This window comes from Rubinisphaera italica (assembly GCF_007859715.1).
Taxonomy (GTDB): domain Bacteria; phylum Planctomycetota; class Planctomycetia; order Planctomycetales; family Planctomycetaceae; genus Rubinisphaera; species Rubinisphaera italica.
This window is the reverse complement of record NZ_SJPG01000001.1, coordinates 3,355,887-3,413,557: the sequence shown is the minus strand read 5'-3', so window position 1 is coordinate 3,413,557 and position 57,671 is coordinate 3,355,887. Positions and strand designations below refer to the sequence as shown.

The 57,671-nt window shown below is 47.8% G+C and carries 38 protein-coding genes (2 of these 38 cut by a window edge); 18 read left to right on the top strand and 20 right to left on the bottom strand.

All coding sequences use genetic code 11. The features are described from left to right. From Pan54_RS12645 to Pan54_RS12635, 3 genes are all read left to right on the top strand, one after another. On the top strand, window positions 1–2,935 hold the 3' portion of the coding sequence (locus tag Pan54_RS12645; RefSeq protein ID WP_146503829.1) for a PD-(D/E)XK nuclease family protein. The gene continues 419 nt to the left of window position 1, outside the view; the window shows 2,935 of its 3,354 coding nt (coding positions 420–3,354); its start codon lies off the left edge, out of view; the stop codon is at window positions 2,933–2,935. 6 nt (window positions 2,936–2,941) lie between these two features. Beyond that, complete coding sequence (locus tag Pan54_RS12640) at window positions 2,942–6,412, top strand: UvrD-helicase domain-containing protein (protein ID WP_146503828.1); 3,471 nt, start codon at window positions 2,942–2,944, stop codon at window positions 6,410–6,412. A gap of 96 nt (window positions 6,413–6,508) precedes the next feature. Then, complete coding sequence (locus Pan54_RS12635; RefSeq protein WP_146503827.1) at window positions 6,509–7,705, top strand: class I SAM-dependent methyltransferase; 1,197 nt, start codon at window positions 6,509–6,511, stop codon at window positions 7,703–7,705. Window positions 7,706–8,089: 384 nt separating this feature from the next. Here the strand turns inward: Pan54_RS12635 and Pan54_RS12630 are convergent, their stop codons facing one another. Continuing rightward, window positions 8,090–8,593 carry a hypothetical protein gene (locus Pan54_RS12630; RefSeq protein WP_146503826.1) on the bottom strand — a complete coding sequence of 168 codons (504 nt, stop codon included), beginning with the start codon at window positions 8,591–8,593 and terminating at the stop codon, window positions 8,090–8,092. Between the two features lie 250 nt (window positions 8,594–8,843). Here Pan54_RS12630 and Pan54_RS12625 point away from each other — a divergent pair, with 250 nt between their 5' ends. Next, the gene (locus Pan54_RS12625; protein WP_207310128.1) at window positions 8,844–10,043 is read left to right on the top strand and encodes a Gfo/Idh/MocA family protein; all 1,200 of its coding nucleotides are present in this window, start codon (window positions 8,844–8,846) and stop codon (window positions 10,041–10,043) included. Between the two features lie 343 nt (window positions 10,044–10,386). Here Pan54_RS12625 and Pan54_RS12620 read toward each other — a convergent pair whose 3' ends face one another. After that, window positions 10,387–10,902 (bottom strand): hypothetical protein, encoded by a 516-nt coding sequence (locus Pan54_RS12620; RefSeq protein ID WP_146503825.1) that lies wholly within the window; start codon window positions 10,900–10,902, stop codon window positions 10,387–10,389. A gap of 268 nt (window positions 10,903–11,170) precedes the next feature. On the opposite strand from Pan54_RS12620, the gene Pan54_RS12615 reads away from it, so the two are divergent. Both Pan54_RS12615 and Pan54_RS12610 read left to right on the top strand, forming a co-directional pair. Further along, on the top strand, window positions 11,171–12,382 hold the full coding sequence (locus tag Pan54_RS12615) for a hypothetical protein (protein WP_146503824.1): 1,212 nt from the start codon (window positions 11,171–11,173) through the stop codon (window positions 12,380–12,382). A 310-nt stretch (window positions 12,383–12,692) separates the two neighbouring features. Further along, complete coding sequence (locus tag Pan54_RS12610) at window positions 12,693–13,292, top strand: hypothetical protein (RefSeq protein WP_146503823.1); 600 nt, start codon at window positions 12,693–12,695, stop codon at window positions 13,290–13,292. Window positions 13,293–13,366: 74 nt separating this feature from the next. Here Pan54_RS12610 and Pan54_RS12605 read toward each other — a convergent pair whose 3' ends face one another. Then, window positions 13,367–14,794 (bottom strand): sigma-54-dependent transcriptional regulator, encoded by a 1,428-nt coding sequence (locus Pan54_RS12605; protein ID WP_242631302.1) that lies wholly within the window; start codon window positions 14,792–14,794, stop codon window positions 13,367–13,369. A 492-nt stretch (window positions 14,795–15,286) separates the two neighbouring features. Further along, window positions 15,287–16,087, bottom strand: coding sequence for a hypothetical protein (locus Pan54_RS12600; protein WP_146503822.1), 801 nt, complete (start codon window positions 16,085–16,087; stop codon window positions 15,287–15,289). 593 nt (window positions 16,088–16,680) lie between these two features. On the opposite strand from Pan54_RS12600, the gene Pan54_RS12595 reads away from it, so the two are divergent. From Pan54_RS12595 to Pan54_RS26115, 3 genes are all read left to right on the top strand, one after another. Then, complete coding sequence (locus Pan54_RS12595; RefSeq protein WP_146503821.1) at window positions 16,681–18,231, top strand: S41 family peptidase; 1,551 nt, start codon at window positions 16,681–16,683, stop codon at window positions 18,229–18,231. A gap of 546 nt (window positions 18,232–18,777) precedes the next feature. Beyond that, on the top strand, window positions 18,778–19,752 hold the full coding sequence (locus Pan54_RS12590) for a DUF1559 domain-containing protein (RefSeq protein ID WP_146503820.1): 975 nt from the start codon (window positions 18,778–18,780) through the stop codon (window positions 19,750–19,752). Between the two features lie 64 nt (window positions 19,753–19,816). After that, window positions 19,817–20,239 carry a hypothetical protein gene (locus Pan54_RS26115; RefSeq protein ID WP_207310127.1) on the top strand — a complete coding sequence of 141 codons (423 nt, stop codon included), beginning with the start codon at window positions 19,817–19,819 and terminating at the stop codon, window positions 20,237–20,239. Window positions 20,240–20,303: 64 nt separating this feature from the next. On the opposite strand, the gene Pan54_RS12580 is transcribed toward Pan54_RS26115, so the two are convergent. From Pan54_RS12580 to Pan54_RS12565, 4 genes are all read right to left on the bottom strand, one after another. Then, window positions 20,304–20,690 (bottom strand): RidA family protein, encoded by a 387-nt coding sequence (locus tag Pan54_RS12580; RefSeq protein ID WP_146503819.1) that lies wholly within the window; start codon window positions 20,688–20,690, stop codon window positions 20,304–20,306. Window positions 20,691–20,887: 197 nt separating this feature from the next. Continuing rightward, a complete protein-coding gene (locus Pan54_RS12575) occupies window positions 20,888–22,042 on the bottom strand; it encodes an FAD-dependent oxidoreductase (protein WP_146503818.1) in 1,155 nt (384 codons plus the stop codon). A 52-nt stretch (window positions 22,043–22,094) separates the two neighbouring features. Continuing rightward, window positions 22,095–22,610: a CAP domain-containing protein gene (locus Pan54_RS12570; RefSeq protein WP_146503817.1), complete on the bottom strand. Its 516-nt coding sequence runs from the start codon at window positions 22,608–22,610 to the stop codon at window positions 22,095–22,097. A gap of 58 nt (window positions 22,611–22,668) precedes the next feature. After that, window positions 22,669–23,910, bottom strand: a complete 1,242-nt coding sequence (locus tag Pan54_RS12565) for an outer membrane protein assembly factor BamB family protein (protein ID WP_165441756.1) — start codon at window positions 23,908–23,910, stop codon at window positions 22,669–22,671. Window positions 23,911–24,175: 265 nt separating this feature from the next. On the opposite strand from Pan54_RS12565, the gene Pan54_RS12560 reads away from it, so the two are divergent. After that, window positions 24,176–27,187, top strand: coding sequence for a proline dehydrogenase family protein (locus Pan54_RS12560; RefSeq protein ID WP_242631301.1), 3,012 nt, complete (start codon window positions 24,176–24,178; stop codon window positions 27,185–27,187). Window positions 27,188–27,343: 156 nt separating this feature from the next. On the opposite strand, the gene Pan54_RS26110 is transcribed toward Pan54_RS12560, so the two are convergent. Then, on the bottom strand, window positions 27,344–29,746 hold the full coding sequence (locus Pan54_RS26110; RefSeq protein WP_146503815.1) for an HD family phosphohydrolase: 2,403 nt from the start codon (window positions 29,744–29,746) through the stop codon (window positions 27,344–27,346). Window positions 29,747–29,981: 235 nt separating this feature from the next. Beyond that, complete coding sequence (locus tag Pan54_RS12550) at window positions 29,982–30,986, bottom strand: PhoH family protein (RefSeq protein ID WP_242631300.1); 1,005 nt, start codon at window positions 30,984–30,986, stop codon at window positions 29,982–29,984. Between the two features lie 420 nt (window positions 30,987–31,406). Here Pan54_RS12550 and Pan54_RS12545 point away from each other — a divergent pair, with 420 nt between their 5' ends. Continuing rightward, the gene (locus Pan54_RS12545; protein WP_146503814.1) at window positions 31,407–33,221 is read left to right on the top strand and encodes an ExeA family protein; all 1,815 of its coding nucleotides are present in this window, start codon (window positions 31,407–31,409) and stop codon (window positions 33,219–33,221) included. Between the two features lie 426 nt (window positions 33,222–33,647). Here Pan54_RS12545 and Pan54_RS12540 read toward each other — a convergent pair whose 3' ends face one another. The 6 genes from Pan54_RS12540 to Pan54_RS12515 form a co-directional block, all read right to left on the bottom strand. Then, window positions 33,648–33,836, bottom strand: coding sequence for a CPXCG motif-containing cysteine-rich protein (locus tag Pan54_RS12540; RefSeq protein WP_146503813.1), 189 nt, complete (start codon window positions 33,834–33,836; stop codon window positions 33,648–33,650). 36 nt (window positions 33,837–33,872) lie between these two features. Further along, window positions 33,873–35,477, bottom strand: coding sequence for a sensor histidine kinase (locus tag Pan54_RS12535; protein ID WP_146503812.1), 1,605 nt, complete (start codon window positions 35,475–35,477; stop codon window positions 33,873–33,875). A 200-nt stretch (window positions 35,478–35,677) separates the two neighbouring features. Then, complete coding sequence (locus Pan54_RS12530; RefSeq protein WP_146503811.1) at window positions 35,678–36,388, bottom strand: DUF502 domain-containing protein; 711 nt, start codon at window positions 36,386–36,388, stop codon at window positions 35,678–35,680. A 309-nt stretch (window positions 36,389–36,697) separates the two neighbouring features. Beyond that, window positions 36,698–37,858, bottom strand: coding sequence for a magnesium/cobalt transporter CorA (corA, locus tag Pan54_RS12525; protein ID WP_146503810.1), 1,161 nt, complete (start codon window positions 37,856–37,858; stop codon window positions 36,698–36,700). A 165-nt stretch (window positions 37,859–38,023) separates the two neighbouring features. Continuing rightward, window positions 38,024–39,139, bottom strand: coding sequence for a succinylglutamate desuccinylase/aspartoacylase family protein (locus Pan54_RS12520; protein WP_146503809.1), 1,116 nt, complete (start codon window positions 39,137–39,139; stop codon window positions 38,024–38,026). A 63-nt stretch (window positions 39,140–39,202) separates the two neighbouring features. Next, window positions 39,203–40,393 carry a RimK family alpha-L-glutamate ligase gene (locus Pan54_RS12515; protein WP_146503808.1) on the bottom strand — a complete coding sequence of 397 codons (1,191 nt, stop codon included), beginning with the start codon at window positions 40,391–40,393 and terminating at the stop codon, window positions 39,203–39,205. A gap of 772 nt (window positions 40,394–41,165) precedes the next feature. Between Pan54_RS12515 and Pan54_RS12510 the strand changes: the two genes are divergently transcribed. The 4 genes from Pan54_RS12510 to ybeY all read left to right on the top strand — a co-directional run bounded on the left by Pan54_RS12510 (window position 41,166) and on the right by ybeY (window position 49,606). Next, complete coding sequence (locus tag Pan54_RS12510) at window positions 41,166–46,358, top strand: outer membrane protein assembly factor BamB family protein (RefSeq protein ID WP_146503807.1); 5,193 nt, start codon at window positions 41,166–41,168, stop codon at window positions 46,356–46,358. A 210-nt stretch (window positions 46,359–46,568) separates the two neighbouring features. Next, complete coding sequence (locus Pan54_RS12505; RefSeq protein ID WP_146503806.1) at window positions 46,569–47,489, top strand: cation diffusion facilitator family transporter; 921 nt, start codon at window positions 46,569–46,571, stop codon at window positions 47,487–47,489. Window positions 47,490–47,896: 407 nt separating this feature from the next. Next, a complete protein-coding gene (locus tag Pan54_RS12500) occupies window positions 47,897–48,952 on the top strand; it encodes a hypothetical protein (protein ID WP_146503805.1) in 1,056 nt (351 codons plus the stop codon). A gap of 165 nt (window positions 48,953–49,117) precedes the next feature. Then, entirely contained in the window at window positions 49,118–49,606 is a 489-nt protein-coding gene (gene ybeY, locus Pan54_RS12495; protein WP_146503804.1) for an rRNA maturation RNase YbeY, read from the top strand. Between the two features lie 51 nt (window positions 49,607–49,657). On the opposite strand, the gene mntR is transcribed toward ybeY, so the two are convergent. Further along, complete coding sequence (gene mntR / locus Pan54_RS12490) at window positions 49,658–50,068, bottom strand: manganese-binding transcriptional regulator MntR (RefSeq protein ID WP_242631299.1); 411 nt, start codon at window positions 50,066–50,068, stop codon at window positions 49,658–49,660. A 205-nt stretch (window positions 50,069–50,273) separates the two neighbouring features. Here mntR and Pan54_RS12485 point away from each other — a divergent pair, with 205 nt between their 5' ends. Together Pan54_RS12485 and Pan54_RS12480 are read left to right on the top strand one after the other, a co-directional pair. After that, window positions 50,274–51,335: a DUF1559 domain-containing protein gene (locus Pan54_RS12485; protein ID WP_207310126.1), complete on the top strand. Its 1,062-nt coding sequence runs from the start codon at window positions 50,274–50,276 to the stop codon at window positions 51,333–51,335. Next, a complete protein-coding gene (locus Pan54_RS12480; RefSeq protein WP_146503801.1) occupies window positions 51,335–51,649 on the top strand; it encodes a hypothetical protein in 315 nt (104 codons plus the stop codon). Before Pan54_RS12485 ends, Pan54_RS12480 begins: the two co-directional genes overlap by 1 nt. An 84-nt stretch (window positions 51,650–51,733) precedes the next feature. On the opposite strand, the gene Pan54_RS12475 is transcribed toward Pan54_RS12480, so the two are convergent. After that, complete coding sequence (locus tag Pan54_RS12475; protein WP_146503800.1) at window positions 51,734–53,386, bottom strand: SPFH domain-containing protein; 1,653 nt, start codon at window positions 53,384–53,386, stop codon at window positions 51,734–51,736. Between the two features lie 60 nt (window positions 53,387–53,446). Then, window positions 53,447–55,018, bottom strand: a complete 1,572-nt coding sequence (locus tag Pan54_RS12470; protein ID WP_165441755.1) for an SPFH domain-containing protein — start codon at window positions 55,016–55,018, stop codon at window positions 53,447–53,449. 518 nt (window positions 55,019–55,536) lie between these two features. Between Pan54_RS12470 and Pan54_RS12465 the strand changes: the two genes are divergently transcribed. Further along, window positions 55,537–56,364: an FAD-dependent oxidoreductase gene (locus tag Pan54_RS12465; RefSeq protein WP_146503798.1), complete on the top strand. Its 828-nt coding sequence runs from the start codon at window positions 55,537–55,539 to the stop codon at window positions 56,362–56,364. 46 nt (window positions 56,365–56,410) lie between these two features. On the opposite strand, the gene Pan54_RS12460 is transcribed toward Pan54_RS12465, so the two are convergent. After that, window positions 56,411–57,671: the 3' portion of a protein kinase domain-containing protein gene (locus tag Pan54_RS12460; protein ID WP_146503797.1), read on the bottom strand. The gene runs 1,058 nt beyond the window's last position; the window shows 1,261 of its 2,319 coding nt (coding positions 1,059–2,319); the start codon falls outside the window, past its right edge — the gene reads right to left on this strand; its stop codon occupies window positions 56,411–56,413.

Sequence of the window (57,671 nt, the reverse complement as noted above, 5' to 3'; positions counted from 1 at the left end):
GGAGACATTTCGTAAGACGCTCAACAGTCGCCCGGAATCGTTCAAGGATGAAGAGCTTTGCCGACTTTACGAACGCTATCAGGACAAACTGCTCGAATGGGGAAAGTACGATTCTGAAGGGCGATTCTGGCTGGCTCGGGAATTACTGGCCCAGGGGAATTGGACTGCTTTTCCGAAGTTGCGTTATGTGGTTGTGGATGGCTTTACCGATTTTACTTCGACTCAGTATGCCGTTCTGGGTGCCCTGGCAGGTCATGCTGACGAAATCGATGTGACGTTTCCGCATGATCCACATGATGACCGAGAGGACTTATGGGTCAAGCCATTGCGTTCCATGCAAACATTGTGCAAGCATGCCAGAAAATCCGGGTTAAAAGTCAAGGAAAGTATTCTGGCGAGTTCGACAGAGAAGAGACATTCTCATAAGCAAATCGGATTGTCAGTCGTTAACGACATGTTGTTCGGGAACCTGCGTCGGCTTGTTCCTGCGAAAGATTCGCGAGGATTGGATCTCGTAGCCGCTTCAGGATCGCGGACGGAAATCCGCGAGACGGCAAGACGGGTGAAATCGCTCTTGCTGGCTGGTGTCTCTCCTCAGAATATTTTAGTGACCTCAAGAGATTTACTTCAGTCGGCTCCATCCATTGAAGATATCTGGACAGATGCTGGAATCCCGTATTGCGTGGATCTTTCGCGAGCAGTCAGTTCGCTCCCTTTGGCAAAATCGATGTCGGCTTTGCTGAATGTGTCGACTCACGACTGGTCATATGCCTCGATAAAAAAACTTCTCACTCAAACCTCAGGTAAGTTCAATCGAGCGGGGCAACGTGCGGGTGTGACTTTGCAAATTTTAAGGCACCTGAACTTAAGACAGAATCGACAGGAAATTCTGGCTGGTCTGCAGTCGATGGTAACAAGAGCGGATTCGAATTCGGTGATCGAAACGACCTCACTGGAAACCGCCCTAGAGACGCTTTCGGAACTCGACGAGAATCTCAAGCTCTTTCAGAAGAAACGAAGTTACAGCGATTTTGTTCGGCAATTGATTGCGACGGCTCACGAATTCTTTGTCAGTGAGAGTGAGGAGAATTCCATTCGTGAGGAAGAGGCATCCGAGTGGGATTTGATTGTCGGTTTGCTGAGCGACGCCAGTGCCTTTCAGGATCAATTGCTGCCCGAGAAACAGAAATCGATTGATTTATCCACTTTCCTGAAATGGCTGGAAGAACTGTTTCATACGCAGGTCGTTCCTGCTCGGCGTGCCACAGCCGGAGAGGTGCAAATACTTAATGCGAGCGATGCCCGTCATTTAAAAGTGGACCACCTGTTTGTTATGGGATTACAGGAAGGGACGTTCCCGGCATCTGCTGAAAATCAACCATTTTACAGCGAACAGGAACGACAGAACTGGATTGAACTCGGTGTTCAACTCGAGCATCGGACATCGCAATATCTCGATGAGATGCAGTTCTTCTATCGTCTGGGGACACGAGCAACAACGAATTTGACTCTCTCCTATTCGTACGTGTCGAGTAAAGGACAGCCGCAGTATGCCAGTCCATTTTATCAAGCGGTCAAAACATTATTTCAGAAGTCGACACATGTTGAAACGCAGGTCGAACAGCTCTCTCCCATTCCCACGGCTGAGACTTTACTCACTGCAGAAGATGTCCGATTACTTGCCGTACAGAACATGTCAGAAAGTAAGGCTGGTTTACTCAGCTGGCTGATATCTCAGCAGAGTTCATCTGCGCAGATGCATTCGCTGCTGGCTGCAGTTCGAATGAATGGGAGCCGATTTGAAGAGTACGGATTCACTCGCTACGAGGGTCAGTTGCAAGAGGCGAGAATTCGCCGCACCGTTGCGGAGCATTATCATCGAGAGTACACGTTTAGTGCTTCTCAGTTGGAGCAGTATGCTTCGTGCCCGTTTCAGTTTCTCCTCAAGCGAGTGCTCAAAATCGAGCCCCAAGTTGCACCCCGGCTGGAGACGGACTATCGCAAACGGGGAAATATCGTTCACGATTTGCTGGCCCGCCTGCATGAAACCGAAATGCGACAATTACTCGATGAAGACCCTTCTGGCAAAGGGCAATTGTTATCCCGCAAGTTTTTAGAGTTACTACAGGAAAAAGCAGGAACGTTGTTTGCCGGAAGTGATTTACAAAAGGCCATTGATGAGATTGAAACCGAATTGATTTCGGAATGGGCAGAGCTGTATCAGTCACAAAGCTCGAGTTATGTCGATCGTTTCGATCCCGACTGGGAGCATGAACTCGAGCCCCGGTTCCGCGAAATTTCATTTGGTCGCACCCGGGAAAATGATGACGATTGGGATTGGGGATCAGAGCCGACGCAGGAACTTGATGCTGTGATTTTCGGAAATGACGAAACCCCAATACGGATTGAAGGGCGAATTGACCGGATAGATGTCGGACGTGCCCAGGAGCGAAATATCTTTGCGATTATCGACTACAAAACCGGGAATCCTCCCAGCTTCAAGGAGAGCGATGTTTCACGCGGGACTCAACTGCAGTTGGCTCTGTACACGATTGCGGTGATTCGTTTGAATTTACTGGGGCCAGATGCAACTCCCTGGTTGATTGGTTACTGGGGAATGAAGGAAAAAGGTTTTGACCCGCGATTCGTCAACAAGCGAAAGAAAAAACTGGAACCACTGGGAGAGGCTTTTGTCGAATTCTGGTCCGAGGAATTGGATCGAATTCTTCCGCAAATGATCCAGGCTTTGCGCGAAGCTCAATTCCCGGTTGTGAATCCGAATCAAGATTGCACAAGTTATTGCCCATACAATCGAGTTTGCCGCGTGAATCAGGTGCGTGTGGTTGCGGACTCTCTGGAAAAGCAATGGACGATCTTTGACTTACCCGTTACAGAGGAGACAAATTCTCCAGAGAATGAAATCGAGAAGGAATAGAGTCGCATGCCTTATACAACTCAGCAGGCAGCGGCGATTGAAACTCGCAATGTCTCGATTGCACTGGCTGCAGGGGCCGGTTGCGGAAAAACGTTCGTGCTGACTCAGCGTTATGTGGCGGAATTGCTGCGGAATCCCTCCACGGAAATGCTCGATCGGCTGATGGCGATTACCTTTACCGATCGAGCCGCACGGGAAATGCGCGATCGTATCCGGGCTCGCATCCTCGAAGAGCTTCAGCAATGCGACGAGACAGACGTGCCCGCCTGGCAGGAAATTCTGCGTGATCTCGAATCGGCTCGTATCCAAACAATTCATGCATTCTGTACATCGACACTCCGCAGATATTCGACAGAATTGGGGATCGATCCCGAGTTCAGTGTGCTGGATGCTCCAACGGCTTCGAGTCTGCTAGCAGAAACTGTCGAAACTCAACTGGAAAAGTTTTTACGAGAGCGTAACCCCGACGCCTCCAATCTGGTGCTCCGTTTTGGTCTCGAAGGAACGCTTAGAATATTGCAATCACTTATCGAACAACGTTTTCAACTTCGAGAAGCGCTTGCCGTCGCAAATGATGCAGAAGAGTTGGCAGAAGTCTGGCAGAGATATCATCAGTCGGAATTCCTGCCCTGCAAAATGCAGGAACTGGCGGAGTCTCGGGAACTCAATGAGTTATATTCGTTGCTGCTTACTGAAGAGCCGACTGCTCCCAAGATGCAGGAACGACGGGCCATTTTGCTCGAGCATATGGGGACTTTGCGACGTACTCAATCTCTCAACGCTCAGGACCTGCAGGAACTTCGCGGTGCTTCGATGATTCAGGGATCAACGAAAAAGCACTGGAGTAGTGAAGAGGTTTATGAATCTGCCAAAGAGGGATTAAAGCGGTTTCGTGATCTGCTTGATAAAATCCTTCCTCTGCTGACTTTAGATGTCGAACCGATTGTGTTGTCTGCCGAACTTGGGATGCAGGCACTGCGGTTGACTTCATGTGTCGTTACGGCTTATCAACAGAGTAAACTGGAGCAATCCGCCCTCGATTTTGATGATTTGCTGCTCACGATGCGAGATTTGATTCAGGACAATGAATCGGTTCGTAAAAGTCTGCAAAACAGTACTCATTTTCTTCTCCTCGATGAATTTCAAGATACCGATCCCGTCCAGACGGAAATTGTTCGAGCGATCTGTGGAGAACAGTTGACGAGTGGTGGCTTGTTTCTTGTCGGAGACGTTAAACAATCGATTTACCGTTTTCGTCGTGCCGACCCTGCAGTGTTTCGCGCACTGCGAGGGGAAATTCCGGTCCAGGGACAGATGTCGTTAACGAAAAACTTCCGCAGTCAGCAGGGAGTACTCGACTTTGTCAATTATCTGTTCGAGCCAGCAATGCCGGACGAATACGATGCATTGTCCGCTTTTGACGAAACGACTTATCCACCCAAAGAGAAAATCGAATTTCTCTGGGCTGATGACCCAGAGCGAGAGATCAAAAACGTTAAAGAAAAACGGGAACTGGAAGCCGAATGGATCGCTGCCAGAATTCAGCAACTCCTGGACGATCCGACACCGCGTATTCGTGAGAAGGATGCAGATGGAGAAATCCGTTTACGGCCGATGCGACCGGGCGATGTGACAATTCTCTTTCGAGCATTCAGTAATTTGAGTGTCTACGAGGATGCCTTGAGGCGATTGGGGATTGAATATTACGTGGTAGGAGGTCGAGCCTTTTTTGCCCAGCAGGAAATATTTGATCTTGTTAACCTCTGCCGTTTCCTAGATGACATCTCTGACGAAGTCGCTTTAGTGGGCATCCTTCGCTCTCCGATGTTTAGCTGGACGGATGAAACACTCTTTCATTTTGCTCATGGTTCTGTGGGATTATGGAATCGTCTTCAGGATCATTCATTGTCCGATTGGGTAGAGTCTGATCAGAAAAGCTGCGTTGATCGGGCACGCTCAATACTGCAGGAATTGATCTCGCTGAAAAATCGAATTGGTATCGGTCCACTGCTGCGACATGCGGTCTCAGCCACAGCGTACGATGCCGCTTTGATGACGGAGTTTCTTCCTGAGCGAAAAGTGGCCAACTTGCATAAGCTGCTTAAAATGGCTGATCAGTTTGATCAGATCGGCTTGCTGGGGTTGTCGGAATTTAGTGACCGATTGCTCGAATCGATTACCGAAGAAGCGAAAGAAGAGATGGCGGCGACTCATGCTGAAACCGGGAATGTTGTCCGACTGATGACAGTCCATCAATCCAAAGGACTGGAGTTCCCGGTTGTTTTCGTTGCTGATGTGAACCGGCAACGCAGTAGTGGGAGTAGTTCAGCAGTATTGCATACCCGCTTGGGGCCATTGCTCTCCTTACCACTCATTAAGGGGGAAAAGCCGGAGAATCCTGCGATGATGATGTATCGGGATTCCGAACGCATTGAAGATGAAGCCGAGGCGATCCGACTATTCTATGTGGCGACCACCCGAGCCGCCGACTATCTTGTACTCTCGGCTTACTGGCACCCCGACGAAAGTATCACTGGTCCGTGGATGTCTCTGCTCAGTGAACGATTTGATCTCTCGACCGGGTTGCCAAAACTGGATCCCATTTCCGGACAAATGCAGCAACCCGGCATCGAATTGAATCGAATACCGCAGATTCATATCGTCCATGATAAGCCCAAAAGAACACAGGAAAAATCGCAACCGCGCAAACTTAAACTTTCCGACTGGTCACAAAAACTCTCCACCGCAGAACCGATTGCTCCACCAGCTATTGCTTTACCACTTCCGATTTCTAAGGGAATACAAGATCGGTATTCGGTTTCAGAAATTGAAGCGGTGGATGCGATGTTACGTCAGTCGCATGTTCATAAAAGTAGTTTTACAACGTCGAACGATAAAGACCGCTTGAATTTGCGTGACTCAGAACTGCTGGGACATTTGCTGCATGCAGCATTGGAAAATGTGAAATTCGATCAGACGGAATCGGCTGAGAAATTAATCGATACCGCGGCAGAACAATTCGCTGAGACTTTCCCTGAGTCGATTCGAAAAACAGCCATTGAGCGTATGAGTTTCACACTCAAGGCTGATTTTATTCAAGAGCTTCGATCTGCCAGAAAACTCTATCGAGAAGCCGAATTTCTGATCAAATGGACTTTGCATGAGAGTTCACAAGTGACATCGATTTCGGGCACGATTGATTGTCTTCTTCAAGATGAAGCAGGCTTGTGGCATATTATTGACTACAAAACGGGAGCAGTGCCTGCGAAGCAAGAGGACGTCCTCGAAAAATTTGGAATTCAAATGACGCTTTATGCACTGGCGATAAAATCGATGACTGGCCAACTCCCTTCATCCATTCGTATCCTGCAACTGGCGGACACCATTCGTACATTCGCGATCGATTTGAATCAAGAGATCGTTTCTCAGTTCCGAAATCGCGTCGACCAGGCGATTTTAGAGCGGAGAGATCATTAATCTACAGCGATTTGCGAGAGCAAACACATCCACTTCAGTCACCAAAGCGTCCAGGTGACCGTAAGTGGTAGAGAAAAATGCTAGAGAAAAATCATAATGCAGACCGATTACAGCACGTCGCAGGAAACCATAAAACTGTGGCAACAATTGAAACAGACTCCGGTTTTGCTGGCCGATATCGATTCAGCCAGCGGAAGTGCGTTGCAGCGTCAACAGAAGTTGAGAGAGATCTATCCTGCGGAGTTAGTACGACTGGGGCTCGACTTACATGATTTGCGTCTGAGAGCAGGCGATAAGTTTTCACAAGCAGATCGAATGTGGTTCACGAGACAGTCACTCGAACAGACATCAAGTGAATCGCTGGCGGAATATAAGGCCAGGCGATTTCAGACCAAACTTGATAGTATCGAGACTATTGAAGATTTATGTACGGGAGTCGGAGCCGACGCGATTGCGCTTTCTAAAGTCGCACCGGTTATCACTTATGAACTCGATCTGATCGTGTTGCAACTGGCTCAATGGAATGCTGAAGTGTATGAACGAGAATCACAAATCACATTTCAGCAGAAGGATGTCAATGAACTGGATGTCCGTGGGAGAGTGATCCATATTGACCCCGATCAGCGGGATGCTCAGGGCAAGCGGCATCGACGTCTGGAAAGTATCCAGCCGCCTCTGGAAGTTTTGCAGCGAATGTCGCAAGAGTGTTATGCAGGGGCCATCAAACTCAGCCCGGCCAGTAATTTCGGAGGAAAATTTCCTGACTGCGAAACCGAATTAATCAGCTGGCAGGGAGAATGTAAGCAGGCCGTCATCTGGTGTGGAGAACTGGCGGAACCAGGGCTCTGGCGGGCAACGGTTTTGCCCGCTGGAGAAAGTCTCGTAGGCGATCCTTTGGAGGCTTTCCCTGAATTTTCGGAAGTCAGCAATTTTGTTTACGATCCCGATCCTGCCGTCGTTCGAGCAGGAATGATCAATCAGCTTTCCGAACAACTCGGAGTCGCTCGTCTGGATGATGCCGAGGAATATCTGACATCTGTAGAACGAATCGATTCGCCATTTCTCTCAGGCTTTCAAGTCATTGAAACTCTGACTCGCAACGAAACACAGCTACGAAAGTATCTTCGCAAGCTGGATGTGGGCGAAGTCGAAATCAAATGTCGCCACTTGCGGATTGATATTGAAAAAGTGAGAAAATCACTTCCTCTGAGCGGGACTAAAGCCATCACATTAATTTTTGCACGAGTCGGTGGAAAGTCGAAAGTGATTGTTTGCTCACGACTGACGAGCTAAATGACTGTGCGCGATTATTATACAGTTGGAAAAGATTGAAGACGAAATGATAGGATGATGCGCGTGGTCGTCCGCATTTCCCACGCCCATCACTTCGTACTGGGGCGTGCTACCTAGAGCAGATTCAAAAATTACCTGCAGTGTTCAGCAGGAGCAAACACAGGGTCATGAGGACATTTGGTGTCCATGCGAGTGCAGATACCATTTGAAAATGGTCTGGAAAATCACTGTTCATAAAGTGAATTTGTGCAGGATATCGAGCGAATCAATCATTTCAAGAGTGTCCCAAAATCGCACACGGTCATGTAGTAATGAATTCTATGACACAAAAAAGGACAAGCTCATAGCTTGTCCTTCGGTCTGTTTAATACACGACTTTCACTATTACTCGACAGTTTGTCGGAACTGGAAGCCATCGACAATTGTGAGTGGTTCTGGTGCATTCGCGCGTGGAGACATTGAGTACGGAAACGCGTAAGCCAGTACGCGACCACTATTCAACTCAGCAATGTAAACACCGCCAGTCGCTGGTTGCTTTCGGCTCCCCTGAACTGAAATATTTAACATACCAGAAGTCATGACGAAACGGGGACGGATATCGGGTGAAAGGCCGAAGTCCGGCAGGACATTATGCATGTAGCCTTGGGTGAACTTTGCTGTCTGGGGGTTGATGCTGGCTCCGTAAAGCCGACCAGTGAGGAAGTCCAGTACGAAGACGGCATCGCCTGCTGTCAGGCCGACAGGGACGGTGACAATTGCAAACTTGGCATCGCTGTCACGATCCGTATTGGCCATCGCGACTTCGCTCGGCCAGAAGTAAGAGATCATCAGACCTCCCATCACTCCACAAACAAACCAGGCCATACGTGACGATTCTGATTTTCCCATTTGATCATTCCTCCGAAGATGTCATCTTCCCGCAATGTTGATGTGATTGAGATGAGCGATTGCTCAACGATAGTTTACGCGATCGAAATCACTCCCGCCAGTCTTCTTTGACCCTCCTCAGGCATTTCAACGGTTGTGATCCCATCCAATCAAAGATATTCTGCCTGAATTCACCAATCGTTTCACTTGGGGTATCAATCTGCCCAAAATTGACTGACGGCATGTCTTAAACATTATCTACGAGGACATCATGGAAACTACAAACGGCTCGCTCAATCGTAAACTTCGGATGGCCCTGTGTGGCGGAGGCCAGGGATCTTTTATTGGTCGTGTGCATGCCACCGCAGCAGTGCTCGATAATCGAGCCGCGCTGGTTGCCGGGGCTTTGTCTTCGAATCCGGAAAAAGCGAAAGCCTCTGCACCCGCTTACGACATCTCCGAAGAACGCGCCTACGGCAGCTATGATGAGATGGTTGAAAAGGAAATGAAGTTGCCAGAAGGCGAACGGATTGATTTTGTCAGTGTGGCCACGCCGAATCATACCCACTTTCCGATTGCCAAATGTGCCTTGGAGGCGGGGATCAATGTGATTTGCGATAAACCAATGACCTTCGATTTTGCTCAGGCAGAAGAAATGGTAGCCGCAGTGGAAAAATCGGGAGCGGTGTTTGCTGTCTCTCATAACTACACAGGCTATCCGCTCGTGCGGCAGGCTCGCGAAATGATTCTCTCTGGTGAACTGGGAGAGATTCAGGCGATTCGCTCCAACTACATTCAGGGCTGGCTGCGAACCAAGCTGGAAGATTCCGATCAGAAACAAGCGGCCTGGCGAACCGATCCCTCAAAATCGGGAGCTGCAGGTGCTTTTGGCGATATCGGAACTCATGCCTATAACCTGGGTCGCTACATGACCGGCTTATTCCCGGAAGAAGTTTCCTGCCATTTGAAATCGATGGTCGAAGGTCGCGCCTTGGATGATTATGGTCATGCGGTCATCCGCATGGAAAACGGTGGCTTGATGACTGTGACTGCTTCGCAGATTTCTCATGGTCGCGAAAATGATTTGTTCATTGAAGTCGATGGAACCAAGAAGGCGCTGCAGTGGAAACAGGAAAATCCGAATGAGATGATCGTCCGTGAAAACGGGCAGCCTCATAAGATTTACACCCGCGATCCAAACGCACCTTTCATGACTCCCCTCGCCGCTTCTTCATGTCGACTGCCTGCTGGACATCCCGAAGCCTTCTTTGAAGCTTTCGCGAATGTCTACCGCTTCGCTTACGACGCGATGGTCTTGCGAGCAGAAGGCAAAGAATTTGAGAAGAAGGATACGATTTATCCCAATGTCTACGACGGAGCAGAGGGGATGTACTTCATTCAGCAGTGCGTCGCCAGCAGCAAAGAAAATGGGGCCTGGTTGCCCATGAAGTATGAGAAAGCTCGTCGGTAAATGAATAGGGTAAGTCCCCTCACTTTATTGGTGAGGGGACTTTTAATTTTCAGCCGTAGGTCTGGCATTGCCTGACGAAATCGTCTTAACTGAGAGTGTTTAATTAAGGGTGGCGGGGGCGCTCCGCGTTAGCGGAAGCCCCCGGGAATATGAGTTTCGGGGGCTTCTCTTCGAGAGCGCCCCCGCCACCCAAGTGAAATAATATTTCTAACCACGATTTTTACTGATTTGTCAGACATTCTTATTGATGAGTTCCTTGTTGATGTCCAAACTCTATTGAATCCGTGAAAATCTGAGTCCATCCGTGGTTCAAAAATGATTGACTATGGTTATTGATTACTGCCTACCACAGATTCGCTTCTTCCTGCATCGCTGACTGCGAAACAGTGGGAACTTTCTGAAGCGTGACATATCGTACATCAGCATTGTTATCCAGATACGGTCCCATCGTCTGCAGGTCTTTTCGTTCTTCCCACTTCATAAAGACAAAGAGTGAAATTGTTCCCAAGGTCATCGCGAGCAATGTCCCGGTGAAGGAGGGCTCAACTCCGGTGGAGTATTCACTATGAAGCAACAATCCAGCCAGACGGGCCAGTCCCACCAGCGGGAAAACGCAGACGCACCAGAATGTGACTGAAGGCAATTCGCTGGAGGGCGTGCGGACAATCATCGAGCCGGTTGCCAGAGCCGCGTACAGGAGCAGGTATCCAATCAGAAACTCTATTTCTGACCAGCCCTGCTGGAACTGATAACTGCTCGACACCACCAGCCAGGCTGCAGGAATTCCAATCGCCCAAGCTAATCCTCGATTGATTGTTCTGAGGATTCGATTTTGATTGCTCAGCTTATTAATACTCATGGTCCTCCTCCTTGTAAGTTCGTCCTTCCGCTTTCAAACAATTTTTTCATTATGTAACACTGTAGAAAACGAAAATTCCGGGGTTATCGCTCAAATTTCTGGTAAGAATTTTGCCGAAATAGAAAAATATTACAGGGAATCAACGCGGGATAATGATTGATTCATCGCAATTTGTTTTCAGTAACATCTTTGTAGACAAAGACTTGCAATCTGCGAGCATGTCCGCTGCAATGGTGTCATATTGTTTAAATTGTCGAAGGGATCAAACGTGTCTGGAATCTGGGTCATTTCTCAAATATCGAATTCAGATGTGGAAACTCTCTCTGTGAGTGATCCCGAGATTCTCACTCAGCTTGCCATTTACGGCATTTCTGGATTTGTAATTGCCTATCTTTCCAGCCTGATACTCGTCTGGCTTTTGCGTTCTCGTCAATTTGATGAGCTGTTCACTCCTCCCTGGAAGCCATTGTATGCGGCGGATTACAAATCGGGGATCCGAGCCAGTTCTGTCGTGGGCTGGGGATTTTTCGCATCAGTTCTAATTCTCACGGCCTGGCAATTTCGGCAAACTTATCCTGCTCATTTGCCTTGGGTCGATGTGGCGATCAGCTACTCTCAGCAGTTTTGGTTAATTCTTCTGACATGCTTGATCGCATTGGCGATTGCTCGATTTATTGCCGGCTCAATTTTATCCGTCTTTCAGAATCCCTCGATTCGAAGGCAACTCGAATTGATGTGCCCACATGAGACGCAGGAGTTGAAGAAAATCGATTCGCCTGCAGTTTCTGAGCAGGATCGATTGCTGAATCTGGACGAGGATTCCGAGAATGATTTGAGAGAGGAATCCGTAACAGAAAGTGATCGTCTTGAACAGGATTCCGTGGAGCGGAAACTTCCGCGTGTGGAGTCAATTGCCGATACGGTCGCCCGTCTTGTTGGGTTGATCGTCTATCTCCTCGTATTTCTGCCAGTATTGATGATTGCCTCCGAAATCTGGGGCTGGACGGTCACTGGTTCGACGGTGGGAGAAGTCTGGCAATGGTTGCTTCCGTTCGCGGGTTTGGCAGCAGTGATTACGATTGGCTGGTTTGCGCTAACCGCAGCCGCGATTTCAGTCTGTCCCGCTGAATTCAGAAAACCCGTGATGATTCTGACTACTGTTTCAGCCGTAATATTACTGTCGGTCAGCTACAACATTTCGATGGCGATTCTGGTCACTGTTGCGGTGGTTGTGATCTGCTGGTTCTCACGCAAAGAGTTGCCGGATGTTGTCGCAGGGTTGTATCTCAAGTTTCAGAAGTCACTGGAACTGAAAACACCAGATGGTCCAGCCGTAATTCAAAATGTTGGTTTGCTGCTCACGCGAATTCAGACAGAAACCCGGACCGCGAATGTCAGAAATCGACATGCCCTGCAAGCTTGCTTGAGTGGAAATACTCTGGAGGAATCTCGCATCATTACTTCGACAACTGAACAATAAATTCAGCGATAATCCGGATTTCTCACAGAGCTTCTCAGCTTGTAAAATCGCAAAATTGACAACAAAACATCTGCGTTTTCTGCGTTCATCCGCGGTTCAATTTTCATTTCAGATCGATTGCAAAAGTTACATCCTATCTCTGATTTGACGTAATGCCAGAATTGGCTTCTCAGGAGTCAAGTTGAGACCAGACCAAGCAATATTTAGGCAGAATACCTGCTTTTATGCCTTCTTTAGCTCATTGGAATGACATTTGCATATTGCTTTTTGTACATGTTTAATTGAGAACCATAGACAGGGGAGCAGGACGATGTCAGGCAGTAACCGAAATAATCATCCGGAAGAGCATGAGAGTGAAACGATCAGCTGGAATCGCCGAATGATGGGAGTGGGTTGGACAGTTTCCATTGTTGGCTGTCTGTTTATTGTTGTGTTTCTCTGGGGATTGATCGCGGGTTGGTTTTCGATCAGTGGTGACTCAACCGACGATTCCATTGCTCTGACAGTTGCAGTTAATACAGATGAAGTTGCTGCGTCAGCGGGTGCAGCGGCGGAAGCGGTTTCAGAAACCAGCGATAAGGTTTCAGTGGCTTCGGATACCACAGTTATCGATGGAACCATCGTCGCTGTAGGAGAGTCGGGTCAGAATTACATTATTAGCTTGATACCCAAACCGGATGAAAAAGCGGAACTGAATGAAGAGTCGAAAACGATTCCAGTTGAATATGTCGCTACTGATGCCACCAAGTTTGAAGGAGAAGCTACAGAAGCTAAAGATCTTGAAACGGGTGACGTAATCCAGATGGTTTATCGTGAAGATACCGAAAAAGAAAAACGCTTTGCGTTGAAGGTGACAGAATCTGTGAAAACAGAACAGGAAGAAGTCGCTGCTGCACAGGCGAAAAAATAGATGATGATCTGACTCAATAAAAAAAGCCGATAGAGAATTTTCTCCATCGGCTTTTAATTTGAGATAACAGAAGTTTAACCAGCAATCTCCAGGCCTTGAGCCTCGTACTGATTCAATTTGTTATACAGAGTTTTCAAAGCGATTCCCAGAATTCGAGCAGTCGCAGGTTTGTCGCCATCGGTTTTTTCGAGGGTCGAAAGTATGACTTCCTGCTCGACTTGACGTAACGTCTTGATTTCTTCCTCTTCCTCCTGCTGAACCGGAGCGGCAGCGACAGGTTGAGGAACAGGTTGTGGCAGATTGACGGTGACTCGGTTTGTTACACTCGTTGGCAAATGCTCTGGCAAAATTGTCTGTCCGCCGGAGAGAATGACGGAATACTCGATCGCATTCGCCAGTTCCCGCACATTTCCCGTCCAGACATGAGCTTTCAGAGTTTCAATTGTACTGGGAGCAAAAATAGTACTTGGAACTCCAGTTCGCTTGAGATAACGCTCAACCAGACTCATCGCGATAGGAGGAATGTCGTCCTTACGGGCTCGTAATGGTGGTAGATCGATCTGGAATGTATTCACACGAAAATACAAATCTTCTCGGAATGTTCCAGCAGCGACCATTTCTTTAAGATTGCAATGCGTCGCACAAACGATTCGGACGTCGACATGAAACGCTTCATTTTCACCGACACGCCGGACTTCGCCCGATTCCAGGAATCGGAGTAGTTTGACCTGCATGGATTTATCCAGTTCGCCCAGTTCATCCAGAAACAGGGTGCCACCATTGGCGACTTCAAAAAGTCCTTTTCGTGGTGTATCCGCTCCTGTGAAAGCTCCTTTGCGGTGTCCAAAGAATTCGCTTTCCACCAGATTTTCCGGCAATGCTCCGCAATTCACAGCGACGAAAGGCATTGAATTGCGTTTGCTTTCCTCGTGAATTCGGCGGGCGACCAACTCTTTTCCCGTTCCAGTTTCACCCAGAACCAGCACTGCGGAATCAGTGGGGGCAACTTTGGAAATCATTGATTTGACTTGCTGCATCGGTGGTGTCGTACCGATCATACGACAGGAACCTTCTGCAGCTTTCAAGCGACCTTCCAGAGCGATTGTTTTGTTTGTCAGCGAGCGTTTGTCGGCGACTCGTTTGAGTACATTGGCGATTGTGACCAGTTTGCAGGGTTTGGGAATGAAGTCGTAAGCCCCTTTGCGTATCGCCTGGATCGCGGCTTCCATGCTGCCGTGACCGGTGCTGATAATGATTTCGGTCTCGGGAGAAACCTGCTTGATGTGATCGACAACATCCCAGCCGCTCAGACCCGGCATGCGCAAATCGATAATGGCGGCATCAAAGGTATGTTTTTCGAGTGCCCTCATCGCAGACTCGCCATCTTCACAGATGGTTGGATCGTGGCCCATTCGTGGTAATTCGAGTTTCATCACATCTCGAATGGGAGATTCATCGTCTACGAATAGAACACGTAATTTAGTTGCAGATGGCGAATTCAACGTCAACTCCTTGACACCTATCATTCGACGAAGGCGAACAGCATATTCATCCGTGAATATGCGGAGGGGGTTCTCGATCATTTTCAAATTTGATTCTGCAGTCGCAAGAACATCAATAGATCATCGATGTCCAGTTTGCTTCTCCAGGAGGCGACCTCTTTTATTTGAATTTGATCGTGATGGGATCTTCTCACAGTGCCATCGCCCGTCGAAGAACCGACAGCACCCTCGTGAGATGCGGGTGATAACAGATATTAAATTTTGTGAAAAGTCGAATTTGTGTAGAAAAATTGTTGAATACTTCATCGAAGAATGCCGAGAGTGGTGTGCGATTCCGGTGGAATTACTGTGCAAGAGTACGATTTGAAATGAAAATGGCGACCCGAGCCAGCCATGGCTCGGGTGAGTGCGATTCCAAATCGGCATCGATTCGCAAATAATGCACAATGATCGTGACAATACCCGTGCCATAACTGGCACGGCTCGCCTGACCTATTGTGGTGGTGCGAGTTTGCAGCGGCAGTCCTGGAATCCCCAGGCTTTGGAATTATCAAATAAGCACTGGGTCGGCCAGTTGCAATAGGCGAGGGCTGATCGCTGTTCGATCAGAGTTCGATTTGATTCCAGCCAGGTTTTCAGATCGCTAGTCAGAGGATCCATATCGAAAATCAAGGGCAGATCCGGGTAATCTATGAAGACTTTCGTTAATTCATGCGGATTATGACAGACAATTGAACTGTCGGATTGATCTTCGATCAATGCCCTCGTTTTGGCCCAGATGGCATCGGGACTGAAAATGATGGCTGCTTTTCCCGAATGCTTTTGTGGAGCAATACTTTCGAAATCGAACCGGGCAACTTCTTCGAGTGACGCGGTGAGTGGCAGGGCAGGTCGTTGATCGGACAGGACTTCGATTTCTCGCTGCAAACGCTGAAAATAAGCCCATTCTGGCACCATCCAGGCGACTGGCCATTGATTACGAGTTCTCCGCTCGGCTGCACATAGTGGTCCAAGAACCACGAGAAAACGTGCGAGCGGACAACGATCGAGCAGTTGGTTGATCGTCGACCGGTTGTACTGATCGCAACGAGTTTGCGAGATCAAAATGAGCTGTGGATAACCAGATTCATGAATGGTGGCTAGAAAATCATCCAACTGAGGATAGGAGGTTATCTCCAATTGCTGGGGAAAATGTGCGAGGGCAGATTCCAGTAAATGCGAATCCGCAGCAATCGTCGAGAGACGAAGGGCGGTCTCCGTCTCCATATTATGCAACGAGGAAATTTTCAGCATGAAATCATCCGTGAGGAGCCAAATTGAGCGTGCCGTCACGGCTAGTATAACAAATCGAAAGTAGGTTGGGTTAGCGAAGCGTAACCCAACAAAGCGTATTTTGCGGAACGAAAATTGGGTTCCGCGTTCCGCTAACCCAACCTACAAAAGTGCTTGTATTTCAGCTTAATTCCCTTGTTTTCAGGTCTTATCCAACTATTTCCAAAAAATATTGCGATTTGTCAACTTTCCCTCACGTATGAATTGCAACGATCTCTGCAACCCCAAAATTGCAATTTCGACAGGTTTTGGACATGTGTAAAAAGTGCAAGGAAAATTTAAGTCTATTTGTATCAAGGGGATATGGCGGAATCGTTTTTTTCTGGAATAAGTTTGGCACGGGGAGTGCATTAAACCCTTTCAGTCCTGACGGACGAAACGGTTGCGACGACGAGGCAAGGGATAGCAACGAGCTATCAGTCACTGGGGGTGAGAGCCCGGAATGAATGACACCCGCCACCGAGTTCAGCCGCTATGTAAGAGACGAGAGATGAACCTCTGATTGCGGACGTGAGACACCCGCTCTCAGCACAACATTCGAAAGGAGACGAGAGATGTTAAACAAGTTCAAGAAAAACTGGAAAAAATGGGAACCATCACTGCGACTGATGACACTGTCAACCATGCTGGCTTTCGGGTCACTGGTTTCAACAGGCTTCGGTCAGGAACAGAAAGCTCAGAACTTCGCGGCTGACCTCAGCCCGAAAGCTGTGCAGTCGCGAATCAGCTATCGCACTAACGACGCAAAACTGCGTCAGTTCCTGAGCAGCACAAACGATACGCAACTGCGAACCTTGTTCATGGAAGTGTCCAACTTGATTGATCAACGTCATGTGGATCCTAATACTTATCAGGATCGAACAAAGCATGCACTGAATCATGTGGCTGCAGCTCTGGAAAATCCAGAGTTTCTGAAAGCGAACAACGTGAAAGCTTCTCCAGAAACTTTGCAGCGGGCTCAGGCAGAATTGCGACGAATGGCTGATGCCGTCAACGTAAAGAACGCCAATGAAGCTGCTCAGGCGATGAGCTGGAGCATGTTCCAGTTGGCTGGCGGAGTTGGAATCAGCCCGGCTGCCATGGGAATGGAATTTATTCAGGGAAACATCGATTCACTCGATAAATACTCAGCTTTCAACCCAAACGTTCAGGTATCTGCTCCACGAGCTGATCTGAAATCACGGGAAGAACTGGTCGGAATTGGTGTCGAAATGAAGCAGCATGAAAAGGGAGCTGTTGTTGTGCGACCTGTTCAGGGAAGTCCTGCTGAAAAAGCGGGTGTTCAACGAGGAGATATTATTAGCAGCGTCAACGGAACAGCAACGGAAAACAAGTCACTGCAGGACATCGCCAATCTGATGGCTGGCCAGTCAGGAACTCCGGTTCTGTTGCAGGTCTTGCGAAATGAAAATGTTGAGTTGATTCATGTGACACGAGGAACGTTGGTTCTGGAATCTGTTTCTGAAGCTCGAATCATTGATGCTGCCAACGGAACCGCTTACATCCGAATTGATCAGTTCGCTGACGAAACGGCTAAGCAATTAGACGCAGCTTTGTGGAAACTTCACAATGCAGGAATGAAGAGTCTGGTTCTGGACTTACGAGGAAACCCTGGTGGATTGTTAAACGTGTGTGTTGAAATGTGTGACAAGTTTTTGCCAGAAGGAACAATTGTTTCTACACGAGGCCGAAACTACTCAGACAACACAAAACAGTCTGCTCAGTTCGCAAAAACCTGGAAAGTGCCAATGGTTGTACTTGTCGACGGAAACTCTGCTTCAGCCAGCGAAATCTTCGCAGCTGCCATGCAGGACAACGGACGAGCTTTGATTGTCGGACGAACCAGCTACGGTAAGGGAACTGTTCAAACTCACTTGCCACTGCGAACAATTTCTGGAAACCTGAAACTGACCACAGCTAAGTTTTACTCACCAAACGGACGCGAAATGGCCGGTTCAGGAGTCACTCCAGACGTTGTGATCGAAAAGAACGATCGAATCACTTCGATTGACAACGACATCGCGAAAGCTCTGGAAATGATCGACAACGGTCAGGCTCAGAACATCGTGAATCAGATGACCAAGAAACGATTGCCAACCAGTTAATCGAAAAATCAATGCCCCTGCAGGAGCATAAACATCAAATGAACGGAACTCCGAGATTGCTCCTGCAGCTCATTGAACAAGAAACTGGAATATTGACTTCAAAGATACCTTGATCGACAACCTGGCAATCACCCGACCGGCGACCTGAACTTCAGGCCGCCGGTTTTTTTATGCCTGAATCTGTTGAATGAATGCTGGGGTTTGGTGTCATCATTGAATATTGCGGGGATCGATATGTAATGGAAAATTTGAATACTGATTTAATGTGTACATGTATACGCGGGAGAGATTATCAATAAGAGATTCTGCCTGAATAGTGCGCGGAGTGTGCTTCATGTTTATTCAGAAGAGATCTTCAGGCATGCAGAGATGCCTGGTTGAACTTGAGAAAAAATGCTGATTTATACTCAAAAAGTTAATATTACGCTCGGTTCGGTAAAATTACTTAGTTCGGGAAGTGAGTTGAACTCCCTTGGCATGAGATGTGCCTTGTTTTTTTAATACTGATTTACAGATTTATTCTTTCTAGATGTTAAGGAGTTCGTAATGCAGTTTCCTAAGGTCACCTCTCTGAAAACTCTCTCGTGCAGCAGACGTGCGTTCACTCTTATTGAGTTGCTCGTAGTGATCGCAATTATAGCAATACTTGTGGCTCTCTTGTTGCCTGCTGTACAGCAGGCCCGTGAGGCGGCTCGCAGATCGTCGTGTAAGAATAATCTTAAACAGTTGGCACTGGCGATGCACAATTATCATGACACACATTCCGTGTTTCCTTACGGCTGGCAGGCTGAAGTCGGTGGTTCAAGACATCGTCGCCAATGCTTTTTCCATTGTATGTTGCCATTTATTGAAGAGGGAAATCTATCTGACCTCTATCAGGCAGACACGACTGAATATGTCCACCAGATTCCAAAATCATTAGCGGGGATTCCTGTCAGTGTTTACATGTGCCCTTCTGATCCCGCAGGTCCGGCCGTAGGTGGTGGCGGGACTGACAATGGGTTTCAGGGGAATTACGTTGTATGTGCGGGAGGAGATGTTAATACCAGCACCGATCCAAATGGAATCCCTCAAACAGTCGTTGCCAAGCCAACCACGGGGATGTTTTATACAGGCTCGAACACTAAATTTCGGAGTGTTACCGATGGGACGACCAACACCATTATGATGGGCGAAGGAATTATCCGGGGATCAACAGGAGCCAGTTGGGGAGGATTGGGTGGTTACTGGGGTGGAGCCCCTCATGGATCATATGCCTTCTCAACAGCTGAAACTCCTAATACATCAGTGCCCGACCGTGTTTATTCCTGCAAAAGCACAACATTTCTGAATTCTCCTTGCGAAAATGGAAATGCAGGGGGACTCTCGGGCCGGTATAACTTTGCCAGAAGTTATCATAAAGGGGGAGCTCAGTTTGCACTGGCAGATGGTTCCATTCGATTCATCTCTGAGAACATCGACCGTTTAACTTTCCGCTATCTTGGGCAAATGAAGGATGGCCAGGTTCTTGGTGAGTTCTAATGAATTTGCCTGGCTCCCACTGTCTTCTGCAGATGCATTCTTTGATGGAAATGGAATAGAGGAAATGAAAAATTCGAGTTCTCAATTTGCGGTTGCTGCTATGTTTGTTGTGTCATTTCTGGTTGGATGCGGTGCGTCTGATGGGCCAGATTTGATCTCGACAGACGGTGAGGTGAAATGGCAGAACGAGCCACTGAAGGAAGGACGCATTACATTTCGAATGCTTGAAGCGGGCGGGAATGTCTTCAGTGCCCCTATTGAGGAGGGTTACTTTAAGATTGAGTCTCTTCCCGGAAAAATGAAAGTGGAAATTATTGCCTCTCGACTGATTCCCGGCAAGTTTGATGAAAGTAATGGTACACCAGAACCTGTTGGGGAGATGTATATTCCTGCACAGTATAACTCTCGCAGCGAACTGACTTATGTCGTCGAAAGGGGAGCTGATTCTCCAGTTTTCGAACTTTCAATAGATGAGAAAAAAATCTAATCAGTCGATATTAAAAAGCAGCGACTCTTATTGGGTCGCTGCTTTATTCTTTGGAGACTTTCAGTTATTCAACAATCGCTTCGGCTTCGATTTCAACCAGATGATCCTTATTGATCAATCGGCTGACTTCGACAATAACAGTCGCAGGGCGGATTTCGCCAAAATATTTTCCGTGAGCCAGGGCGATCGCTTCCCAGTCGTCGATATTGGTGACGTAGATGCGAGTGCGGATGACGTCTTCCAGTGTCACACCTGCATCGGTCAGAGCGCCTTGAATTTTCTTCAGGATATACTCAGCTTGCAGTGCTGGTTCACCGACACCTACGACGTTGCCGTTTTCGTCAGTTGCTGTCGTTCCAGAAACATGCACATGTTTGCCGATACGAATCGCTCGCGAGTAGCCAATTTTGCCTTCCCAGGCCGAACCGCTGGAGATGAGTTGTTTTGACATTTGAAACCTCTTGCCTAAAAGTTGTACGATTTAATGAGTAAAGGGTGGTTGTGGGCGAACGAAGTGAAGCCCCTGGATGGTCGATAATTCTGGGGGCTTCGCTGCGCTACGACCCCAGCCACCCATGTCTATATTTTTCATCGAAACGTTTTATATCGGCCTTGACTGGTGTTGTCGAATAATCAAGGGGCAAATCATTAGCGTAACCAGCTGCGTTTGATTCCACACAGTGTTTGCAGCATCATCCGGCTGACGATCGGGACTGAAGGCAGCATTGGCAATACACAATTGCGCCCGAAAGCCAGTGAGGAATATCCCGATTGAAAAAACGGAGCCAGGAAGCTGGTGACTTTCTGATAGTACCGCAGCTTGGTTTTCCTCTGGGAGGTATAGAGCTTGCAAGCCGCTTCGAAATCAGTTGATTGCTCCAAGGCATCCGTAAAACAGGCGGCATCTTCCAGTGCGAGATTAACTCCCTGTCCGAGATGCGGACTTGAAGGATGGGCGGAATCTCCCAGAAATATACATCGATTAGTGTGCCAGCGATCCATACGGAAGTGGCGGTAAGTCGTAAAAATCAGCGACTCAAAGGATTCAATGTTCTGCAGGATTTCCTCAGCCTCCGGGCATAAAGAAATGACTTCGTCTTTCCATTGATTGAACGAGCCTGCGATTAAATTCTGATATTGGTTCGCAGGCAATCCCCAGAAAAAACTGGCCTGACCTTCGCCGATCGGGAGTAAACCGACTAGCCGCTGTGTGCCATCAACGATTTGATAAAGACGATCCTGAATCGCTGCCAGCGGGCCGGTCATCCAGAGAGCCGCGTAATCATATTCGTAACCGTGAAAACGAATACCGGAGGCATCTCGGAGACGGGAGCGAGAACCATCTGCGGCGATCACAAAATCAAATGGTTCGCTCAATTCCGATTCGCGAATCTGGAATTGAGCGCCCTCTGCGGTTTGTTCCAATCCTGTGACTGGACTATTGGTCCGTATGGTCACATTTCGATTTTTACACAGAGTGAGTAATCGATCAAACAGTAATCCACGATGGACACCCAGACCATAATACTCCGGATCCAGTCGAGCATATTTGAGACGCAAAAGCTGACGGCCGGATTTGAGACGGGCGTCCAAGCCATCGAGTCGAGCCGAGTGGGCTTCGATTTCCTCGAAGAGACCAAGTCGCTTCAAAATTTGCTGTCCGCTCGGCTGCAGCAGGATTCCCGCTCCGATTGGATGACATTCCGGAGCCTGCTCGAAAATCGTTATCTCGTGACCGAACTCGGCGAGCATTGCCGCGACCGCAGTTCCTGTGATGCCGCAGCCGGCGATGCCGATTTTCATTGAAAGTGACTCTATTTACGCAAAATAATGACATAAGTGAGTGATGTCATACTTAATTTCGGGGTCTTGCGTAAAGCATCACGATGTAAGTTCGTCCAGAATTCGCATCGTATGTGATGGAAACGCCGCATTCGAGAGCCAGTTTTGCCAATAGGTTTTGATTGTGGCCGGGCGAATTGATCCACTGTTGCAGGATTGCATCTGCCAGTTGTTCGTTGGACATCAAGTTGTCGCCAGAACGCCATGCGATGTTCTCCGCTATGAAATACCAACGATATCCTGCCTGTTCAGCCCGGTCGGAAGGTTGTGTATCGCCTGCCTGATGGCTGAAATTGTTCGTTTCGATCATGACATTCGCATGGTTCCTTGCAGCCTGGTTCAACTTGTTATTTGAGGAGAGCAATTTTAATTGATTCGATTTTCGATACTCATTAGTTTTATCGATAAGCAACATTTCCACGTCATGCATCTTGGCAGGTTTCTCAGGAACTTCCCTGGGGCTGGCTATGTTCGGGCTGAAGATTAGACAGGCGAGGATTATCGCAAACGAAGTTCGAGGGCTGTTCATGGTCCACCTGCGAGCGAGACAGTGGGGGAATCAATAGGAATTGACTGCGGTGCGTATGTTATTTGATGGCATAAACTATCAGTTTATCCAGGGTTCGCACATAGATTTGATGATTATCGATAGCCAGATGAGCCCAACTGGGGGAGTCTGAAATATGAAGCTGACTAATCAATTCAAATTCGTTCGGATTGACATTAATCAATAATAAATCTCCTCGTTCATCAAGAGCGAGAATGCGTTTGCCATCAGTCAGCAGGCTCCAGTACTTACCAAACGGGGTGGTTGTCCATTTTGTTTCGCCCGTTTCGGAATTGATACAGGTGAAACGCTGGTTTCTGAGATGCAGGTAGATGTCTCCATTGATAACAACGGGGGATGACATATACCCCTGAGCTTTGTTGGTCCAAAGTTCTGCGACAGAAAAAGCTCCATCGTCTTGTTTCTGGATTTCGTACATCAGGGACGAACCACCATACGTGCTGGTGAAAATTTTGTTTCCCAGAATTGTCGGGGTAAGGATATTCATATCTCGAAAGGCTGGTACTTCTGTCTGCCAATAGGGCGAGCCATCTGCCAGATTCAAACCTGCCAGTTCCTTGCGGGTTTGAACGACCAGTTGCCTCTGGCCATGAATGGTCGCAATGATTGGTGAACTGAACGCAGAACCAAATGCCTCGCTTGACTTGAGTACTCGCCATTCCACTTGACCAGTTTGTGCATTTAAGCGGCAGACACTATTGGCAGCCTGAATGTAAAGAGCATCGCCATCGACTAGCGGTGAAGAAACGAATCCGAAAGGGGGATTGCCAGTCTTGAATTCGTTCGCCAGATCGGCTTTCCAGAGGATCGATCCATCTTTGGTATCCAGGCAAACCACCAGATCCTGCATGCCTGCGACATACAGTTTTCCATCGGCGTAAGCTGGTGTGGCTCGGATCCAGTCTCCATTGGCCCTGGCAATAAAAAACACGCTCATTGCGCCAGGCCAACTGGTTTTCCAGAGTTCTTTTCCTGTTTTTTTGTCGAAAGCTCGAACGACCTCCTCTTTTTGATCAACTGTTTCAGTGGTAAAAACTTTCCCCTCTGCAATAACCGGGCCGGAATAACTGGGCGCAAGGGGAGTCGACCACACGACTTTATTTTCAGTCTCAGTGAGCGTTTCCGGTAAGGGAACTGAGTCGACTATGCCATCCCGTTCCGGTCCCCGCCATTGAGGCCAGGAAGGGTCTGCGTGAGTCGATTCTATGGAAAAAATAAGGCTCATGAAGACAATCGGAATAATGTTAAGTAGTCGTGCCATCTGCTTTGCTCTTTCGTGTTCGGTGAATTTTATTGGAGAGGATCCTGATGGATAATGAGCTACCATCCATATATGATTGTCCTCTGATACCGTTTTCGCAAACGAAAAGGTTTTAAAATGCGACTCTGCTAGCTTTCAGAAATGAAGGGAACGATCTACAATGCTTGTTTGGTAAATTTCGACTGGACATACGCTGCCTCTGATTTCAGATTTGTGAATGTAGCTCCTGTCGTACTCATAGAGACATGAAGTCGGTGGAACCGACGTGACTGGTGATGGTGTGGGAAAACGGAAGGCAACTCAATCGACCGAAGCGATCGAAGATCAGACGCTTCAAACCGGAAAGCGGGTTTGGGGGCGTCTGCAACGGCAGCAGCCCTCGATGTTTGATCGTCGCTGGCTCGATGATCGGATCATGAACTGGGCGATGGCTGATGAATCGGTCAAAGTTCAATTGTTCCGTTTTGTCGATGTTTTACCGATGCTGCGGGATCATGAAACGCTCAACCGGCATCTGCACGAATATTTTCAGGATGTGAAGCAGTATCTCCCCTGGGCGGCTCGGATGGCACTGCACGTGACCGATGGGAATCGGATTCTGGGGCGAGCTCTGGCGATCAACGCCCGCAGCAATGCCCGTCGGATGGCGGAGCGTTTCATCGCGGGCTGCAATGCCGATGAGATTATTCAATCGGTGATGAAAATTCGAGATGCCGGTTTTGCGACGACTCTCGATCGGCTCGGCGAAGCAGTATTGAGTCATCAGGAAGCTGAGGCGTATCAGCAATCGTATCTGGATTTGATCGAGAAACTCGCCCCGCGGCTGGAAACATTGCGGGAAGCCTCGCAGATTGATTCGAATCATCTCGGACCAATTCCGCGTGCCAATGTCTCCCTCAAACTGTCAGCACTGGATGGTGATTTCAATCCGATTGATCCGGCTGGTACGACAAAGCGAGTGCTCAAACGACTGCGACCAATTCTGCAGGCAGCGATTGAGCATGATGTGTTCGTTAATGTGGACATGGAACAATACGACTACAAAGATTTGACCTATCAGATCTTCAAAACGGCTCTCATGGAACCGGAATTCGCCGGGTATCCGCATCTGGGAATCGTCTGTCAGGCGTATCTCAAAGAAGCGGAAGAAGATTTGCAGTCGCTGCTGGAATGGACAAAACAGCGTGGTACACCGATAACCGTTCGGCTCGTTAAAGGGGCCTATTGGGATTACGAAACGGTGATTGCCGGTTTGAGAAACTGGCCGGTTCCGGTCTTCGAGCAGAAGGCGGAAACTGATGCGAATTTTGAATCGCTGACCGAGATTCTCTTTGAAAATTACGACTGGCTTTCCCCGGCAATTGGCAGCCATAACCTGCGAAGCGTTTCCCATGCGTTGGCGGTTGCGAAAGAATTGTCTGTGCCCAAGGATGCTTTTGAAATCCAGATGCTGTATGGCATGGGCCAGGAAGAAGCTCAGGCATTTTCCGAAATGGGGTATCGCGTCCGCGTATATGCTCCGTTTGGAGAATTGATCCCCGGGATGGCTTACCTTGTCCGCCGTCTGCTTGAAAATACATCGAACGATTCGTTTCTCCGTCAAAGTTATCAGGAAGAACGCTCGATTGAGGAATTGATGATGAGCCCCCAGAAAATGATCGATAAAACAAAATCTACTCCCGCTCCTGTATTGCCGTTCATCAATGAGCCGTTGACTGATTTTGGTCAGACGGAAAATCAGGAAGCGATGCAGGCGGCTTTGAAGTCGGTTCGCGAAGAATGCGGCTTGGAATATCCGATTGTGATCAGCGGAAAAGCCTACGAAACACGGCAAATGCTGAATTCGCGGTGTCCGTTTGATCGGGAAATTATTGTTGGTCGCGTTTCTTCCGCGACTCCAGATTTGGCGAACGAAGCCATCGATGCGGCTCGACGAACCTTTTCGACCTGGTCGGCCATTGATGCCGATCATCGAGCAGAGTATGTCGAACTGATAGCCCGCGGATTGCAGGAGCGACGTCTCGAACTGGCGTCGTGGATTATCTATGAATCCGGGAAACCTTGGATTGATGCCGACGCCGATGTCGCAGAGGCGATTGATTTCTGTCACTATTATGCGGAAAGCATGCGGCAGATGGATCATTCTCTTGAAGCGGATTTGCCCGGTGAAGAGAACGAGTATTTTTATCGTCCACGAGGTGTAGCCGTCATCATTTCTCCCTGGAATTTTCCACTGGCAATTCTGACAGGCATGACTGTTGCGGCCATCGTGACAGGGAATACCGTTGTGATGAAACCAGCAGAGCAGTCCCCAGTCATTGCTGCCAAGTTGATGGAAATCATTCGGGCGACAGGAATTCCTGATGGTGTCGTCAATTATGTGCCAGGCATTGGGGAAGAGATCGGGCCGGATCTTGTCAGTAGTCCCGATGTCGACATTGTGGCTTTTACTGGTTCACGTGAAGTTGGGTTGGAAATCAATCAGAAAGCAGCCGAGTCGACTCCAGCTCACAACAGTGTGAAACGTGTGGTTGCTGAAATGGGAGGGAAGAATGCCATCATCATCGATGATGATGCCGATCTTGATGAGGCGGTTCACGGTGTGGTCGAAAGTGCCTTCGGTTACTCCGGGCAAAAATGTTCGGCCTGTTCCCGGGTGATTGTCCTGCAGCCGATTTATGAAGAATTCTGTAGTCGTCTCAAAGCCGCAGTCGAGACATTGCAGCTTGGACCTTGTGACAATCCCGGCACAAAAATCGGTCCTGTTATTGACCAGGATGCACAGGAAAAAATCGAGCATTATCTGGAAATTGGACAGGAAGAGTCCGAGTTGCTCGTCGGAATTGAAGTTCCCAATAAGTTGAAAAAAATGGGCTGTTATGTCGGCCCGCATGTTTTCTGTAATGTTTCAACGTCTGACCGAATTGCCCGTGAAGAAATCTTTGGGCCTGTTCTGGCTGTCATTCAGGCGAGAGATTTCAGCGAAGCGATTAGGTTCGCAAACGACACAGACTTTGCTCTGACAGGTGGTGTTTACAGTCGCAGCCCTGTCAATTTGAAACGGGCACGTACCGAATTTAGGGTTGGCAATCTCTATTTGAACCGACCCTGCACAGGTGCATTGGTCTTTCGACAGCCGTTTGGTGGCTATCGCATGTCGGGTATCGGCACGAAAGCCGGTGGCCCCGATTATCTGCACGAATTCCTGATCCCGATCAACATCACCGAAAACACACTTCGCAGAGGCTTTGCTCCGGAAGAGCAAACCAGTAATTAATCCGAGTATTCGGTTTTAAAACAGACCTTATGCAATGCAGCTATTGCATTAGAAAATACTGGCCTGTAAAGATTTGGGTTTAACCGAATGATTGCATGAAGCCGTCCCCTCGCTGACGCTTTGTGATCAGATTACGAATGCAGAAAGCTGATTGACTTAAGCGGTTTTCTGGACTTTGGTAGATTCCGGGTAAACAATGCGGCCATGGTGCATGCTGATGAGCGACTTGATGAGTGATTCTTCGATTTGATGAATCTCGCTCAGTTTGAGAGAACATTCATCGAACTGACCATCGAGCAATCGCTTCATCGTCAATTGATGGACGAGAGTTCTTATGCGCGCCGGCGTAGGCTCGCTGAGAGTTCGGCTAGCTGATTCGACACAGTCGGCCAGCATCAAAATACCTGCTTCTCGTGTCTGTGGTTTGGGGCCAGGATATCGAAATGCTGATTCCTCGACATCCTGTTTGCGATCAGGTTCTTCATCAGCCTTCTTATTAGCCGCATGGAAGAAATACTCAACCAGCGTTGTGCCGTGATGTTGTTCGATGAAGTCAATGAGAACCTGCGGCAGGTGATACTCTTCGGCCAACTCGACCCCATCTTTGACGTGGCCGATAATGATGAGAGTACTCATTGCCGGTGCAAGCGTATCGTGTCGATTGGTGGCTCCGGAGGGGCGGTTCTCAATGAAGTATTCGGCTTTGGGAATTTTTCCAATGTCGTGGAAATAAGCTCCAACACGAACGAGAAGACCATCGGCTCCAATTTCCTTCGCTGCTGCTTCGCCTATGATGCCAAGTGCAATGGAGTGGTTATATGTACCAGGAGCACGGCGGACAAGTTCTTGTAAGAGTGGATGAGACGGGTCACTCATCTCGAGTAGGCTAATTCCAGTGACGACGCCAAATGTCGACTCGATAAAGGGTAAACTTCCCGCCAGAATGAACCCCGCTAGTACACACCAGCCAGCGTATTTGAGACAAAGCTGCAGCAGTAAGGGATCAAACCAGTAATAAAGTGAGTCGGATGGATACAGCAAAATCTCCATTCCCCAGGCGACAACAAAAGTGAGAAGACCTGAGAGAAATCCTGCTTTGATGATTGTGGATCGGGATTGGACACGTTGCAGGCATGTTACAGCGATTGTTGCCGCGGTAAGCATGACTGTGAATTGAGCGAAATTAATTCGAGTGGCCATCGCAATGAGCAGGCTCAAAAGAAAAGCTGTCGCGACAGCGAGTCGCTGATTATAGGCCACCGTAATAATCATTGATGTTGCAACAACAATCGCCACTTCACCACGTACCGGATCGAAGGAAGTCAATCGTCCAAAAAATACAGCCAGTGTGATGACAGCAAGGAATACAGAAAGTCGCGCCCAACTGGTGACTAATCCGGTTTCGAATCGAAATAAATACCATGAGGCAATCACCAACAGAATCGACACCATGAGAAACACAATGGCCGCACGAGCCATCCGGGTCTCAAATGTGAAAAGTTCGAGGGATGCATCGTACTCAGCGATAAGAATGTTTAGCAGGTTTGTATCGACGATCCCATCGGGAGGCAGGAATTCGTCTCCTTCGTTGATCAAATCGTAAACCGGTTCCACCTGCTTCCCGGCCCAGCGACGAGCCAGCTGCGTGCTGGCCTGGTCGTATTCGAGTGTATGTCGAACCTGATTTCGCATCCACTGTTCGAGTGGTTGCCGGATTGTTTCCAGCCGTGGAAAATCGGACCAGCGATGACCGAGGAAACCAGCATCGTTCAAAAGATCACTCATCGCGACATCGGTAATGCTGACTGCGATCCAGAGTTCGGTATCTTCCAGTGGATTTGGACGGGGCAATTCAACGTTCTCATCGACAATGGCCAAAGGTGAATCGAGGCCGAGATCTCTGCGAGTGAGATCTTTGGCATCGATAATCCCTGTCTTATAGAGGGGTTGAATAAGACGAGTGAACTCATCGATAATACTGGAAATGTGTGTGTCGGATTGTCGGGCATCGAGTGGCGTGATGGCTTGTTTTAATTGCTCGAAACGAAAACGAACATCGGCACTGACATCGACGGCACCTCCCTGTGTCGGATTTGTGAGGTCGATTTTTGGAACTGAGGGGCCTTCGATCAGTCCGAATGCCTGACGAACATCCAGGTTCAAGTCGGCTAACGTCTCCGCTTCCGCAATTGCCCCTAAGGCCGCTTTTAATTGATCGGGAGCAAGTTTGAGTGGGCTGGAATCGTTGCGGAAAATTAAGGGAACGAGCCGTTCCCGTTCCTTAGCAACGCGAGACGTTTCAAAATTGTTCACGACTTTAAACGTCATGCGGGCGGCTAAGCCATCAGGAAATCGATCGCCCACCCGGTATGTGAAAGGGTAAATCCAACCCTGAATAGCAACCACGATTGCGATGACACCGAGAAACCCAATCAACTGTTGAACCAGACGACCTCGTTGATATCGCAGTGAGAAAAATTGCGATAACGACTGCGTACCGGATCGATGATGGGATTTCCGTGCGACTCGAGATCGCTTGTTTGATGAAAATATTTTCATGGACTACCGGATGAGAACCATATGATTAATATAACTCTGTCGCTGAACGTGAATATTCCTTGAAGATCCTGATTCCGGGAGACCATTGTGTAAAATGTTAACGGCTGTTTCCTGGAAATGTGAAAGCAAAATCATAACAAATATCAACTGGAATATCTGCTAAATGGCGGTGTCAGGTCTCTTTGATACCATATCCGGTCGATGTAATTCTCAAGAATTCTGACCTGAGAGACACTTATTTTTTGTTGGTCAGATTGTCATAAGCATTGACAATTTCACGGACGAGTCGATGGCGGACGATATCTCGCCCATCGAGTTTTACGTTGGCGATTCCCGATATTTTTCCCAGTCGACGCATCGCATCGGAAAGTCCACTTTGAACATTGGCTGGTAAATCGTTTTGCGTTTCATCGCCAGTCACAACAATTTTCGACTCTGTTCCCATTCGAGTCAAAAACATTTTCATCTGAGTGATCGTCGTATTTTGGGCTTCGTCCAGAATCATGAATGTGTCGTTGAGTGTTCGTCCCCTCATAAAGGCCAGAGGCACAATTTCAATCACATCGTGTTCGATGTACTTTTGGACGGTGTCGAAATCGAGCATGTCGCGAAGTGCATCGAGCAGTGGCCGTAAAAAAGGATTCACTTTGGCCAGCATATCCCCTGGCAAAAAACCGAGCCGTTCTCCGGCTTCGACAGCAGGTCGCACGAGTACAATTTTTCGTACCCGTTCCAATCGCAGAGCTTCAAGGGCCATTGCAACCGCCAGATAGGTTTTCCCCGAGCCTGCAGGTCCGCTGCAAAAGACCAGATCATTCTCGGCAATCGCATGCATGTAGCGCGCCTGACCGCTGGTTTTCGCAGTGACCTTTCCTGCGACCTGTTTTCGAGGGACAGGTCGTTCGGATTTGGGATTTTGTAAATCGTCTTCGACAGGATCATCTAAAATGACAGTCGGCTCCAACAGTCTATTCACTTCCTTGGAGGTAATTTCCTGACGGTCTTTGACCTTATCACAGAGTGTTTGAAGCACTTCCAGGGCTTTATTGACATCTGCGGTATTCTCTCCCGTAATACGAATCTGGTCATCAACTGAGACGACATTTACGGGAATCGACTTCAATAATGCCCGTAAGTGAGCATCTTGAGGGCCAAAGACGAGTCGAATTCGCTCGATGGGAGCGTCAATCGTCATTAGATTTTCTGAAGTATCTGTAATTGCCACGCAGACCTTTCTCATTCCAGATCTCATTGATGAAACAGGATTCGATTGAATATCTTTCATAAATTGTTTCATGCATTCAATTTTATTCAAGTCGACAGGCCACGAAAGTCTGAAATCCTGCGATCCATGTGGATTTTTCCGGAATCAAACTTCAGCCTGTTGATATGTTCGTTGGAGGGCAGGTCGAGTTCAAGCTTTTGAGAATATTTGCCGATTTTGACGATAGCGCCGGTTGTTATCGAAACTGGTATATCTGTGACTGAAGCATTTCCAGGACAGTTCGTCATCTCGCAGAAGAAGACTGATTCCATTCAGGACTACTTTTCGCGGCTGACTGACCTGAAAATGTTTGAGTTTTCACCACACATGCCATCATGAAGATGGTTCAACTCAGGGTGTCTTACCAGACACGCTCGTGACAGGGATGTTCGGCGAATGTACGAAACACATTTTCAATTGCAGGATCGCCCATTTTCGGCTGCCCCCGATTCGCGTTTTGTGTTCCAATCAAAAACGTTCAGTCATGCAATAGAAACGCTCGAACGGACTGCTCGTCAGGGAGTCGGAATTGGCATGCTGACTGGAGCGGCGGGGATTGGAAAAACTCTGCTTTGCAAAACCCTGGCAGAGAAACTGGCTGATGATCCGCTGCCTGTACTCCTGTTGAATGCCAGTTTTCCAACTCGAAGTTCATTGCTTCAGGCAATATTGTTTGAACTTCGACGCCCGTATCGAAAAATGACCGAACAGGAGTTGCGGCTCGAACTTGTTGCCCACGGTCGAGATTTATGTATGTACCGCACTGGCGTCGTCCTGATTGTCGATGAAGCTCATCTTCTGGGCGAACATGTCCTGGAAGAACTTCGGTCGTTGACAAATTTTATCCATCATTCGCGACCAATCTTTCGGATAATTCTCAGTGGTCAGCCGGCATTGGAAGATATTTTGACGCGACGCAGTCTGGAAGCGATTAATCATAAGCTGGAAGCTCACGTCTGTCTCGACAGTCTGACAAAACAGGAATCGCTCGAATATCTGATGACACGAGTGAAGCAGTGTGGTGGCGATCTGCTAAAGATTTTTGAGGAAGCCGCTCTTGAAACAGCAATTTATGCTGCAGATGGAAGTCCACGATGTTTGAACCAATTGTGTGATCATGCCTGTTCACTGGCGTTTCACTCAAACAGTTCCACCGTAACCGACCAGATTGTGCGATCCGCTCTGAGTGATCTTCAAAAGCTGCCATTACACTGGAATATTCCACCTCTTGTCGAATCTGTATCAGAAGAAAGTAATTCCGAGAATGAACTTCATTCTGATACAATCGAATGGGGTTCTGACGAAGAGTTGCTGCAGGAGTCGGATACCGAGATGCTGGAAAGTCCCGTAGAGCATCTGGAAGATGAGACATTCTTCGACGAAGAAGCCTGCTCGATCGAAATCGGAGCAGCACCCATTGAAACTCCGCCTGAGCCTCACGTTTCTGTGGGCATTGAAACAGGCGTCGAAACAAATACTGTCGAGGTTGCTGAAAATAACGCTGAAACCGAGGCGGAAATTGAAGCCTTGGATGATTCTGAGTCAGAATTGGAAAGTAGTGTTCTGGAAGCAGCTGAAGAGCCTGACTTAACCAGGGAAGATATTTCCATGGAATCCGAGATAGAGGATGATTTTAATTCTGCATTCGATGATATCGATAATGAACTGGCTCTTCTGGAACTGGACTTGTCACGGGAACTCTACTCAAAAATTGAACATGAATCTGTTCCTGAAGAGTCTGCCATGATTCCGGAAGCGGAGGTTGTTGCTCCCAGTGAAGAAAATGTGACTGATGATGATGCTGGTGATGATGCTGGTGATGATGAAAGTTTTGCTCAGATCGAACTCAATGAGACTCCTGAAACCGATTCAATTGAAGTTGCAGCTGAGGCCGTCTTGACTGAAGAACTTGATGAGCAGGTGATTGAAGCAGAGGCAATTCTCGATCGCTATGCTGCGATGGATGCACGTCGCCTCGGACAACTCGATGAACTCGAATCAATTTTACGAGAGGAACAGGGCTTGTGTGAGGAAGATGAACTTGAAACCCGTATCGGGCAGTCCGTGCTCAATATGTGCACGGATGTCAGTTCAGAACTCGGATATCACGATGAAGATTACGTGCCTCATCCAGAAGATGTCTTTGGTGGACCAATCGACTCAAAAACCGCTCGACACGATATTGTCGAGCCGGATTATGATGTTGAGTAAGGGGTTTCACTTCTCATCGGGGAGCGATAATCTTTCCTTCTCCTTGTGCCCTGTTCCAATTAAATATTAGACCATTTTCAAATGGTTTCTGCAGTCGCCTGGACTCCAAAAGACCGTAAAACACTGAGTTTGCTCCTGCCGAGCGCTGCAGGTGATTTTTGAATATGCTCCAGGTTGGCAATTGCTATGCCAGTGCATTGTCACTTCAGTGTTCGTCTCGATTTGCACTGACGAAGTCAGTGGCACTCAACCCGAAGTTTTAAGCCGAACAATCCACCAGCGGAGAAGTACTGAAGGCCTGATGAGGGGATTCACTCGGCTTCAATAGTATTTTCATGTCTATTTCCCTCACCCTGACTCTCTCACAGAGGGAGAGGGGACTGATCTTATGGTCTCAGAGAGGACCTTGGGGGCGAGGAAATTCAATCAGTCGGATTCCGGTTCCGCCCACGCTTGGACATTCTCTTCATCGAGTATTTCGACATGCACGACATGGGGATGACAGCAGACAGGGCAATCTTCGACGTACTCCTGCGAATTCCCGGCTGTGATATCGATCGGGATCACAATTTCTTCGCCACAGGAATCACAAACATAACTGGCTTCGTTCATCATGTCGGAAATGCCTGATCCACAGAGTGTTGCCACTCATCAAGCAGCATAGTAACTGGATTCTTCGTAGATTGTCTCTTCGCTGATGGATTCATCCACACGACGGGGAATGCGAATTCGGAATGTGCTGCCCATGCCAGGTCCATCACTGGAAACTTCAATCGAACCGTTGTGGTCTTCGACGATGCGATGCGTAATTGATAATCCCAATCCGGTTCCGCCGCCTCCCTTTCGTTGGGTAAAGAAGGGATCGAAAAGTTGCTCCTGAGTTTCCTGCGTCATGCCGCAGCCATTGTCGCGAAAAATAATATTGACCTGACTGCGAATCGGCATCAATTCAATTTCGAGTTTACCACCAGGATCCATTGATTCGAGAGCATTGGATACCATATTGAGAACAACCTGCTTCATTTCACCAGAGTTGACCTCCGCATAAACAGGATCGACTGTCAGCACTTTAACATCCCGGTCACGGAATTTACTCAGATGGGAAACCATGCTGACAACATCGTTTGTCAATTCGGTCAGGTTGGTTTGAGACCGTGTCACTTCCTGACCGCGGGCAAAACTGAGTAACTTTTCCGTAATCTCCTGGCAGCGGAACGCTTCCGTCTGGATCATGCCGAGGTATTTTGTGAAAACTTCCCGGTCTGCTTCCGGACATCCTTCTAAGACCGTCGCAGCCTGCATTTCGAGTGAGTCGGCAATCGTAGAAATGACATGCAGAGGATTGTTGATTTCGTGGGCGACACCTGATGCGAGAAAGCCGACACCAGCCAGTCGTTCGGAACGAATCAGCGCTTTCGTTTTTTCATTCACTTTGCGATCGAGATCCTGATTGATCTCATGAAACTGAGCGGTGACCTGATTGAACACATCGGCCAGGTCGTTCATTTCATCGCCGGTTTTTTTCATTTCGGCTCGGTATTGAAAATCTCCATTGGCAACCCGTTTTGCCGCTTTGTGCAAAACCTGAATCGGTTCAAAAATCCAGTGATTGCTCCATCCGATAACTCCCAGGAATAGCAGGAAGGCCAGGATAAATGAGATAATAACAATAACCAGACAAGCCTGCAGATTCCGCTCCGCTTCGGCCAGTCGAGGCAGAAAGACCTCAAAAGGATCGGGGACAGAATTCACAAATTTATGCAGTGCATTGAGTTGCTGTAAAAAATTACCGACCTGTTGCTGACGCTGTTTCGGATCAATCAACAGGCCCGCCATCTGCTGTTCTTCAAGAAAAGTGATCGTATCAATGACTCGCGTGCGGAGCAGAGAATAATCGTCGGCCTGAATTGAAGAATTTGGGGGAATATTTTCAAGACATTTAAGAAAATCTCGGATCTCTTCTTTGGAACGCCTTAACGCCATGCCAAATTGTTGATGCTGAAATGCAGCGAAATTTTCCGGATCGTAATTCCCGTTTTCGGGAGGATGATACAGAAGCGGCTCGAAGAGAATATCGATGGCGACAATTAAGTCGGCTTTGCGCGGAGCATCCTTAATACTGAACTCGAGATCTGTCACAACGTGACGATAGGAAACCAACCCCACAATGGAGGCGATCGCCATGATGAGCAGTATGAAGAATACTAAAGCAAACTGTACAAACAGCTTACGTCGAATAGAGCATGTTAGAAACACATCGTCCCTCCCTGTCCAGATGCGTTGAATCAGAAGATAATTTAGCAAGTTTGAACAAATTCGCAAAGCAGAGTTCAAAATCCTGCCAGAAAATAGTCACAAATCGAATTGAATACGTCGACGACCATTGGAAATGGAACTGTTAGTCGCACAGAGACCGATCGGGAAAGCGGATCCAGGCAATCGCTCCTTGCTAAAGCTTAGGAATCTTTTGCCACCACTTTTGAAGTGTGTGGGGCAGGCATTCGATATGGTAATTTCTCGGGTAGGGTCAATCCGGCAGAGAGCAGAATCTTCCAGCCATCTGTGGCTTCCCAATCGGTGATGATGACGTCTTCACTGCGGTAGATTAGCGTGTATCCTGAAGGTGGAAACAAGCCGAGTGGAATATAAACACAAACCAGTTCATCGCCCGTATCAATATCCCGAGAGCGGGACATCAGATAGCCAGCTGCCCGGGCGCGTTCGTGAGGAAAAGGGACGAGCACGACTTTATCGATTTTCTTCAGCCCATCCGGTCCCTGATAAGCATACAAGACATCCATAATTGCCACATAAATTGTTGAAATACCTGGTACATTGGAGAATAACCAGTTTAGCCAGTTTCTCAGCCGGGTCTGAAACAGGTAGCCTGCCAGATACAAAATTCCGAAGACGGCAAATAGGGAAATGAAGGGTGTGACCAACCACCAGCCGTTCAAATAGTCATCTTCAAAATGCCTGGGAATAATAAATAAGGTGACCGGTGCGATAATCCATCGATGGACCATTAAAAAAATTTGGTAGACCACCGCGATGGTAATCACTGCTGGCATCACAAATAACACACCTCCTACAAGGCGACGAAACATTCGCTGGCGTGTCGTTAATGTGGGAGCTTCCACTGGCGTCTCGCTTACTGATTCAGTCATAAAATTTATCCAGGTGAAGGTTATCGTTAGACATCGCGATGCTCAGAATTTCAGGACATTTGAGCCCGTTTAACTCCACTATACCGCGTTCCCAATGAAAACCGGAGAAATTCAACAATTTGTAAGAACACTGGTTCGTGCCAGAGTGATAACGGAAAACAATCAAAGGCGGGTGGCGGGGGCGCTCTCGAAGAGAAGCCCCCGAATGATTAAACGTCCGGGGGCTTCCGCTGAAGCGGAGCGCCCCCGCCACCCCGGAAGACCTTTTCAAGATGTACAAGGAGATCCGGTTTCCAATTGGAACAGGGTTTAATTCGGTTTTTGTGGGAGTTGCATTTCCGCCAGATGTTCCCGGAGTGTCAAATCGATTTCCCGGTTATTTTCCCCCAGCCAACCTTTGCGATAGAAATAATATAACAGAGAAAACGCAGTTGCCGACATCAGTAACCAGACAGCCGGATAACCCCATTTAGCATGCAGTTCAGGCATGTATTCGAAGTTCATACCATAAATACCTGCGATAAAAGTCAGTGGTATGAAAATACTGGCCATGATAGTCAGCACCTTCATTTTGTCATTCGTATGATTTGCCATTGACGACATATATAAATTCAGCAGGTTGACCGACATTTCCCGTAACGTTTCTGAAACATCACTCGCCTGAAGTGCATGATCGTATGTGTCTTCCAGATGAACCAGGACATTGGCTCCCAATAGATTTTGCTTGTTGCGGATCAGTGTCTGTAAGACTTCCTTTTGAGGTTTGATGGCACGATGCAGTCGGACGATTTCATTTCTGGACTCGACCAGATACCTCAGCAGAGCAGACGTCGGCCGCGTGAGAGCATAATGCTCGAGTAGTTGCAGGCGATCCGCCAGATGTTCGAGCAAAGGGAAATAAGCATCGATGATCGTATCGAGTAGTGTGTAAACAAGAAAATCAGAAGTCCCATTTCGTAATGGGCCTCGACCGAGTTTCAGACGATCCCGAATGGGCGAGAAGACATCGCCTTCGGCTTCCTGAAACGTCACAACAATGTTCTTATAGCGATAGATACTGACCTGCTCGACAAATAATCCGGCCCGATCAAATGGTCGCACCATGCGTGTGACTACCAGCAAACGGTTTTCATGGGCCGAAGCATGACTTCGCTGCGGAACATTCACCATATCTTCGAGCATGAGATCTGGAATTTGTGCCATCTCGGCAATACGCCGAATTTCTGCGGCGGTACCGAGTCCCTGAACATCGATCCAAACCAGATGTTTTTCATCGAGAATAAGTTCGGGAAGTTTCTCGGGATTTCGCAAATGCACTTCTGGTGCATAGCAAATCACATTGACTTGAGTATCTGCCGCTTCTTCTGAAAATGCCAGAACCCCTGGTCGCGAGCCGACCTCGGGGCGGTGAAAACGCAATCTCCTGGTATTGGAAACAATTTTCTTACGAAGCTCGGCGAGTCGGCTCACGAATTATTCTCCTGGAGCGAAGTTAATTTTCAGTACGAGAGTTTTCGTCATGTCTCAATACAAGATGTTTTCATTGAGATCGGTCAAGATCACAAGTCTCTGTAAGTCCAATTGCGACAGACGCGAATTTCATCGACCTCAGATAGCATCAGACTCTGCAGTATATTACTCGATGGGAGAATCTAATGTTTGATGCGGCATCGGTTCGACGACACTGACATTGGTCGAAAGTTGTTCGGATGTGCGGCCATGCAATCCGTCTGACGGCAATTTCTTGACGAGTTTTTCGAGTTCCTTGTGCTTCTCATCAATGAAGCCGAGATGACAAATCGGATCTCCTGGGGCAATACACGGGAGGGTCGTCATTCCCAGCACGATGGCATCGTGAGGAGCTGTGATGAAATTATTTTCCACACCGGTAATGCTGGTATTGGTGGCCAGCGGGCTTCCCTCTCGCACGAGATCTCCGGGAGAAACATGAAAGCGGAGAAACCCCCCGCGTGACGCGCGAACCCATTTTGACTTTTTTATCACGATTTGAAACGGCGGATCAGAGCGTAGTCCATCGACCATTTCGAGTTCTGTCAAAACGGAAACGATTCCATTGATTGAGTACTCGACAACTGCGGGCTCCACTTTCCAGACTTCTCCCGCTTCGAGCACAATCGTCGGACAGTTTGCAAGAGTTGCTTCTCGACGGAACGAACCATCGGGGCCGACATTATCAAGAATGATTTCACAGCCAAAAGCGCGAGCCATGCGGTCCACTTCCGGATTGGATAAATCACCTCGAATACAAGGAAAGTTCGTTCGCCGAACCGCAGCCGTGTGTAAATCGATCCCGTAATCGGACCGACCGACGATTTCTTCGTAAATGATTTTCGCCATGCGTGCAGCCAGACTGCCGTCATCGGACCCTGGAAAACAACGATTCAAATCCCGTCGGTCGGGTAGGTATCGGGAATGGCGATCAAACCCCAGAATGTTGATGACAGGTACGAGAATGAGCGTCCCTTTCAGCAGACAGAGTTGATTCTCGGTGATCAGTGCACGAATCGAACCCGTACCATTAATTTCGTCGCCATGAAGAGCAGCCGATACAAAAACCGTTGGTCCATCTTCCTTGCCTCTTTGCACGACAACTGGAATTGGTATTGTGAGTTGACTGTAACTTTCCGTGACGGCCAACGAAACAGAAGCTGTCTGCTCCGGTTCAATGACAACATTCCCCCAAACATGAGAAGAACGCTTTTCAGGACGAGTCCCCTTCCGACTTTTCATTTCTTGATTTCCGACTGTTATCGACCAGATGGAAGAAGGGCAATAATCCCTGTTCAATCAACCTTAATGGGTTTCGGACTCTGGAAGTTTCGTAACTTTGGGGCGACGGGCTTTACGGGTTTTTTCTGGAATCAAGTCCCGCATACCATCAAGTTTTCCAAAGCACAACAAACGATCTCCCGGCTCCAGAACACGAGACGATTTAGGATTTGGAATAATCGATGTGCCTCGATTTAATGTCAGCACATTGATGTCGCGTTCGCGTAAACCGGAATCGGTGATTGTTCGTCCCACATAATCGGAACCTTCGGGAATCGAAAGTTCAGCGACACCGTATCCACGGCTCACAGTGAGTCTCTGACGAACATCCAGTTCCGGGAAATTCACTTGAGCGGCGATGTAATCGACAATCGCCCCTGCAATATCCAGGCCCGTTGCTGCTTCGATTCCTTCGAGCCCAGGTGACGAATTGACCTCCATAATCTGAGGGCCATCCTTCCCTTCAAGCATGTCAACTCCAGCGACTCGCAATCCCATAATCTGAGCAGCACGGACAGCTGTTTCCCGATAACTGTCATCCAGATCCACAGACTCCGTCCGTCCACCACGGTGGACGTTGCTGCGGAACTCGGTTCCCTGCGCAATTCGTCGCATTGCACCAACAACCTGGTCGCCGACCACAAATGCCCGGATATCCCGCCCTTTGCTCTCTTTGACGAACTTCTGCACCAGAACATTTTGTCGGGCACTGTGCAGTGTTTCGATAATCGCTTCAGCAACCTTGGCTGTTTCCGCCAGAATCACACCGACTCCCTGAGTTCCCTCGAGCAACTTGATAATAACCGGCTCTCCGCCAATCCGCTCAATCGCGGGAATCACATCGGTTTTATCCCTTACAAAGGTCGTTTCAGGAATTCCCAACTGATGCCGACTGAGAATTTGCAGGCTGCGAAGTTTATCACGCGAATTCGCAATTCCATTCGAGGAGTTAGCACAAAACACATCCATTTGCTCGAATTGACGGACCACCGCAGTCCCAAAAAAAGTAAGAGAATGGCCAACTCGAGGCAAAATTGCATCGTAAGGAGTGAGCTGCTTCCCTCGGAAAAATAGATCGGGATCGCCCTGAGCGACATCAATTCCAAATCGTAATGTGTTGAGCACTTTCACTTTATGACCGCGATAAACAGCCGCTTCCCGCAACCGACGGGTGCTGTAACATTTCATATTGCAGGAAAGAATTCCTAATTTCATGACCAACTTCCTTGAATAAACAATATCAATACTGACTGGACCTTAAGAGAACTGAGATCAGTCAGAATCAATGGTATGATTTAATAACTAAAGAGATCGTTTTGTTCTTATAGTAACCGATTTCTTCCGTTGTGCGAGACCTTCGAGGAAATGAGACGTCTCGACTTTTGTGCATCTCGAAACAAATTGGGCTTGCGAGCGATCCGGAAAATCTGATAAATCGCTCATCTGGACCGTTAAGAAATTCCGATACTAACGAATGGTGCCCTGTCAACAAAAAGGGCATCCTGAAACAAATCAATATTCGCCTGCCTAATGTATTGACACCTTTGCTTACTTTTAACTCGACACCATCGACAAAAAAATAAGATCTTGATGAATACAAAGTGAATAACTTCGCGAGTGATGGATAACGATTTAACGATCTCACTTGCGATATGCAGATAGCAGAACTGACATAACTCCTTGGAGTTATAGGAGAAAGAAGCTTGAACTCAATTTGCCAGTGAAAGCACTGGCAGGTTCCGGTTCGGGGTCTTTCCAGGGTTTCTTCCACACAGGAGAGTGTGACAAGATACTCACAAATCTGCTCAGCACTCAGGCATGGCTTTTGCTTAGCACCTCGATAGAACGACTTGCCGTGTTTGCCGGATTTCGGACTCAGGAGAAAGCGAATCCTCAACAGGGTTTACTTCGGGTCCGGGGTCTGATCGAACCTAAGGCACGATGCCACGGGAAATGATTTCCTGGACTTTCTCACGAGGAGAAGGAGATGCAGCGACTTCGCAATATGATGGCGAATAGTCGGTTGCGAGCAGTTTTACTGCTGACGACTGATTGTCTCGGATTTTCCAGCTTGAGGCACGCGAATTCATCGCGGGTTTCTGTCAGACTACAGTCCTGGTTGACGGGCTTGATCTGTATGATCGCCGCCTTAGCAACTGTGAATGCAACTTCTGCTGAAGATTCTCCCTTTTATCAGTCAGGCGAAATTGATTTTCGGCGCCAACGCGTCATCAATCAGACATTACTGCGGGATCCGCATCTGGCAACATTACTTTCTCGGTTTTCTTCTCTGATTGAAGAACGAAAGTATGTCGAGGCCGTTTCCATCTATCAGCAATTGATCGATGAACCTGGCGATTCCTTTGTTTGGGACAAAGAAGACCGCATCGGCACCGTGCGACAGTTGGCCAACAAAACGTTCGAAGAGCACTCCGAACTGTGGGCAGTCTATGATGAACTCTACGGAGCGACTGCCAGTCAACTCCTGTTGGGGGCAGATGCCGCATCGTGCCGGGAAGTCGCCACGAAATACTTCCAGACAACCGCAGGTCGTCAGGCCATGCTACACATTGTTCACACGACATGGGATCGTGGTCAATTTGAAGATTCACTGGCTGCGACCCAGAAACTTCTGAACTCAACAAGACATCGTCCTCATCTCGAACAGCCATTTTTAGCTAGAGCGCAACTGCTCATCGATTTGAATAAAGATGCAAAAACGGTCAATTCCGTTCTCGAAACGCCCAGTAAAATCACCTCCGAACTCAACGAATGGTCTCAGGAATTATGCAGTTATCGTAAATCCGTCCTGCTCAATTCGCTCCAGTGGACTCATGCACGTCAGTTTGAAACCGAAACGGCCACTGAGCATACCCCACCAATGCTCACACCAGAATGGCAGATTCCTCATGCCGTATTTGCAGTGAAGAACGATACGGAACTCGAAAATGCGTCAGCGATCCGCCAATCGCTGGAGCAATGGTCGCTCCAGCGGAACGAACAACTTCATCCTGAGATCACGTCGTTGTTTGCGGTCTGTGCGAAAGACATTCTGGTCTATCGCGACCTGGACCGGCTTGTCGCATACCCGTTGAATTCAATGACGCATGCTGATAGCAAACGGCCATTATGGCAATATGCATCGATGAGTTCATTGTCGAAAGTACTCCAGGACCAAGTAGACCCTTATACTGGAATTACGACAAACCATCCTGGTCTCGAACGATTGCATCTCGATAATTCCATTACCAGCAGCCTGACGACAAACGGACAGTTCGTATATTTCGTTGACGAAATTCAACGTTCCCAGGATCCAGCCTTACGTCAAACAACTTCTGTAAATCTGGAGTCCGAATCTTCGGAGCAAACTGCTCCAGATGAAGATCGTGACAATCAGGTTTTGACAAATCGACTGGCTGCCATTTCTCTGCTTCCCGATCAGTCCATTGACGAAACCACAATCTTAAATGATGCCCATCTGACCTGGTCGATCAATTCCACAGGCTGGGAGAATTCTGAAGCTGAAAATTTAAAACGACAGCCCCACTTTCTGACTGGCCACTTCTTTTTTGGTCCGCCAACTCTCTCAGGTGAGATTGCGTATGTCGCCAGTGAAAAGGATAGCTATATTTCTGTTTCTGCCCTGGACGCCTCAACGGGAAAGTTGATCTGGACTCAACCGATCAGCTATGTCGATCGTCCACTCGAACGCGATGTCATCCGGGCGAATCAGGCTTTGCCTATAGTTTGTACTCAGGGGAAATTACTCTGCGATAACGGGAACGGCCAGTTAGTCGCCCTGGATGCCAAGCTGGGTACTTTGCAGTGGACTTATTGCTATGCAGATACGGATAGCCGTCAGGCTTCGGGACGCTGGACTTATTCACAATCTTCCCGTCATTCTCATGCCGGTGTGTTCAATATGCCTGTCGTGTGCCAGGATGCTGTGCTGATTATGCCAGAGCGTTCAGGTTACATCCGCTGTTGTGATTTGAAATCAGGAGAGCTCCGATGGTCTGCGCCACGGGCGTCCGCAGAATACATTGCAGGTGTCCGCTATTCCGATGAGGCCAGCTCTCACTCGACGAGCTCAAACGCTCTGCTGGCTGTGGGGGATCATCAATGCCGTGCAATTGATGCGAAAAGTGGTGCAACATTATGGGAAACTCGTACGGGCGTGGTTTGCGGACACGGATTGCAGGTCAACAATCTGTATTTGCTTCCCGTGACCGATGAGCGGCCCGTTCTTCCCTCTTCGACTGCAGAAAGTGCTCCCCGCAATCACTACGATGGGACTTCCGGTCAGATTCTGGCAATCAATCTTCAAAGTGGTGAAGTGGCCGGCTACGACATGCGAGAAGCGTATGGAACTGATTTGACGAAGCAATCGTCAGAGACAGATTCTAATTCGAATGAAACGCAGCATGTGTTTCCTTTGGGAAATCTGCTCGCATATAACGATCATATTATTTCGGTTGGAGTCGATAAAATCGTCTCATTTCGGCAAGCAGGTTCTGTGATTGAAGAGCTGTCTTCTCATGTCGAGTCCTCACGACTCAGTGAAACACAACTTCAGGAACTGGCTCAAGCAGAAATTATCATGGGGCAGTCGGAGCTGGCTGGTCAACACCTGCGACACGCTTTGCAAATGGTTGAGCACAACTCCGATGTCCGTGCGATTTCCCTCAATTTGTACCGTGAGCTGCTCTATCAGCAGTTGCAGCAGTATCAGAAATATGGTCAACCCCAGGAAAGCCTGGCTGTGCTTGAGCAAATTGAAGAACTGATTGATACAGACGAACAACAGGCACGCTTCCTGGTTAAGGAAATTGAACATCTTGTTGTGATGCAGGATACACAGGAATTATGGCGGGCTACGGATCGGTTTGCCAAAATGGGAATGCATATTGCGATTCCTGCTCAAGGGCAACCCGGGCATGTGCGAACTTCAACGAGTTGGATTCCAGGCATCTACAGCCGGCTTCTGGGAGAACTTTCTCAAGATCAGCGTCAGGAAATGATACTGGGAATTCGTCATCAACGATTTTCTCGAATGCACGAAATGAAAACCGCTCAACTGGAAACCTTCCTGGATCTGTTTTCCGAAGATGACAAGTCCAGTACTTTTGCAGTCAAATTCGATTCCTGTAACGGTGAAGACCAGAGCCTGGAGAATCACGATCATTTGGACCTGTACGCATTGCGGGATCAGATTGCCTGCGAACTGGTCGAACGCTTTGCCCGAGATTGTGATTACCAGAACGTCGAGTTGACCCTGTTGAGAATGCAGAAATCCTGTCTGACAGAAACTCGTCACTACGCTTTGAAAGGATTGATCGCTCTCTACGCTAAACTGGATTGTCACAAACTGGCTGCAGAGTCGCTGGCTAAACTTTCGGCTTCGCTTGAGCAGAAAAATATAAATATGGCATTAAACTGGCAGCCACAGGAATTTGAGCTCCGCAAGCAGCCGAGTCATTTTCTGAATTACCTGCCTCATCCCGAGTTGACCGACGATCATCAGGCCCTTCGATTTGCAGATGATGTCAAATTCCTGGTGCATTTCGATCGAATGCATCCGACCTGGAAGGCCTATCAAAATCAGTATGGAAGTATTGAGCCCGTTCGTCAGGTGAATATGCAGAAAGTTTCTTCTTCACTGCTTTCAGAAGGAGACCCGTTTTCCAAAAAACGATTGTTGCATGAAAACCGCGAACAAGGCTGGATCCTGGCTCAGCGAATTGAAAAATCACAGACATCTCAAAAAGAACAAAACGAAGCGACTGGAGAACTCCAATTAACACGTTTTGAAACTTCAGAAGAAACTACTCCTCAAGAGGAGCAACATCTTCTGTTTCTGAACCGAAATCACGGTTCGGTTCGATGCGAATTTATTCTACCTGGTACGCGTATTGGTCTGGCAAACAGCACTTCGAAACAAGTGGGGCATCTTTTGCCAGTTGTTGCAAATGGCCGCGTTTACGGAGTGTCTCTCTTGAGCGGCAAACCAATTTGGGAACGTGGTGTCGGAATACATTGTCCAGTTCAGGCCAACACGAAAGTTGAATTTACTCGAAATTCAGAAAATGTTCTGAAAGTTGACAATCATAAATACTGTACTCAGAGAAGCAGTCGCGTGGAAATCGGACCAGTCGGTGATGGCTTCTGTCTTATTCAAACGACACGGGCAATTACTTGTATCGACCCGGCTAACGGAAGATTGTTGTGGAAACGGACCGATTTGAACCCCCAGGGCGGACTTTGGACTGATCGCAATTCCGGTTTAATTGGAGATGAAAATGTCACGATGTATTTCTATCCCGACCAAAACACTTACTCATTACTGTCGACAAAGACAGGTCGGTTGTTGAAAACGACACAACTGGAACAGGAACCATTTCATGTTCAAAGAACCCGTCAGTCATTCGGACGACACATCCTGTATCTCTCTGTCTCTTCAAAGTCTCCCCATGAACGGTATTTGCGATTGTGGGATCCACTGAAAAATCAACTGTTACTCGATGAACAATTTACTTCGAACGATCTGTATCACACTTCCGAAACGGAAGTCACCATCCTGACGGACTCAAAACGTCTGCTCATTTACAATCCTGAAGCGGAACGGATGGTGGTCGATATGATTCTCGATGCCGAAGTCGAAAAAGCAAATTATCTCCGCGTGGTACGTCAAGGGCATCGTTATCTGGTGAACCTCTATCAGACTCAGCGAATTGAAGAGCCGGACGGATACACAAGCCGGTTCACAGACGCTCCCTGGAAAATGACACACATCAATGGACCGTTGCTGTCGATTAATAGTCGTTCGAATCAACTGGAGTGGTCAAGGACATTCCCGCATCGAACCATTATTGAAGAGGAAGGCGAAAGCCTGCCATTTATTGTGATGGCCGCCACGCATCAGCAGCGTCCGGGAGATCAAAGTCGATCATTATTATTGGAGATTCTCGATCCTGAAACCGGTAACACACTCGAAACAAAGAACAACCTGGACGTAGATCGCCTGTTATTGCTCAATCACGATCGTCAGCAACAGAAAGTCGTGTTGTCGAGTGAACATTCGGATCTGATCATCGATTACAATATGGACCACCTTTCCGATGCTCGCCGCTTTCTGTCCACACACTTACAGACCGCAGAAATAGGTCGTGGTGATTTTTGAGATCGCAGCGAAACTGGTCAGGAGCAAGGGGCTTTATGAAGAGAAGAACCCTGTAAGCCTACACACTTGTTACGCCTTCATTCAGGCTTTCGAATTTTCCAGGATCGTGTCTCGCACGTCTGTATTTTCCTGCTACAATTTAAAAAATTGTGCCTGAAAAAACAGACAACGATCACCACTGCGATGACACCCCTCCCGGAAGCGCTTTGTATGCACGACCACGGTCCTCAACAATTTCATTATGACCGTGCCTTTCGCTGGGGCGTTATTTTTAATGTCGTATACGTTCTGGTTGAGGCCGGTTACGGACTCAAAGTCGGCTCTCTGGCTTTGCTTTCCGATGCCGGACATAACTTGAGCGATGTGTTTGGACTGCTGCTCGCCTGGAGTGGTCATGCACTCTCAAAAATCCCATCAAATCCTAAAAGAACATACGGTTATCAAGGAGCAACGATCCTTGCTGCTCTGTTCAATGCTCTGATTCTTCTGATGGCAACTGGCGGTATCATTTGGGAAGCAATCGGTCGACTACAAACTCCTGCCACTCCAGACAGCTTGACCGTAATCGTCGTAGCAGGGATTGGAGTTGTCGTTAATGTCGCGACCGCTCTATTGTTCATGAAAGGGCACGATGACCTGAATGTTCGCGGCGCCTTCTTACACATGGCAGCCGATGCGGGAGTTTCCGTTGGTGTCGTGATAGGCGGAATCGTGATTATGTTCACGCAGTGGACATTGATCGATCCCGTTTTAAGCCTGATTATCGCTGGCTTTATTTTCTGGGGAACGTGGGGCTTGTTGACTGAGTCTGTCAATCTGGCGATGCAGGCTGTACCGAAGCAAATTGACAGCCAGTCTGTCGCCAAATATCTCTCGAAAACAGATGGTGTGACTGGTATTCACGACTTGCACATCTGGGCGATGAGCACTACAGAAATCGCCTTAACGGCTCATCTGGTTCGACCAGAACATCAACAAGAGGACGAATTCCTCCACAATCTGGGCCACGAACTCGAATCTAAATTTGGTATTCACCACTCCACAATCCAAATCGAACACTCGCACAACAACGAAGCCTGTTCACAACACACAAGTTGCAACTCGTATTCGAGAGAGGCAATGACAGAATAGCTGCCTTTCAGTAAGTTTCTTTGGAAAAACTATGCTTGTTATGAATTCGATTTCTTCTCAGTCAGTGCCTGAATTCAGCCTATGAAAATGATTCGAGTCGTTCGCGTCATTATTCAGTTGCTTTGTACCCGATGTGACTCAGAATGTTTCGAATACCGTCTTCTACAAAACTTCGAGCATTTTTCATCGTCTCTTCATCGTTGCTGTTGAAGATCAGTCACAGACCTCATTGTTATGTGAGCAGTCCCTGCGTGCAGACATTCTATAGCATCTCATAAATATGGTTCCGCTTTCAGCCGGGGAATGCACGGCGTTTGAAGGCGAAAAACGCTCTTACGGGGGCAATTTGAATTATTATTACGTTTTATTCTTTAACACTCGTTCTTTAGCGTTCACTCGGAAATAATATGTCGACTCAATCAGGAATTAACCAGGCTTCATCGTCCGCATCTGGTACACGAGATCTGGGACAGTTTTCCGTTTATGCTTATGGTGAAAAAGTTCCCTTTGAGCCGGTTCGCGTGTTTCTGTTTACGGGCCTCCTGTCGATTGCTGGGTTGATCACGGGATTGGTTTTTGGACTGATCAGGCCTTTTGTCTGGATTGTTATTTTATTTCCCTGTTTGATCGGCGTTATTCATAGTGTTGCTGGGAGAAAACTGGTTCGACAACTAGTCGTACGGCATCTGGCCGGGTTGGCAATTGCGTGTCTGGTGAGTGCAACTCTTTCACTCACTTTAACCCACTACATTACGTATCTGTTTGCTCAACAGCAGATTGTCTCTGACATGGGGATTTCAGGTGCCTTTTATCAAAAAGTTGCTTATAATTATGAAGTGCATCAGGTTAATACTGAAAAGTCTACTCAAGTGGAGGAGGCGATTCGATATTTTGATGCTAACCCAGATATGCTCAGTCGTGCTCGCATTCAATCATTTTCGGATTACCTCTACTATGTCACGACGAATGGACTGGTTTTTGGATTTTCTTCAGAGAAACCTCTCGTGCAGTTGGGGGCTACGGGAACAGGGATCTATCTGATTCTGGAAATCTTTCTAGCTGCGATCGTTCCGCTGATTATCTTTCGCTCAGAAACAAATCACCCCTTTTGCAACTGGTGCGGTTCCTGGAAAACAAAGCAAACGTTCGGGCCATTTACCAACAGAGAAGAGGTTCTGCAGGTCCTTGAAAATGGAGAATTGAAGATCTTTGAATATGTCGAAGTTGCTGGTCCCAATGATATTTTTGTTGCATTTCATACCTGCCCTCGATGTCAGAACAAATCTCCAGTCGATGTGACAATTCATGCGGTTGACCCTCGCACAAAAGAGGCTTCGTCTTCAATCTTGTCCCGCATGACCTACCCCGAAAAAGCATATACGTCATTGCATCTGGCCTGCTGTGTAACACAAACATCGAGCGAAAGTGGTATCCAGAGAATCCGTGTGCAAAAGCAGAATTGATTTTCAGGCGTTGCGATCTGTACTCTCGTTTTCAGACGGAACCATCAGACTTTTCTCTTCTGGTTATTTACTCAGCATATAATCGGGATTGCGTGGTACTCTTACGAATTTGCTGTGATTTGATAACCTACTGGAATTCGACAGTTCCTAACGTACGGTTATGAGATGCCCACATCAGAAAATGATTCCATCGAAATCATCGATGAACAAAATGTTTATAAAATCGATCACGCATGTTTATTGATCAGCATCAATCGGATTCTTGAACATCAGCAGGTTGCAGAAGCCGAGCTGAGCATTGTTCTATTAGACAATGCTGCGATCCATCAGTGGAATCGGGACACGCTTGAACATGACTTTCCAACTGATGTGATTACATTCGCACTCAACGATCCTGACTTTCCCAGAGGCAATAATCGCCTGGAAGGAGAATTGCTGGTTTCGGTCGAAATGGCTGTACAATTGTCAAAAGAAGTCGGCTGGGCGGTTGAGCAAGAGTGCACTCTCTATGTCCTGCACGGCATTCTACACCTGCTCGGCTATGACGATTTGAATGAAGCCGATCAACTGAAAATGCGTAAAAAAGAACGTGAAGTTCTTCTGCATCTTGGAATTCATCCCAATCCTCAAGATGATCGCTGGGCAGGGTTATGATCGCTCTCGAACAGGCATTGTCTGAAGAAATTGACGTCCACCAACAATTATTTACTTTTGCGAATCAATAAACTTCTGCATCGCACGCAGGGTTTCCGGGCTCACATGATGCTCAATGCCTTCGCTATCGGTAATTGCGGTTGCATTGCTGACACCGAGTGCCAACAGGAATTCGAGAACCAATTGATGCCGCTCTTGAGATGCCTTGGCAAGTCGTGTCCCCACTGATGTGAGTTCGATTGGTGCATAAGGCTCTGTCGTGACATATCCATCTCGTTGCAGACGTCCAACGGTGCGATTGACTGTCACATGACTGACCTGAAACTTCTGCGCCAGATCGACCGCTCGACAAACTCCCGCATCAGCAATGATTTCAGAAATTGCTTCCACGTAGTCTTCGGTTAATTCAGTCGCATGATCGGAACGCGTCCGCTTATGTTGATTTTGCTTCGTCGCTGCCAATTTAATGTCCTGCTGAAGTGTTGTAGATATGCTCGACAGTTTATGCATGTCAAAGCGGGATTTCAAGATGAGCCTAGTACGAATTGTTTGCGAAGAGAGTTGATCGTCCTTGACAAAAATGTAGCACGGGCTAATATTGGCGATTAATAAATGTAGCATGTGCTACATGTTGTTTGGTGGCCTTTGGAAATTGTGGGGCGAGAATATGAACAGAAGAGGGTTCACTTTAATCGAGTTATTAGTTGTGATCGCGATCATCGCTTTATTAGTTGCATTACTATTACCGGCGGTTCAACAGGCTCGCGAAGCGGCTCGTCGCAGTCAGTGTAAAAATAATTTAAAGCAGATCGTGCTGGCTCTGCATAACTATCATGATGCCCATTCCTGTTTCCCGGCAGGGTATTTCTCCTACGGCACAAATAATGGGTCTGGTCCTGCTTGGGCTAATATCGATGCAAACACTTGGGATGCGGCTCCTGGGTGGGGCTGGGGAGCCTCGATCCTCCCTTATCTCGAACAGACTGCGATTGCTGATCAGATGGATTCCCGACTTCCGATCTGGCATTCACAGCATAATGGTCTCGTAACAGCAAAGTTGTCTGTTTTTCTTTGTCCATCTGCTTCTGGTGGCGATGATGCTTTTACTGTTCAGGATTCAACAGCCAATCCCTTATTGATTGCAGGCAATCAAATTCGCCTTGGCCGCTCTCATTATGTCGCCAGTCATGGGCAAGAATCTTGCTGGGGGGAGTGTGGGGCTACTCCAGCCAATGTGGTCTTCTCGGATATTTACACATTTACGACAAAGTCTGTGGCTGTTAATGGTGATGTCTCAAAGGTCGCCGATGGTCCTTTTTATCGGAACTCGCATACCAAATTTCGCGATGCAACCGATGGTTTATCCAATACAATCTTTCTGGGAGAGCATTCTCCCAAACTGAGCGAGAAAACCTGGGTCGGTGTCGTACCGGGGGCTTTTACGCATCCACGGTTTTCTTCTCCAGAAAACAGTCCGGATGCCGCAGCAACTTTAACTCTCGTCCATATCGGACCCTCCGGCGGAGAGCTTGATATCACAGGCTTTCCCATCATACATCCGGTTAACTTTCCGACGTATCATGTCGGGCAAATGTACTCCGAGCATCCCGGTGGAGGACACATCGCTCTGGGTGATGGTTCCGTTCGATTCGTCTCTGAGAATGTCGATCTGATTACTTTCGCAGAGTTGGCCAGCCTCAGTGAAGGCGAAGTTGTAGGAGAATATTAATGCAATTCAGAATGGATTTCACAACGAGCATGATTTTCAGTTTGATAGTGATGTTTGCAATGTCTGGATGTGGCTATGCAAAAGTCGGCCCCAAAGCCTACGAATGTAGCATGGCACTCTATTCAGTTTGTAATCGACGCGATGAAAGCCGATTGGAAACAGTGGCCGAGTTAGTTGAGTCCTCTCTCAAAAATGAAGAACTCACGGCGACTGAAGCCAGTTATCTCAATGCAATAATTGATAAAGCCCGCAAGGGCGAGTGGGAGCAGGCAACTGCTGAGGCTCGATCATTAATGAAGGATCAAGTGGAATGAGGGTGTCCATCAAATTAAAAAAGATCCCAGAGTTAAACCTGGGATCTTTAGCGTTGGCCCGCACTTGACGTGCAATCACTCAGCTTACGGCTTCTTCTTCATCGTTTCCTGAGCTTGTTTTCCGAGCATCGTTTCAGAAAATCCTCGCAGGTCAGTCCAGAAGGTTCCTTCGCCAGCGAAGATCAGGTTGAGTTCGATCTCTTCTGGTAATCCACTCGCAAAGACCCATTTGTTGTAAGACTCGCCGCTCCCGAACGCATCGACAGCCAGTTTGAATTTGTCAGCTTTGGCTTCTTCGAGAAGTTGAACAGTTTTCGCAGAGGCTTCTCCGAGCATCACGGTCGCCTTTGCTTCCAGCAAAGAAATTTCTCGATCGATTCCTGCTACAATTCGCTGAGTTTCAGCGATCGTTTCCTGAGCAGTCTTTTCGCCCTCAGCGATTGCTTTGGCAACCAGTTTTTCGGTTTCCACTTGAACCGTTGCGGCTTCAAGTTCCACTTTTTGTTCGGCTTCCCGCAAGTTGGCTTCTGTTTTTGCAGTCGCCTGTTCCTGAACGCGTGTTAAAGTCAACTCGTCAGCAACGAAGGCCTGTTGAATTGGAATGCGGATTTCCTGAGGAATGAAAATGTGGCGGACAAGTCCGTAGGAGAGAGTAATATCTTTTTCGAGCAGGACTGCCCGGAATTCATCGGAGGTCATGGCCTGAAATTCCTGGCGGGAATCTCCTACCAGCAAGTCAACAGCACCATACTTGGATCCAATATTTCGGCAGATCGATTCGATTTGCGGCATCACAACCTTCGTTTCGACAGCATCGACATTTCCAAATTTCCGAATGACGTTTGGTGCCTGAGCCGGTGTGATTCCCCAAATGGCAGTGAAGTCCATATTGATCGGAAAGCCGTCGTTGGAGGGGAATGAAATGCCGCTATCGTCATCGGCAATCATTGGTTCGCCAGACTGATCATATAGCAATTGCCCATTTGCATCCATTTTGAGATTGGCTTTGATACTCTTTTCACGGAAGCCAATTTCAACGATATCGATTTGCTGTTCTTTCTCGTTGACAGGATAAATACCTGGTGGAAGAACAGAATCCTGAATTCCCTTTTGAGCTCCAGTCTCTGAATTACTGGCCAGATTGGTGACGACACCAACATAACCTGTCGGAATTTCGACCCAACCCGCATATTTGATCTGCAGGCCGTTCGTGACGGAAGTCGTTGTAATTTTTTTGAACTCATACGCGTAATTGTTCACCCGATAACGCCCCGGTCCAAATGCTTTTCGCAGAACACCTTTATATTCGGTTTCACCCAATTCACCATCGACCAGAAACTCTCCCTGCGGAAGTGATTTGCCAATTTTGGAAGTCGCAATACCAATTTCACCTGGCTCAATCACAATATCTTCAACCAGCTCGCGTTCCCAATAAAAGGGGGATACGAATTGACGTCCCGGTCCCAGCATTTCCTGCAGAACACCTTTTTCAAGAATGTTTCCATTCTCATCCAGCTTTGCAAAACCGGTTTTCGATTCTGGCGTGTTGTAGCCTGGCAACAGAGGAAGTGGCGGCCCCTTATATCGAAGTCGCATACTGTAACCTTCGGGAACGTAGACACGGTTAATGCCCCATTCAATAAAGGTCCAGACGCCCAAAACGGCAATTATGGCGAACAGAATGAGGACGATAGCCGAGCGGCCTTTAATGATTGATGATGTTGAGATATTGCTCATGAAATTTCTCGATTGTTCGGGAAATGGATATTTGAAAATGGTTCGCGATACACGGAAAAATTATGGTGCTGGAGTAGTAGCCATGGGTGCGGGAGTCGAACTCGGCTCAGGTTTTGGAATAGATGATGGTGTTGCGAACGATTCAAAGATTTTCATAATCGGACTGTCCTGAGTATTGGCCATAATCTTCTGATAGGACGGTGCGATTTTCTGATTCAGTACATAGCGGGCATACGCGTCGCCATCCCCACTGAATGCCTCTACCGCTCGTTTCCAACCGGCAGCGTCGGCTTCATTATTGAAACCAACTACATCGGCTTCAGCAGTTCCACGAGCAATAATGGCTTCGGCTTCGTCGGCCGCGGCTTCGAGTTTCAGTTTGGCGACTTCCAAATTTTCATTCGCTTTCGTGACCGCCACTTCCTGTTCACGCATTGCCTGAGTCGTCAGTTTGACAACTTCCTGCTCGGCTTGAATCAGTTCTCTTTTTCGTTTGACTAATTCTTTTTCAATCGCAAGATTTTGTTCCGAAGTCTGCTGGAGAATCTGTTGCTGGTACTGCTTTTCTTCCTGCTTGGCCAGTTCCCGCTTACGGACAGGCTCAGCGATTTGTTGTGGGGGACTGATGTTTGTTATCAAGGCCACAACTATTTCAATACCCAGGGGCTGACATTCTGTTCGCATCGCTTCTTCAAATTTCTTCTGAAATCCGATGCGGGTTTCCCCAGAGATAAAGTCACGGCCAGAATTTTTGGAGCCTTCAACGCGACAGAAACTACGAGCAATTGGCATGATCACTTTGCGGATAATTTCTTCATCAATCTTCTCGCCGTTATCCTGCTCGTTGTAAGTGACATAGACTTCGGCCGCGTGCTCAGGCATGATACGGAATTCGACAATTCCATCCAAACTCACCCAGAAGCCATCTTTGGACGGGAAGCCCATATCTTTTTTCTCTGCCAGATTAAATCGTTGACTGCGACAATCAACCAGATTCACACGTTTCTCGTAAGGATTGAAATAGTAAGTTTCTGTACCGAGTGTTTCTTTCTGAACTCCCCGAAAATCCGGAGGCACAAGTAACGTATTGGCTTCTTCCGGCATCGGTCCGGAAAGATTTGTCACGACTCCTCGAAAACCAGCCGGAACGACAATCGGATCATGCAGTTCCATTTTGAAAAGATAAGGATTAATTGGATACCGACCTGCATTTAAATAGCCTGGTACAATCCCTTTCGTCAACACACCTCCTTGAAGAAGTTCGACTTTAGGATCTGTTCTTGCCAGGAACTCACCATATCCCAGATTGTCTCCTGTCAAAGAAACGAGCACACCCATCTTGCCTTGAGAAACTTCTTCTTGCGGAATGATTTTCCAATCCCAGTTGTATGGATTACGCCAGTGAGTTCCTTCCAGCAGATATTCTCGCTGAACACCTTTGAATTCTGCTGTCGGGGCCACTTCCTGATCGTTCGTCAGATTATCACCTGTTTTCTTGATAAGGATTGCCATATGGGCAGTTGGGATATCAATCCGGAAAAAATTCAGGGCCAGATATCCAAAGAGAATCGCCCCAATGACAAACAGAACCAGACTTCCCGATCCAAACAACAGTGCCTTCAGGGCACGCATTCCTTGATCTCTATTTTGCGGCATTGCTCAATACTTTCGCCAGAATGTGGCAGAGAATGTGTTGAATTCTTTGAATTTGCGAATCCGTAAAATCATCAGTCTCAAAGGGAATGATATTTACTGGAACCTTGTTCAACCTTAACGCAAGATTTTCAACAAGGTTCACGATTTGGAAATATTACCAGTCATTTCCTGATAATATCTTTCTTTTGAGACCTTCCTGGACTTCACAGAATATAAAATCAGCATAACCGATACACTCCCTCTAACCTTCGCAAAATGATTGTTCCGAGGTTGGAATGTAACGAATTCCTTGTCAGGACTTTGCAGAGTGCCGATTCCTGTTGTAGGCCCCAATCGGAAAAGTTTCACTGACTTCCGTACTTTGTAACGAAGCTTCGGGGTGCAAAGTTCACTTAATATTTAATCGAGTGATCAACGCAGTCGAATCGGCGACTTGCGAATAGCCAAGGTCAGAACATTCCAGGAATGCTCTGGGCATCAAGGATGGAACGATCATGGAACAAATCAAACAATACGACCTTATCATTCTGGGAAACGATCCCGAAGTTAAAACACTGCTGCAAATGGTGGCAAGCGAATTCACACGCATTGCCTGGGTAACGATCAACGATGTGGTCGATGTTCTGCTCCCTTGGAACGTCGACCACATCGTCGGCCCATTTCAATTCGAAACGGCTCAGCAGGTTTCCTGCAACTCTGCAGAATTTCGATACGATCTCAAATCTCAGCGGATTGTCATCGCTACCGGCACCACTCCCAGACGACCAGCCTGGTTGCCAGACCATTCTCGAATTCACATGGCCGAGCCAATTTTATCAGAGAAACATTTTACTGATAAAACTGCGATTATTGGCTTGGGGAAAACTGGGTTACAATTGCGTAAACACTTGGCAAAATCATGTGAACATCTCGTTTGCATCGATGCCTCTACGGAGATTAATCTAAACCAGTGGAATAAAAATTCCCGACGAGACGACAGACGGCAATCCATCTATCTGGGAAATGGACTGGCTGGCATCGAAGTTGAAAAATCCGGCTTGAAACTCTTTCTGGAAGATTCGCAAACGGTCCTTGTCGATGAAGCAATCCTCTGTGTGGGGCGGGTCGGAAACACCGCTCATCTCCAACTGGAGAATGCCGGGTTGTCAGTCGACGATTCCGGACGCATCTGGTGTAACAGCGACTATCAAACCTGGACACCGGGGATTTACGCGGTTGGCTCTGTCGTAGGCTATGCCCATCGAACGCAGCCTGATCAATCGGAATGCGAACTTGTCTTAGAAGCAATGCTGCAATCTCAGGCGAACGGGCAGTTGGTCTGAGATCTTTACGAACTCATCTGAGATACGGATTCTCGGAATACAAGATTTACCGCCGAAAAATGGGTTCGGTCACAGCCGTCATTTGAGTCGCCTGAATACCGGGAATGACGGAGTTCCAGCGAGGTCCCGTATAGTTTTTCAACTCGGAGTCTTGCGGTTGCTCACTCATTGTTCCTGCAAATTCGAGTTGGTACGGCATCACGCCTTCGACGGTCCCTTCTGTCGAAATGGTAGTGCTCAGGCCTCGATTTGAATTCCACCAGGAGGCCAGTGTCGTTTGTTCGGTAACCAGCAGCATCTGACCAAGCAAATTTATCGCACGGATTCCACGTTCCGGAGAGGTTGGCGAAGTCAACACGACCAGAGTTTTACTCGATTCGTTCAGATCGATAACACAGTTGGTCGCTTCAATATCTAATTGAATGGACGAATTGAATTGATATCCGGTGCAATCCAGATGGAGCAGCGAATTTGCATTTCGCAACGTTGTCTGATTACAGAAGACCAGCGGAAGAGCCTTTCCAGCATTACGACAGACGATTTCGATGAAGTCACCTGAACCGAGTTTGAGGCTGTTTGTAATTGCCACTTCTTTAGCTTCGCCGCTTAACATCAAGCTGGATCCATCGTGCAGAAACTGGCATCCACTCAAGTGGAGATGCCCCGCATTCGATTCTGATCCGCTCAAAGGTTTCCAGGCAATGGAGCGCAGGTTGACACCAACTGGCTTAGCCGAATCGGAATTGTCGGCTCGAGGTCCAAGAAATCTGCAGCTTGAAACGCGTAAATTCAATGACTGACAAACCAACAGGGCAGGGGGGGGCGATTTTTCTGAAGGCTCCGTTGTCAAATTGGTATCATCATAGCGAACAGTGATATTATTCAGTTCCAGGTCAGTCGCCCAGATCTTCCAGGGTTTCTCCGCTACGACAATTTCTGTCTGAGAGCCAGGAATTATTTGTGGTTCTCCTGATACTTCAACAGTCAATGCACCAACGACGGAAATATCACTCGCACGATAACGTTTGCCTGCCGTCAGTTGCAGCAGCCCCTGATCGTTCGGCTTGGGCAATTCGAGTAGAAGTTGAGTCTTTTTCAGGCCTTTGTTATCAATAGATACTGAGTCTGCAGTATTGGACTCGTCTCCAGTTATGTTGGCAATAAGAGACGTTCCAGTCGCAGTGATCCAGCTCTGGGAGGGGATCAAGTTGACTGCCTGCCAGAAGAGGATTAACAAGCAAGCCGCTGCGGTCAAGAGAGCGGTCGTGTCTCGGACGGTATCGAATCGGGTTCGGGGAATAATCAAA

Coding starts and splice junctions, on each gene's coding strand:
- Pan54_RS26110 (WP_146503815.1), bottom strand. CDS start 29,746: ATGAAAATATTTTCATCAAACAAGCGATCTCGAGTCGCACGGAAATCC.
- Pan54_RS12470 (WP_165441755.1), bottom strand. CDS start 55,018: ATGCGTGCCCTGAAGGCACTGTTGTTTGGATCGGGAAGTCTGGTTCTG.
- Pan54_RS12485 (WP_207310126.1), top strand. CDS start 50,274: ATGAACAGAAGAGGGTTCACTTTAATCGAGTTATTAGTTGTGATCGCG.
- Pan54_RS12550 (WP_242631300.1), bottom strand. CDS start 30,986: ATGAGAAAGGTCTGCGTGGCAATTACAGATACTTCAGAAAATCTAATG.
- Pan54_RS12595 (WP_146503821.1), top strand. CDS start 16,681: ATGTTAAACAAGTTCAAGAAAAACTGGAAAAAATGGGAACCATCACTG.
- Pan54_RS12565 (WP_165441756.1), bottom strand. CDS start 23,910: ATGGCACGACTACTTAACATTATTCCGATTGTCTTCATGAGCCTTATT.
- Pan54_RS12610 (WP_146503823.1), top strand. CDS start 12,693: ATGTCAGGCAGTAACCGAAATAATCATCCGGAAGAGCATGAGAGTGAA.
- Pan54_RS26115 (WP_207310127.1), top strand. CDS start 19,817: ATGAAAAATTCGAGTTCTCAATTTGCGGTTGCTGCTATGTTTGTTGTG.
- ybeY (WP_146503804.1), top strand. CDS start 49,118: ATGCCCACATCAGAAAATGATTCCATCGAAATCATCGATGAACAAAAT.
- Pan54_RS12630 (WP_146503826.1), bottom strand. CDS start 8,593: ATGGGAAAATCAGAATCGTCACGTATGGCCTGGTTTGTTTGTGGAGTG.
- Pan54_RS12510 (WP_146503807.1), top strand. CDS start 41,166: ATGCAGCGACTTCGCAATATGATGGCGAATAGTCGGTTGCGAGCAGTT.
- Pan54_RS12475 (WP_146503800.1), bottom strand. CDS start 53,386: ATGAGCAATATCTCAACATCATCAATCATTAAAGGCCGCTCGGCTATC.
- Pan54_RS12515 (WP_146503808.1), bottom strand. CDS start 40,393: ATGAAATTAGGAATTCTTTCCTGCAATATGAAATGTTACAGCACCCGT.
- Pan54_RS12540 (WP_146503813.1), bottom strand. CDS start 33,836: ATGATGAACGAAGCCAGTTATGTTTGTGATTCCTGTGGCGAAGAAATT.
- Pan54_RS12530 (WP_146503811.1), bottom strand. CDS start 36,388: ATGACTGAATCAGTAAGCGAGACGCCAGTGGAAGCTCCCACATTAACG.
- Pan54_RS12600 (WP_146503822.1), bottom strand. CDS start 16,087: ATGCTGAAAATTTCCTCGTTGCATAATATGGAGACGGAGACCGCCCTT.
- Pan54_RS12640 (WP_146503828.1), top strand. CDS start 2,942: ATGCCTTATACAACTCAGCAGGCAGCGGCGATTGAAACTCGCAATGTC.
- Pan54_RS12575 (WP_146503818.1), bottom strand. CDS start 22,042: ATGAAAATCGGCATCGCCGGCTGCGGCATCACAGGAACTGCGGTCGCG.
- Pan54_RS12500 (WP_146503805.1), top strand. CDS start 47,897: ATGTCGACTCAATCAGGAATTAACCAGGCTTCATCGTCCGCATCTGGT.
- Pan54_RS12545 (WP_146503814.1), top strand. CDS start 31,407: ATGTACGAAACACATTTTCAATTGCAGGATCGCCCATTTTCGGCTGCC.
- Pan54_RS12625 (WP_207310128.1), top strand. CDS start 8,844: ATGGAAACTACAAACGGCTCGCTCAATCGTAAACTTCGGATGGCCCTG.
- Pan54_RS12465 (WP_146503798.1), top strand. CDS start 55,537: ATGGAACAAATCAAACAATACGACCTTATCATTCTGGGAAACGATCCC.
- Pan54_RS12570 (WP_146503817.1), bottom strand. CDS start 22,610: ATGAACAGCCCTCGAACTTCGTTTGCGATAATCCTCGCCTGTCTAATC.
- Pan54_RS12505 (WP_146503806.1), top strand. CDS start 46,569: ATGCACGACCACGGTCCTCAACAATTTCATTATGACCGTGCCTTTCGC.
- Pan54_RS12590 (WP_146503820.1), top strand. CDS start 18,778: ATGCAGTTTCCTAAGGTCACCTCTCTGAAAACTCTCTCGTGCAGCAGA.
- Pan54_RS12480 (WP_146503801.1), top strand. CDS start 51,335: ATGCAATTCAGAATGGATTTCACAACGAGCATGATTTTCAGTTTGATA.
- Pan54_RS12635 (WP_146503827.1), top strand. CDS start 6,509: ATGCAGACCGATTACAGCACGTCGCAGGAAACCATAAAACTGTGGCAA.
- Pan54_RS12520 (WP_146503809.1), bottom strand. CDS start 39,139: ATGAAAAGTCGGAAGGGGACTCGTCCTGAAAAGCGTTCTTCTCATGTT.
- Pan54_RS12620 (WP_146503825.1), bottom strand. CDS start 10,902: ATGAGTATTAATAAGCTGAGCAATCAAAATCGAATCCTCAGAACAATC.
- Pan54_RS12580 (WP_146503819.1), bottom strand. CDS start 20,690: ATGTCAAAACAACTCATCTCCAGCGGTTCGGCCTGGGAAGGCAAAATT.